The sequence below is a fragment of the Paenibacillus yanchengensis genome (assembly GCF_042684845.1).
In the GTDB taxonomy this organism is placed as follows: Bacteria; Bacillota; Bacilli; order Paenibacillales; family Paenibacillaceae; genus Pristimantibacillus; species Pristimantibacillus yanchengensis.
In genome coordinates this window covers 1-57,671 of the sequence record NZ_JBHUMH010000055.1, presented here as the reverse complement: position 1 = coordinate 57,671, position 57,671 = coordinate 1, and the positions used below count along the sequence as shown (strand labels likewise).

Sequence of the window (57,671 nt, the reverse complement as noted above, 5' to 3'; positions counted from 1 at the left end):
GGTTATCTCTATCTCTTATTATTCTACTAGGAGGATTATTTACTACAGGAAGCGGATTAGGTCCACTATATATTATGCAATGGTACCGTTGGCAACCAGGATCGAGCCCAGATCAATATTTGAAAGAATACATTGTTTTAATCATTTTATGTTCGTTGCTTACACTAGTTGTAATTAAAAACCGCAATAAATTTTTTTTGTTCAAGTAACAAATGTTTAGAGGAATAAAATTGTATAAATATATTGCTTTTGTTGATTTTCATAGACTTTTGCTTATTTGTTTCTTAATTTCCGTAATAGTATTTAGAGGGTTAGTTTAGCAACTGCCGTATATGATTTTGTTAGCGGATATTAATTATAAATAAATTGTAATTTCTTTAGAAAGGAAATCATGCGAAAAAAAATAATGTGGATCAGTTTTATAGTCATGACATTAATTAATATAGCATTGATTATTGGATTTTTTTATGAGTATTTTAATATGACGAAAGATGATGAACTTTCTAAAGGCTATATTATAATAATTCCTGGATCAATTCTTAACATAATGTATATTTTCAGATTGAAGGATCTTAACAAATCGTAATACACTAATCGGGTAGGAGGCTAAACATTACTTGTTTAGCCGACCTCCCACACCACCAAGCATACCGTTCGGTACTTGGCGGTTCCTAAGTTTACACGTTTACTGTTTTGAGATAATCCGAGAAAAATACGTATCCTGCCTGTTTAAGACGGGCATTCGTTACAGTTGTTGCAAGAATTGGGCTTTTGGCGGTTCGCCAGTAGCCTTTTCTTGTACATGCGAATTTGAGGGCGGTGTGATGGTCTAATCCAAGTTTGCCTAGCATGGTGTATCGCGTTCGTATTCGCTTCCATCGTTTCCAAATATACATCCGCAGTCTTCGCCTTAGCCATTCATCCGTTGTCTTTAGCAGCTTATTCATGTCCGCATGTTTGAAGTAATTTACCCACCCTGTTATGAACTGTTTTAGTTTTAACTTCAACTGTTCGTAGCCAAGTCCGTTGTTTCTTGCGGTAAGTTCTTTGACTTTTGCTTTCATCTTGTTGATGCTCTTGGCATGAACTCTTAGTTTTATCCCATCTTTCGATGGGTAGAATCCATAACCTAGAAATTTAATCCTGCCGATGTAAGCAACTGTCGTTTTCTCTCTGTTTACTCTGAGGCGGAGTTTATCTTCGATGTACGGTAAAATACGCTCTAACATTCTTTGCGCTGATCTTTTGGTCTTTGCAAAGAGGAGCATATCGTCCGCATATCTAACAAACGTAATGCCCCTTCGTTCCAGTTCATGGTCAAGTTCATTTAGCATGATGTTACTGCATAAAGGGCTGACATTCCCACCTTGTACAAGCCCAAGTTTCGTTTCTTCGAATTTTCCTCTGTTCATTACCCCTGCTCTAAGGTATTTATGGATAAGGGATATGACCCGACCATCCTTGATCGTTCTGGATAGGATCTCGATCATTTTCGACTGATTCACGGTGTCGAAAAATTTCTCTAAGTCCATGTCAACGACGTAGGTGTAGCCTTGATTCGCATATTCCTTACACTTTCTTAACGCATCATGGGCACTTCTTTTCGGTCTAAAGCCATAGCTGGATTCAACGAATTGAGGTTCGAAGATCGGAGACAGAACTTGCGTGATCGCTTGTTGTAACACTCTGTCTACTGCTGTTGGTATCCCCAACATTCGCATTTTTCCATTGTCCTTGGGTATTTCTACTCTGCGGACTGAATTCGGACGATATTTTCCGTCCAGCACAAGCTTTACGAGTTCATCCCCACTATCTCTAAGATATGGTAGAAGATGCTCCACTTCCATCCCGTCGACTCCGTGTGTGCCTTTGTTTCGCTTCACCTGCCTGTAGGCTTGGTTAAGATTATCTCGGCTTAGGATTCGCTCTAAAAGCCCGTCCCCTCGACTGTTTGTGTTGGTGTTGTTGTTTTCAGTTATCCGCTCGTCAGTAGGCGCTCCCGCATACCCTTCGTGTTCCGCACTATTTCTTTGCGGGTAGCCCTTGCCATAGCAAGGTATTCTGCTTTCTTTTTTCCCGACTTTGGTAACTTTCATTGACTAAACACCTCCTTAGGTTCAACCCTTCATAACGCCGCCTGGCTGCGTTACTACTATGGTATCTGCTGACTTCTCACGACAAATCTTGTTTCAACCGCATGTGGCACATGCGCTTCATGCGTCCGTGAGACCTCCCACGGTAAGACACGTCACTTTCATCCCATGTACCCGCCGCATTTACATCCTCGTGTCCGTGCAGTTTATTGGATTTTATCTTGTTTAGCAGAATCATCCCACTTTGGATGCCTGATGTGATTCGTGTTCCTCGGGTCGGGACTTTGCCGCCAGCTTCCTTCAGATTCCACCTCACGGTGGACACCCTTGCTCTTGGCTAATGGTTGGCAGCTGCCAGCCCCCATAGCGGACTTTCACCGCCTAGTTACGTGCCATGCGTGGCGCACTAACAAAGGCAGGTCGGAAAAGTGATATCTTTTCCAACCTGCCTTTTTGTACTGCTGCATGTGTATCATCTATGATAAATACTGCACCGTACCTTGTTCTATCGAACGATGAATCGCATCTACAATGCGGGTATTCAGTAGACCTTCTCTAGCGGATGCCTCTGGCATTCTATCTAATCGAAGATGATCTATGAAATCATGTAACATATAACTGGCGGCTCCCGTCAATTGTTTATTAATAGAAGTGCCCAGTGTATGCATATGTTTATAGCGATCAGTCACTTGACGAACCATTTGCTCCGCTAGATCAACATAAAACGCCCCTTTTTCTCCAATAATCTCGTACTTAAAATCATAGATCATCGGCATATGTTCTGGCAAAACCCAGCTAGATGTAAAAGTCGCATGCGTATTATCTTCAAATGACATAATCGCTTGAATAGAATCATAGGTGTCGATACCCATCCCAATAAGTTTCTTTTTCGTACCTACCGCAAACACTTGCGTCGGTTTAACCTGTTTGAGCCATAATGCCAAATCTATAGAGTGTGGAAATAAAAACCAACCTGGGGTGGAATTTTGTGACCACTTTATCATCGTAGTAGGAACTTCGATCGTATCGTTCAACCGAGAATTGATGTTAATTATTTTTCCAATCTCCCCATTATCTATCGCTTCCTTTACTGCTACGAAGGGGCTATTCCAACGATTTTCAAATGCAATCATACACTTTACTCCAGCTTGCTCAATCACTGCTACCATTTCTTCTGCTTCCTCCACACTCGTCGAAAATGGTTTCTCAATTAATAGATGAACTCCTCTTCTCGCTGCTGTCAGTACTGGATTGCGGTGTAAATAGTCAGGTGTTGCCACGATAAGTGCGTCTAGCTCTTCAGCATCTAACATTTCTTCTACTTGCGTATATCCCTGTACATTAAATTGCTTTGTACTTAGTTCTAACGTTTTTGATGACGAATCACTAATCGCTTGCAGCTTAGCATACGGACTTTGTGCTAGTGTTTGGGCATACAGTTTCCCTCGAATCCCCATTCCAACAATGCCGATACGTAATTGCTTCATCCGCTCACCTCATCTGCATATATTGCCATAGGAACAGGTGCTTTACGTTGAAGCGATTCATAAGCAGCCAGTGCTACCGCAGTCGCTTTATAACCATCCTCCCCCGTAATTGGAACAACTTTATTATGCAGTAAAGCATCAACAAAAGCAGTTACTAGCAGATAATCTAGATCATCTCCCCAAAAGATCCACTGTGCTTTATTCGCGCGGTCACTGTATATTTCGTTATTTTGTGCCATCGCATCTACTGATATTACACCTTTCGTACCCGTTATCTCCATCGTTACATCAAATATCATCGGAAAAGAATCTGTGAGCGACCAACTAGTATCGATAACAGCAATCACATCATTGGCAAACTTAATATGAACCAATCCACAGTCATCCACATCAATATTATAAAAAACGGTACTTGCTTCTGCATAAACTTCTTTGACTGGACAATCCAATAACCAATTCATCAGATCCATGATGTGAACGGTATGATCCATTATTGATCCGCCACCTGATCGAGATGAATCAATAAACCAATGACCTGGATTAACACCACGATTGGTACCTTTTATAGCAATGATGTCTCCTATTTCTCCTCGGGCAATGATCTCTTTCACTTCTATCATCGATGTTAAATAACGACAAGGAAAAGCGGTCATCAGTTGCACATTATATTGTTTACATATACGAACCATAGTCTCCATCTCATCGTTAGACAACCCGAGTGGCTTTTCACATAAAATATGTTTACCTGCCTTAGCAGCATCAATCGTAATTTGGGCATGATCCATATATTCTGAGCAAATAATAACGGCATCACAATCGGTTTGTAACAGATCGTGGTAGTTATCATAATACGTTAATCCCTTCTCTTCTATCCATTTACTTACTCGATCATATTGTTCATCAGCTATCCCGATTACTTCTACGCTTGCATGTTTAAGTAATCCTTTAAGATAATTTTCTGGATGACCCGCATGAGCAAAACTGATCATACCCACTTTAAGCTTCTTCATTCTCCCCTTCCTCCTTTACTTATTTCGTTATAAAAATCTGACATTACAATTGGTTTACCTAGTAATGCAGAGTGATTAGCTGCTAATGATAAACGTAACGCTTCTAACGCATCATCCACCGTAATAATTGGTTGTTTTTGTAGTTGGATGCACTCCATAAAGTGCTCTAATTGTTCTTGATACACATCTTTTAATAATGGGCTGAGTTCATACTTTTCGTATGGTATTGTCTGGTCCAGTGCCGTTTTATGCACTCGAACACTGGAACTAGTTTCGCTATTGTAACGAATAACGCCCTCTTTTCCTGCAACACGACAAGCTGCTGTTAATGGTCCCGGAAAACCCCACAACGCTTCCAAATTAGCCATCGTTCCATTGACAAATTTGTACGTCACTACTCCGTATTGTTGATCAACAGATACTTTACGCATAGCGTAAACGCTTTCCACTTCTCCTAATAGACTTCTTACAAAATCGGTATCATGGATCATCAGGTCAACAATAACTCCGCCACTTTTGGCATCATCGTTATACCAAGATTGTTCCTTTCCACCTGGGTGTTCCACCACCCGCCTTGTACTAACCATACCTAACTGCCCAACTTCTCCACCATTAATTTGATTCACTATATTTTGATAGCTAGGAAAAAACCGTAATACGTGCGCGATATAGAGTTGAACACCATATGTTGCACATGCTTCTATCATTTCCTCTGCATCAGAAAGAGAAGTAGCTATTGGTTTTTCGCATATGACATGTGCTCCTGCTTGAGCCGCTCTAATCGTATACTGCTTGTGCAAATAAGTGGGTAAACAAATACTAACGACTTGCGGGCGAGTAATGGTTAACATTTCATCGAACGACGTAAAATATGCTGTACCAAACGTTTCCTCTATAAATTCTCTATTATTTTCTTGCCATCCACATACCGCAACTAACTCTACTCCTGCCATCCGTTTATAGGCATTTGCATGTTTTTGCCCCATAAACCCACAGCCGACAACAGCTACTCTCATTTTGCTGCCTCCTCTTGATTGCATTAATAATGACATTCCTCTATGAACAAAACTGTTTATTTTACGCCACCAAATGTTAAACCTCTAATCATATATTTTTGTACAATCATCGCAAATACTAATACCGGTAAAATAGTAATCACACCTACAGCTGACATTTCTCCCCATACTACCCCTGTAATAGATAAAAATAACGTTACTGTCGTTGGCAAAGTATTCGCAGCTGAACTAGTTAAAAACAGTGCAAACGCAAATTCATTCCAAGAGTTAATAATACAAAAAATAGCAGTTGCGATTAAACCAGGTAAAGCTAGTGGCAACAATATTCGAATAAACACTTGCAATCTCGTACAGCCATCTACTAATGCAGCTTCTTCAATAGCCAGTGGTATTTCCTCAAAAAAACCTCGCATCATCCAAATCGTAAATGGAATATTAAATAACATATAACAAATAATCAAGACGAGATGTGTATCTAATATTTGCAGCATTTGTGCCATGACAAAGAACGGAATAACAGTAGCTATCGGCGGTAACATTCTAAGACTCAACACCCAAAAGGCCATGTTTTCCCGTTTCTTAAATTCGAATCTAGCAAAGCCATATGCCGCTAAACCACCAATTACAATCGAAATGATCGTCGTCGTGACCACTACAATAAAGCTGTTACTCAAATAGCTCGTTAGATTACGATACAAAAATGTTTCTCTATAATTTTCTAACGTCGGTTTAAAAATCCACAGACTCGGATCAAGCGTTTGTGTACCCGTTTTTAAACTAACTAACAACATCCAAAAGAGTGGAAATACGGATACGAGACAAACAATAACAATGACTAGTCTAATAGCAATTCCATTTACAGAGGACCATACTTTTGTTATATTCATTGCTTATCACTCGCTCCTTTCCGGAAAAACCGTAACAATATCGTACTAACGATAGTAATAAGGATCATCAATAATATAGCTGCTGCCGATGCTCGCCCCACCCAACCTGTCTGCGCAAATCCTAATCGATAAACATGTAAACTCATAAACTCCGTCGCACTACCTGGTCCACCTTGTGTAAGTGAAAACGGAATATCAAACAATCGTAAGGAATCAATGAGTCTAAAAATAACTGCCAACAAAATCATCGGCTTTAGAAGTGGCAACGTAATATGGCGAAACACTTGTAAAGTGCTAGCTCCATCTGTAAGTGCTGCTTCATATGGATCTACTGGTAATGATCTTAATCCTGCATACAATATAAGCGCTACGAACGGTGTGTTTTGCCAAATATCTACTAACATTGTTGACATTAAAGCATTTTCGGGCGAGAGCCACACTATTTTTTGCCCTATCGAACTATGCAACAAAAAGTTGAGTACACCATATTCTGAATTAAACATCAGTTTCCATATTTGTCCTGTAATACTTGGTGTCATCGCAATTGGCACAATGAGACAAGCGAAGACAACAGATTTGAGTCGCATTTCTCGATCAAGTAATTTAGCTAGAAAAAAACCTAGTACTAATTCAATAGCCGTCACTACAACACTAAAATAGACACTTAGAAAAAATGATTTTTGAAATTCCACACTTTTAAATAAACGAAAGTAATTTTCAAACCATACTATTTTAAATGAAGAAGCACCCAGTTCATAATTAGTAATGCTTAAAAAGTATAACAATACTGTCGGAACAATCGTGAGTACGCCTAGAATTACAATTGCCGGTAAAATATAAATTAAATGCGTTCGTTGGCTAAAAAATGTTCGCAATATGTTCCATCCCCTTTCCCTACAAAGAAGAATAGGCTTGCCTCCGCCATCCATATGTCTCAAGGAAGCCCATCTTCTAATCATCGTTGCTTATTATTGCTTTACAATCTCTTCTAGTTCTTGCTGCGCTTTTTCCACTGCTTCTGCTACTGACATTTCCTTACTTAATGCCATACTGCCATAATACCCAACCCGATCTAGCAGCTGCCCTAACTTCTCATGCGGTGGAACCCAAGAAATTCCTCTTTCCATCAAAGCATTTGCATCTTTAAGCGCTTCCAATATAACTGGATACATTGGATTATCTCCTATTACATCTGGATCTTCGAATTGTGATGTTCTAACTAATACTCCTCCGTGCTCAATATACTCCTTACTGTTTACTTTACTATTCATATAAATAATGAATGCCCAAGCTGCTTCTTTATTTTTGGAATGCTCTGAAATTCCCATCGTCCAACCAGCTAAAGCACTCGCTCTACCTGCTGGTCCTTCTGGAGTAGGGACAAAACCGACTTTATCATGTACTTGTGACTTATTCGGATCAATAATCCAAGGAGCAATGGCTGTTGCATCTAACCACATTGCCACTTTTCCAGACATAAACGCCGATACCGCTTCTTCATGTGTGTAGGATGCTACGTCAGGTGGAGCATTTTGGAGCAAATCAATATAATACTGTAAAGCTGCTACCATTTTAGGATCATTCATCGTAATTTCTCCCGTTTGTTGATCCAGTATTCCATCCGAAAAATTGTACATCGTACTCATTAAACCCGAAGCAAAATGAATACCACGTTGTGCTCGCATAGCAACCCCATACAAACCATCTTCTTTGCCGTTAAAGAATTGCGCTAACTGTAAAAATTCATCCATTGTTTTCGGTGGTTGTTTCTCATATTTATCAAACAAATCTTTGCGGTACGCTACAAATCTTGTCTCTCCCGCCGTTGGAATGCCATATACCGTCCCATCTTGTTTCGCAAACATATTCCGATAAGCAGGTACAATATCATCATACGCAAACCAACTAGGTGTCAACGACGAGTCATTCAAGTAATCATTTAAAGGTATAACTACTTTTTTCGATACATACTCATCATTCCAAAAATTATCAATCATCAGCACATCGTACGTCCCTGTTTTTGCAGTAGTATCCATCAACTGTTTATTTTTCAAATACGTTTGTTCCATCACTTCCCAGCGTACTTTAATACCCGTTAATTCCTCAAAACTTTTGGTCATTTTCTGAAATGCTTCCGTCGAAGGATGCGTAGCGAACGCCAACTTGATTTCTGTTCCTTTATACTGATCCGCTATCGCTTTTCCCCACGCTTCTATCGTTTGTTCTCCTTGTCCTGCTTCTGTATTCCCTTCTGTACTTCCAGGAGTGGAACTTCCATTTGGTGTTTCCTTCTCCTTACTCTCATTTACCGGTGTAGATTCCGGTTGTTTATTATCCTTGCCACTACACGCTACTAATGCCCCCATTAATAATAAAAGACTTAACATTAGAAACAGCACTCTTACGTTTTTTCTTCTCATGCTTCATCACCTCTAACTGATTTTGTAAAAGCTATACCGTGATTATAAAAAATGTAAGGGGATTCATCCATGTCGCCAAACACCTTTTATTGTCTTAAAAAAACTAAAACCGCATCATGCGGTTAAAATAACATTTTTTCTCTATATTCGACTGGTGAAACACCAAATGTTCGTTTAAACACTTTTGAAAAATACGGATAATCATTAAAACCACACTGTTCAGCAATAATACTTATCTTTTCGTTCGAGTCCCGCTCCAATCGTTGTCTTACTTGTTCTAATCTAAATTCACATATATATTGCGTAATTGGCTTATTCATCACTTCTCGAAACATTTTACTCAAATAAGCAGATGACACTCCACTACTCTCAGACAATTGTTGCAAATTCAATACAGGCTCACCAAATTTGTTACTTATTTCTTTCATGACATCATCCACCACACGTTTATTTCTTGGCGATCTGCGCTCCTTCATTTGCTCCATATGTTTGATTAAGTATTCATGCCAATTCAAAAATAATTGCTCACTGGAGGAAGCAACTTGATCTAGTTCTAATTGTTGTTCTGCGGTGATCGGTAAATGTACCATCAACTCCGCAGTAAATGTCAAATAAAAGTGTGACATGATCTGTTTTAGCTCTAGCAAAACGAACTGTTGTTCATCGCAAAACTGTTTCCACTGCTGCATAATCTTTTCGATACTCGCTTTATCTTCTGCCAGCACACTACGACAGAGCAGTTGTACTGTCTCCTTCATCTCTCTAACTATTTCCCAATTACCTAACCATTTTTTCGGTGTTTGTAACATAAAATTTCTAAGTACATCCTGTATTCTATCTTTTGTTATCGGTTTCAATAAGTAATCAAACACACCATATTTTAATGCTTGTTGCGCATAACCAAAGTCTGCATACCCTGTCAATATAATGACTGCTATATGCGGGTATTGCTCATAAATGTACCCAACCAATTGCAATCCATCCATCACTGGCATCCGAATATCCGTCATAACAACGTCTGGCTTATTGTTTGCTATTAGTTCTAAAGCTATTTTCCCATTTTTCGCTGTAATGACTTCTAAATTAGTAATACCTATCTCCTGTAGTAATGTAACAATTCCTTGTTGGATAATAGTTTCATCATCTACAACTAAAATTTTCATCTTTATTCCTCCTTGTTTTGCAAATTTGTAGGTTTTCTGGGTAATTGCAAACGCACAATTAAACCGCCCAATACAGAATGTAATAGTGTTAAACCATAAGGCACACCATAGTGTAGCCTAATTCTTGTATGCACATTTAACAGTCCAATACCATGTCTAGCACTCTTACTTTTTATAGATGGATCGATCATCATTGGAGATTCTACTTGTTCGAACATGAGCATCATTTGATCTAACGCTACTTCATCCATTCCTTCTCCGTTATCTTCTATTTCAACAACGTAAGAAAGCTCGTCCACCATGTACCCTGTAATTTGAAAAAAGTAATCTCGTTCTCCCACAAAAGCATGATGATAAATATTTTCTATTAATGGCTGCAACACTAACTTGATAATCGGATATTGCAAAGCTTCCGTAGCAACTGCGAGATGATACTCAATCTCGGGGTATCGTTCTTTTTGGATTAACAAATACGTTTCCACGTGCCGCAATTCGTCTTGTAAAGTAACTTCTATCTGTTGCTTTTCTATCGAGTAGCGAAAAAAATCAGCTAATGCTGTACTCACTTGCGTAATATTAGGTACACGATGTACAATCGCTAAACAGTTAACGGTTTCCAACGTATTATACAAAAAATGAGGATTAATTTGATTTTGCATCGCTATAATCGTTGCTTCCTTCTGCCTCAGTTCTGACTCCATCTTCTCTATTTCCACCACATACACCCGTTGAATTAACTCCGAAACTCTCAACACCATTTTGCTAAAACCTAAACCTAATACACCAATTTCATCTTTATATTTACTTGGAAATCGGACATTAAAGTCACCTTTTTCCACTACTTTCATTAAGTTCAATAATGTGCGAATTGGTTTGACTAACGTCATCGAGAGAATGACAGAAATAATTAATGTAATAATTAATACAATTACGATTACAAAGAAGCGAACCTTGCCAATCTTATTTACTTTTTCCATTAACATTTGCTTGTTAGCAAAGGCATGCACCGTATAACCGGAATATTCCATTAACGCCGCCATCTCCAACCAGTTCTCACTATCGTCGCTTGGTTTTGGTGGAAATGAAGAATAAACAAGATGTCCACTAGCATCTGATAATTCGATATAAAGATCATTACCAATCAGTAATCGGAAAGCATCTCTGAACATTTTGGCATTGATGCGAACAACAAATATCCCATCCCGATCCAAAACATCATATTTAGACATCGTCAAATATACCGTTTGTTGCGAAACATCTTGGAAAAAAAGATGATCCCTCGTAGGTTTAGTCCAAAGAAGATGTTGCTTCTGCTGAAAAATTTGATACCATTGATGAGCCTTATAATCAATCATCGGATTACGATTAAACCTTGGATCATGCAGAAAGTATTCTGAACCATTCGCATCTTTTCGATAAAAAAAGACAGACTCAACATCTCCAGAATAACGCATTTGAAACGCTTCCAAAATTTTATTTGCCTCTTCCCTATCGTTCGTCAACTTACTTTGTGATATGTCCGCTTTTAACAAGTCCAACCCCGAATCAGAATACTCAAAAAAGTAAAACATATCATTAACGATTTTACTTAGTTGACTATCTAAGTTTAAAGCTGATTGATTAATAGAACGTTGTACACGATCGATCTCAATATCAATTAAAATATCTTTAAAATATTTTTGATAAATAATTGCCGTTCCAAATATACCAATCATAGCTACGATGCAGATGGATATAAAAATTTTTGTAAATAATGAACGATTCATTAACATATTTATTATACGCTTTGTCAATGAAGGACCTCCCAACAGTTGTTCGAAAATGTGCCTTTAATTTGACACGAACGACTAAGTTTGTCAATGAATAATTGATCCCAATACATACTAGTCGTTAATTAAAAATAAAAAAACGAGCAATTATCAGACATAAAGTCTGATAACGCCCGCCATTTATAGTTATGTTCGCCAATTTTATTCCTCGTGACTAAATTGCCACTCTATATTATACTTATCCGTCAAAGAACCATAGCATTTGCTCCAAGGTGTTTCTTGAAGCTCCATCTTTACTTCGCCTTCCCGTTTCAACTTTTCAAATATTTCTTTGATCGCTTCTTCATCATTGCTTACATAAGCAAGAGTAAAGTTATTCCCTTGGCTATAAGGCATTCCCGGATAATTATCAGAAAACATTAACTTCGTTCCGGCAATCTCTAAAAACGTATGCATAATCAAATCTTCAGAGCCTGGCGCTAGCTGGTCGTTATGCACAGACCCGAATGTCATCATATTCGGCTCCTCAAGTCCAAATACTTGAGCATAATACAAAACGACTTCTCGAGTGTTACCATCAAAAATCAAATAAGGATTTAAAGCCACTACAATCACTCCTCCAATTGAAATACGTAATGGATAAATAATATCACATCTTTTTGTTCAAACAAAATTTTTTTAGTTAATATTATCAAACCATTGCATCCGTACTTTCAAAACACAATCAACTTAACTGTAGCACACGATGGACTATATCTTTAATTTCTGGAACTCTTGTTTTCTCAAACGATGGGTTAGCTGTAAACCACCTAATATTGGCGGGAGATGGATGAGGCAAAACTATTGCCGGTTTATTATTCAGCACTGTAGTTTTTTTCACAAGCTCACTAAATTTCTCATCAGGAAATAAAAACTTAGCCGCTTTTGCTCCAATAATAATATACAACTCGTTATGTACCATCTCTATCTCTGTACGCAACCATTTTCTTGCACAAGCCATTGGAGGCGGATTATCTCCTCCTTTACTGTTTTTTCCGGGAAAGCAATGCGCCATCGATGCCATATAAAAGTTATCCTCATTATAAAAAACATCATCTGTAATTTGATACCATTGATACTTCAACTTTTCTCCCGACAAATCATTAAAAGGTTTGTTGGTCCGATGCACTGTTCGCGAAGGCGCTTGCCCAATCTGCATTATAAGTGAATGCTCTTTCCCTTGAAAGATAGGAACGGGCGTAAATCCAAACTTACTCTCGCAATCTCTACATGCTAATATCCCGTTTTTCAATTCGGTAAAATCCACTTTCTTAACTCCAATCACCCCTTTGCAGCTCCTGTTTCATCCTACTATCGTATACTCTGCCCTTCCTTTTAAAGCCGTATCCCCATCACTCAGTAAACATTTCATGCCGATAATCGCGCTCTACTTCTTCCTGAATTTGCACCATAATATGTTGAACAGCACTCGTCAAAGCAAGTAGCGCTTCAGCAACTATCCCATTTTCAAATGTATCCAATGCCTCTGGCAACTCATCTTCATCTAGCACAAAATAATCGCCATTCGGAAGAACAACAACATCAATAATTAAATCTTCGAATGATACTGCTTCGTCACTAATTTCGGTGTTTCTTACAATATTAAAATAAGCCCCCAAATACTGTCCTTGACAATCTCGCCAAAAGTATACGTTATACGGACGATCTTCCCAATAGAAAGCAAGCGTATAAGTCCCTTCTGGAATTTCTAACTGATATTGATCTAATAACATTTGAAATGGGGTTTCAATCCGATGAAAAAGAACTGCCTGCTTCGCTTCTCGCGCTAACCACTGACACTGATATTCTACAATAGTTTTGTCATAACGAATCTTTCTCTCCACTACTTCTGCACCATACTGCCGATCCAGCGCCTTTATAAATGAATTAATATGTAATCTCCCCTTACTCTTGAAGTTTCCATTATCAACAATAATCACTATATTTAATTATATATTTTGTCACATCTGACTTTTTTCATTATCCCCACCAGCAAGACTCTGTACCATCGTACACCTTTTAAAGCGTATCCCCATCGCTCAGTGGGGCTTTTCTAGTTGTAAATAAAACCATAAGAACCTTATTAACCCATTTATAACATCACTGAGCGAAAGGGATACGCCACTAAAGAGATGTTTGCAGTAATATAACTATACCCTGATTATTTTTTCAAACGCTATCTTTTCGCAATTTCTTTTTATCCATTTTTCCTAGTGCTGTATATGGTAATTGTTCCATTATAACAATATCTCTTGGTAGCTGATAACGAGCGAGTTTCGACCGCAACCAGACTAGTAATTCCTTTTCTGTAACAGTGGATGATGGCGTTAACTCTACATAAGCTCGTAACCTTTGGCCAAATATTTCGTCATATACTCCAATAACAGCAACCCCTACAACGTCCGAATGAGCTAATAATTGCTGCTCCACATCAAAGGGATACACATTTTCTCCACCAGAAACTATTTGATCATCTATCCGTCCACATAAGAAATAATGTCCTGCTGTATCACGATAACCCAAATCACCTGTTGCTATCCAACGTTTTCTGTCACTATATTTCGACCATCTACTTTTTATAAAAAGTTGCCCAATTTGTTTATCGTCTACTTCTTCACCATGGTCATTTTGAATTTGAATGTGTGCGCCATACATTGGTTTACCAATTGTTGCTGGGGAATAATGCAAATCTTCTGGCGTAGCTATCATCACCGTACCAGATTCCGAAGTTCCATACAGATTATACAAAATGGCTCCAAACAGCTGCTGCACCTTTTCGACTAATGTAACAGGCAGTTCCGCCCCTCCAGACGCCATGCAACGAACGGTAAACAAACTCGCTTCACTCGTTTGCAACATTTTGGTTATCATCGTCGGTACAACGCTTATAAATTCTACTTCGTGGGCTTCAATAAGCTTACAGGCAATATCTGCTTGAAACTTTTTTTGTAAAACAATCTTTTTTCCCATAAATAAAAGTAACAATAACATCGCTAGCCCATACCCGTGGTATATCGGTGTTGCTATATAAGCATGCTTATATTTGGTTAGTTGTAGTCGTGTAATAAAAGCAAAGAACGGATAAATGTAATGCATAATCGAAGGCTGGTGTGCGACAGTTTTAGCTATGCCGGTTGTACCTCCTGTTAATACAATTAACTTGCTGCCAAAAGAACGCTTTAATGTAGCTGTTTTCAGATGACTTTCCTTTTTTAAAATGTTCATATCGTTCGTAGACAATATAAGGCGGGAATGGCTTTCACCTTGAGCGATTGCTTCCTGTACATATGACGCTGACATGATTATAGGACATTTTTCATCATCACAAATGATAAGATCAAACGAAAGCTGTTGCGATGTCTGTTCCCATTGTTCCGTACTCATTTCGGCATGGAGCAAATAAATATGTGCCCCTAGCTGAGCGCTTGCAAATATTGCTTTTACTAGATTGATTTGATTATTACAAATGATAGCTACTTTACTTCCTTGTTTCACTTGATAGTTTTGCTGCAAATAAACCGCTAGTTGCTCTGTATCTATTGTCAGTTGTCGATAACTTAATGTCTCTTGTTCATCAACAACAGCCGTTGCCGAACCATATACTTTATCCGCAAAGTGTAAAATAACCATTAGATTGATACCTGATTTATAAATAGCTCTAATCAAATAAAACCAGCCCATTGGTGAGAGCAATTTCAGTTTAAGCAACACCGATAGTATTTTTAATAGCGCCGTCACTTCACTCTCTCCCTCTTTTAACTATTCGCGATGTCACTCTCAGCCAAACGCCACTCAAACCAATCGATGCCCATTGCAACGGAACGCCCCACCAAGGCTTATATTGTCTCTTTTTTGTATACATCGTTTTACAAATGATGTTTGCCACATGAGCAGGGCTCATCGCAGGCATCTTAGTATAGGCAGTTGTTGGTACAATCATTGGTGTTTTTACAAGCGGTAAATAAATGGAAGTTGTTATAATTCCCCGTGCATGAAGTTCTGGTGCGACCGATTGTAGCCAAACATGAAAAGCTGCTTTAGAACTTTGATATGCTGCCCCATAGGTAAGTGGCTGTATTAACACATTAATAGTAGAAACATTTATAAGTTGTCCTTGGTTTTTTTCTAGAAGAGGGAGGAGAGATAACAACAAGCGAACAGGCGCAAAATAATTAATCGCCATTGTCCTCGTAAAATCATGATACCGATCCAAGGAATGAAAGATAGAACGCACAATAGAATGACCAGCATTACTAACAACAATATCTAGTCCATCCGGCAGTTCATGTATATACTGAAGCACAACGTCTTGCTCATCATCATTTCTAAGATCTGCTTTGATAACAGTTACCCGTGCTCTTTTCTGTTCAATTTTTTGTTTTATTGCAGCCAATTTTTCTTCTGATCGAGCGACCAATATCATATGAACGTTAACATCCGCCAGTAGATAAGCTACTTGCTCACCAATCCCTGAACTAGCGCCAGTAATAAGAATGGTCTTCCCTTCTAATGCACGTTGTAGTTTTACCCGTTCAAAACGAGTAGGTAAAAACAATATCTTTTCGAGCCAATTATACCGGTGCATAAAAGTTCCTCTCCATCTATGAGAACTTTGATCTTTCTGTTTCTTACTTTTAAATTAGTATACTGCATTGAATTATGTTTGCTTCGCTTATTGCGTAAATTTTTGTTTCTTTTTAATCAGGAAAGAATTAATCAATAGCAGTAATCCGATGATTGCCATTATCAACTCCACAATATAAAACGTTCCATCTTTAAAGTAACCTATCACAAATCTTCCACCTAAAATAATCAATAGTGATGTTCCAATAGATTGTAATGCTCGACGTAACATAAACAAATTCTCCCCCTATTCCATTAAACTTCTTTAATCTACTTTACCACAACATAACTGTGATATTATGATATTACAAACAAAAAATACAATTAAAGAAATATGTGTAAATATCAATTGAGAGGTGAACTTTATGCCTACTAGCGTTGTGTCTATTTACAGCATTTTATATCTATTAATTGTAACATCTGTAATCACATTATTAATAGTTTCCATTGTACGGACAGCCAATAACACTGCTAAATTAAATAGAACATTGGAGACAGAGTTACAATTGATAAGAAATGATATGGCTCGGCTAGTTAGATTGTTAGAGGAGAAAAAATAATGTCACCATATTAAAGGAGCGATGTATTATGGATACTAGATTAATTGAGAGCGTTGGACAAATAAGTATACCTGTACATGATTTATCAAGAGCGATTAATTTTTATAAGGAAACATTGGCTCTTTCACTACTATTTCAGACGGATCGAATGGCTTTCTTTACGTGTGATGGATTGCGGATCATGTTAAGTCTTCCCGAAAAAGAGCAATTTGCTCACGCTAGTTCCGTCATTTATTTTCAAGTTAGTCATATCCAAGATACATACGATCAGCTATTAAGTAAAGATGTTACTTTTATCGATGAGCCACATGTTGTAACTAAAATGGGTAGCAGCGAAACTTGGATGGTATTTTTTCATGATACGGAAGGCAATACGCATGCGCTGATGAGCGAGGTTGAAGTAGATTAAGTTATTACTATTACTATAACTTGATGATTCGTTCTAGTTTATTTGATAGTTAGGTAATTATCATTAGCCACTTATCAGGATTACTTGTTTATACAGTATATCTTATGTAATATGCAGCCACTATATAGGCTCAGAGATAAGAAAACTGCCTACCAACCTATCGTTGGTGGACAGTTTTCTTATTTTGCTGCATTACTTCTACCGAATATCTTGCGTTAACTCTCGTATTATACTATTCGGTTTTTAAATCATAGTAGTGAATAAACGCCACATTCATGGTAATATAAGGTGATAAAAATTGAAAAGAAAGTTGGTTTTTTATGAAATTTGTAAAATTTGCAATTGTGTTCTTCATCCTTATTATGGCCACTGTGTCAGTTAACGTACAGTACATAATTGCATCGGACAAGTCCTATTCCGATATTGATCAGTCGTATGCGAAAAAAGCTATTATTGAGTTAACGGAAAAGGGAATTATGAACGGTATAACATCGCAACATTTCCAACCAAAGTCAGTCATAACAAGAGGAGATTTCATTGTAACTTTAGTGAAAGCATTGCAGTTACCAGTTGATTTGTCACTGACATCTTCTGAAGCTTTCAATGATGTCGAGCTGACTATAGCACCATATGTAACTGCTGCCTATAAAGCAGGCATAACGAACGGATTTGAAGATGGTAAGTTCCGTCCAAGTGAATCATTAACTAGAGAACAAGCTGCTAAGTTTTTAAGTTATGGATGGAACATCATTAAGAAAGAAAACATAGATGACTCAGCAGATTCTATACGTTATTTTCAAGACGAAGACACGATTTCGGCTTGGGCCAGACCTTTTGTAAACCTAGTTGTGGGTGCAAAACTATTGCAAGGACATGCGAATGGTAAATTTGACCCGAAGGGCACGCTCACTAGAGAAATGACCGCTCAAATGGTGTTTAACTTCATACGTCTTACGGAAATTAGTCCGTTGGACAAACCACATGCACCAAGTGGTCTAACCGCATCTGAACGTGTTGGCTCCTCGATCACATTTTCGTGGGATGCACCTAGCGATGCAACTAATATTGTAGCTTACGATATATTTAATGGATGGGATGGTGGAAAAATAGGCTCTAGCACTACTACGCACTTTACTTATAATGATATGAATCCGGATATCAGTGCAGCAGTGTACTATGTGAAGTCACGTGACAAAGAGGGACGTTTATCTAATAAATCAAATGAGTATATTTTTCAAACTCCATTTAATAGTAACTTAAAAATACATCCGAGATTTAATACTTTTCAGTACAATAAAAATCAACAAGCCGAACTAAATGTGCTGGGAAATATATCGAAAGAGGATGCAAAACACACTACTAAAATATATGCAACAGTTCATAATCTCACGAGTCAAGATATTATATTTAGTGCAAACAATCCACTAGGACAACCAGAAATAATACAAGAAGGTAGCAGTACGAAGCCACTTATTGTAGCTTGGGGTGGCCCAAACGGTATTCGATTATCAGATTATGTTTTATTTGAAACATCGTTAAGTCTAGTTATTAAATTTGATGTTACTTTGCAAAAAAAAGGGCTTTATTTCGTAGATTTTGAGCTTCGGACATTAGAAGAAACACCTCAAATACTAACTAGTCAGCAAGCAATAATGACAGGTGAATTACAACCTATTATTGCTACAAAACCAGAATTCTATATAGAAACAAGGTTGGATGCACCCACATACGCTAAAGTTAATGAAAAAATTACTATTCCTGTAACTATTACAGGAAAAATAAGTCCGGAAACAATACTAAATAGGTTAGTATTTCAAGTTAGATTTATAGAACCACCCGTTAATTTGAGTCAAAATGATGTAAGCATCGAAAACATTCCTTATTTCGGAGAAACAAATGAATCCTCGTTCTCTGGTAACAACCTTATTTTTAAATTTGAACAGTCGCAATACGTAAGCGATCTACAAGCTGGTTTAGAAAAAGGAATAACTTTTGACTTAGTTATAACGATACAAAAACTGGGAACTTTCAATCTCGCGGCGAGTATATCTCCAAAAGAGTTCTATACACAGCTTCCCGCAGAAACCCTTACAGGAAATGTAAGTATACTCACAGTAGAGTAAATTAACATTGGCGTCTATATTTTATAGACGTCAGTTTCTTTTTTCATCATAACTCTCACCATGTCACTTCCAGCGAATACTAATCGTTAACTTATTATCATCATAGTTAGCGGTTATTTCCCCATTCATTTTTTCAATTAGTATTTGCGATATAGTTAGTCCTAAACCTGTAGCGTTTCTAGCTGCTTCGACGGTATAAAAGCGGTGAAATAATTTCGCCACTTCTATTTCGGTCAGCCCTGCCGCTGTATTTGTAAAGATGATTTCTCCCGATTCAGATAAGGAAATCGCCAAATCACCATCGCTGTATTTCAAAGCATTACTAAGTATATTGCTGAATACACGTGATAAGGCGGCATCATTAAGAGGTAACGTAATTGTTTGGTGAGGTATGTTAATCGTTGGTACAATCGATTGCTCAAGCAGGGTATCATAAGAAGCTGCGATACTTTCTTCTAATGCACGATTCAAATTTACCGGTTCGAGAAGCAGCTTTTCCGGTTCAGATGCAACAATAGCATAGTGAAATAATTCTTCCGTCAATTGCTGCAAAGCTGTCGTACGATTTTCTATAAAAGTAAGATATCTTGTCAATTCTTCCGCTGTAACCTCTCGATTAATTAAGTCTAAATATCCCATAATCGCTGTAAGCGGCGTACGCAAATCATGCGATATATTGGTAATGGCTTCTTTTAATTCTCTATCTCCTTGTTGATATCGTCTACGCTCATGCCGCAATAGTACCAATTGTTCATTCAAAGACTGCGCTAGTCTCCGCATCGTGCAATCATTGCTCGAGATGGTAAGCAACGTATTCGTATCCTGCTTTAATCGCTCCTGCAAGCCAAGTCGAATTTCATTGGCGGCATGGTGTAGTGCAACAATTTTACACCCCAACGCTACAGTAATAACTATCAGCACTACACAACTTATCGTAAGCCAAAATATCATGCCGCCATTCCTCTCTCCCTGTTCGTGTTATTTAATATCTTTTCTTCGAAATAAAAAAACACCGCATGCTGTCGTTGCAAAAACGATGACGAGCGAATATAACGGCAACAATGGCAAACGTACAGCCGACATATTGGACATCATTATCCCTTGACCAGTCGGAAGAAAAGTAACGATGAACTCATATATTTTTCGTTTATTCCCCTCTACATAGTCGGGATTTTGCTCTGGTTCGGACATTTCCATAGAAATTTCCCCGTCCACTTCCGAAACAGTTGGACCTCCGCCATACATTTCTGGCTCGTGTAATTTGTTATTAAAGTAACTTGCTACGAAAAACAAAACAAATAATAGAAGCAATGTCGTAACCGCTGCTCCTGCTTTATTTTGAGATAACATGCCAACAAGTGTGAAAATAGAAACAAAAGCTGCGATCATTACAACTGTAATACCGACATACGCCAATATGATCGACAAACTGCTAGCAAATAAACCCAACAAAGGAATGCCAATTGCGAGCATAACCGCAATCCAAACAGCAACCATGATCAGACCAGCAACCGTACAAACAATTAAATTAGCTACATAAATAGCTGGTCGAGTATGACCGACAATGATTTTGTTTCTTATCGTGCCATCATGATATTCCGTTCCAATAAACATACTAGTGAAAACAGCACAAAATAAACCGATCACTGGCGCATACTGAAAAAAGAAATCTTCCAACACTGGCACTTCAGCGTTCGTTCGATCCGTCGAAACCAGCATGATGACTGCCCAGCCAAACATAACGATTATACCAACATACCATAATTTATTTTTCCATAGTCTTGTAAAATTAGCTGCCAATAGTTTGTTCATCATAAAGCGCCTCCCACTAGATTAACATAGTAGCTCTCTAAGCTTTCACCATGCTCCTGCATCGAAATAACTTCACAATTTTCTTTGGCAAGCATCAATGTCAGCTGGGAAACGTTCACTTGCGCAAATACATTAGCTTCTGTTTCACTTAAAATTTTATACTCTACCTGTAAACTGTCTAAAATGCGGGCAAGTATTTTCGTACTCGTTACTTCCATCCGTATATACTTTTTGCATGCTGCTACTAATTGCTCCGCACTCATTTCTTTGATCATACGTCCCTGATCGATAAAACCATAATGCGTGGCGAGGTGCGTTAATTCCACCAAAATATGACTAGAAATCAAAATCGTTATTTGTTGCTCTCGATTCAATTTCAAAATAAGCTCTCGCATTTCAATAATCCCTTGTGGGTCTAATCCATTAATCGGTTCATCCAGTACGAGAAAATCCGGGTTACCGGCGAGTGCTACAGCAATCCCTAAGCGCTGCTTCATACCAAGTGAAAAGTTTTTGGCTTTCTTTTTGCCCGTTCTATCTAAGCCCACCAGTTGCAGCAACTCAGCTATTCCTTTATAGGAAGGTAAACCGAGTACTTGATATTGCACTTTTAAATTTTCCGCTGCTGTCATATCGGAGTAAATGGCTGGTGTTTCAATGACTGCTCCCATCCGTTGCTGTGCCTGCTTAATACGCTTGTTTCGATGACTAACTCCATATAACGTGTACCCGCCAGAAGTAGGTTGGTGCAGTCCACAAATTAAGCGCATTAACGTTGTTTTACCAGCGCCATTTTTCCCAATAAAACCATAAATCGCTCCTTTAGGAACATGCATAGCTAGTCCATCTAACGCCCGGAAGGATTGGTAGTCTTTCGTCAATTGATCAGTTGTAACAATATATTCTGTCATAAATAATGTCTCCTTTCATCTAATATGGCTATGCTATCAAACAAGGATAAAGAAAGGAGTAAAGATCATAGTAAAGAAATCGTAAAGATTTCTGTTGTTCATTTTTTAGACTATCCCGCGTTGTTTAGCTTAAACCCTATTCCCCACACTGCCTCAATATAATCTTTGCCACTGGCTTCACGCAGTTTTTTTCGCAAATTACTTATATGCATTTTTAATGAACTGTCTGTACAATCGGGAGTATCCTCGCTAATTCGCTCCAACAGTAGTGATTTAGTAATCACCTGCGTTGGATTTTGCAGCAGTAACTTAAGAATCGCATATTCTGTTCTTGTCAATTTGACCGAAATACCCATGACCGTAACATCATGCTCCACTGTATTCATTTGAATATCGTCAAAAACTAGCAACACTGTCTCTCCTAAACTGGTTGGTCTACGCAGCTGAACAGTAATTCGAGCAAGTAACTCTTTAACGTGAAAAGGCTTCGTCATATAATCAACTGCTCCATTTAATAATAACTCCACTTTATTCGCCACATCTACTTTTGCACTTACAACAATAACTGGTATACCCGTCAGCTTCGGAAGCACCTCTTCACCGGCAAGTCCAGGTAACATTAAGTCAAGTAGCACAAGATCAGGTGTACAGCCATTCAGTAGTAACATCGCTTCTGTCCCCGAATAAGCACGCCAAACGCGATAGCCTTCTTTCGTCAGTACCTCTTCCAGCATATTACCGATATAAACATCATCATCTATTATTAAAATTTGTTTCATTCGCCTTCGCTCCATCTTCTAACTATTACTCCAGCAGCAAAATAACTCCACAAACACGAGCATAACGGCACTTCAATTAACGGGAATTTTGCATACTAAAATATGCTTTAAGTCCCTCCACTATACCATCCACTACTTTGTTCTGATAAGCATCGGTAAACAACCGTTTTTCTTCCGCTTCATTCGTCAAAAATCCGGCTTCGACAATAATTGCTGGCATCTTCGTTTGATTAAGGACAATTAAATCTTCACGCTCTACAATTCCTCTGTCACTTGCGCCCGTTGCTTTTGTTATCGTCCTCATCATCGTTTGGGCAAGCTTATCATTGCTAACATTACCAATCGAACTTTTTCTGCTAGGAAAATACAGTACTTGCACGCCATTTGCAGTATCATTATTTTCGACCGCATTACCATGAATACTAACAAACACTCTAGCTTTTTTATCGTTTGCTAGTTTTGCCCGCAACATGTTATCTACATATTCATCATTATCTCTCGTTAAATAAACTTTATAACCTTCTTTTTTCAACTTTTTCATTAATTTTTTGGAAATTGCTAAATTCATCTCTTTTTCATACTGACCACTAAAACCAATCGTTCCTGGATCTTTACCCCCATGACCTGCATCGATGACGATCACTTTATCCGCAGACTGAAATCCATTACTTAAATTTGGCACTTCTTTGAATACTAGCCATGCTACTAAAACTAATATACCTACTAATAACACTCTATTAAATTTTTTTGACAATACAATCTCTCCCTATACTTATCCACATGCTAATAACTTATCTATCTATACTGCTCCTATCTATTACCTTTACCTCATACTATATTACTATATTCGCAAACCTGCTCCATTATCTAAGTGTACGGGCAGCTATGTAAACTAGCAAGAAGGCTTATCGACTAGACGTTTTAAATGGTTTAAATTGTCATCTGTTCGAGGGGAGAATTTCTTGTAGCTTAAGTTAAAGCAATATTGACTGTTGATTTGTCGCTCACCTTATACGAAAATAATAATGACAGCATAGAACTGTACAAGGAAATATACCAGCTTGCAAAGCTGAGCATCCAACATAACCTATACTTTAAACTTAACTTTTACTAACGTATCCCTTTGGCTCAGTAACAAATATTACATATTATTACATTTCACTGAGCGATGGGGATACACTATACAGCAATAGAAAATACTAATAATCAACTGTAGATATGTTAATATGAGCGTTATTCATCAACTGTTCACTTTATAATAACGTTAAGTTTTTCATTTCTATAGCGAGAAGGAGACAATAAAAAAGTAGATCGTTGGAGATTCCAGCAGTTATGCGAGCTTCTATATTTATTTGCTGTTAATGGAAGCAACGGAGCGAAACAAGCAATTTATACTCAATACGATACCATGTTATGCTCACTTCGTAAGCGAGGAAATCGAGCGACTAACAGAAAATTTGAGTCCCTTTGCGTATGGATCACCTCACTGGATGGCTTTTCTGCCTTTAAGAAATTAGTTAGCGATATTGGAGAATATTGTGTACATAAAAGAAACATCGTACCTGTGGATGTATCGGAAGATTTATTAGAGGAATGTTTATATGACAGTGATATGAATACTAGAAAATTTGCAAAGCGAAAACTCCAAACACTACGAAAAAACAACCGAAATTCATTTACTTTTGAGTAGAATATAATAATAAATCGGTTCCATATCAGTTTTATGCCTTACTGCACTTTACGTTGCATACTGCAATGTTAATTATTGTGCATGAACCAACACAAACTAATATGGAACTATTAACAGTAATTTTAAAATGAACGCTGCTCATAACGTTTCGTTGTAAATAACCATGATAATAAAAATAAGCAAATCGCTAGACCTGCGGACGAGCTGACTATCGTTACCATCGAAAGTGATGTGATAAAATCATAGATAGCTGTGAATTTGTTTGTAAATAACCATGCGAGTGGTCTAGAACCAATCAGAAAAAGCATTAGAACGATCATCATAATGGTTGGCAAATGTCTTCCATCGAATAAATATAAAAAAGGATACATTGTTGAAATAATGAGTAAAACTACCAGTACTGCTATAAAAATATGATCCCAAGAATAGGAAAGTGAAAATAAATACATGACCCCCATCGAAATGATGATCGATAACGCTGCGTATAGTAACGATCCTACATAGCGAGCAGCTATAATTTCAGACCGTTTATATGGTAAAGAATTTAACAGTACATGTGTAGATGCTGTTGCATCATAAATTAGCGCATTAAACGGAATATATACACTAGCCACTATAAAAGTAATGATCGGATGCATATCCATCCAAATAAAAAAGACGAGAAACGGTATAAATACATAGAGAAATGTTTTTTGAATAATTGCATCTCGTTTAATTAACTGCCACATGCTATTTTCCCCCTTTCATATAGTACATAATATCTTCTAAACTGGCTGGTTCAATGATGACGTCATGTTGAAATAAATGTTCTACCTCTACTCGCTCACTCGTCAACGCTTGGAAACCAGCATCCGTTTCCCTAATACCCGAGAAGAAACTACGTGTATCTCTATCCAGTAAAGCAGTATCTCCTTTTACAACAGCAAATTGCTCTTTAATATCCTCTATAGAAGAATAAAACTCTAACTTACCTTGTCTAATAAAGGCGATATAATCAGCAATCCGATCCAAATCAGTCGTAATATGACTTGAGAAAAAAATACTTTTCTCCTCGTCCATCATTAGTTGCTGTAACAGTTCTAATAATTCACGTCGAGCAATTGGGTCAAGCCCCGCTGTTGGTTCATCCATAATTAATAACTTAGGTTGATGAGCAAGTGCGAGAGCTAATGATGCTTTCATCTGCATTCCTTTTGAAAATAATTTAATTGGTCGATTAAGTGGTAATTCAAACATATCTCTATAACGCTCAAATAATGTATCATCCCAATCGTCATACGCATTAGCAATTATTTTACGAATAACCGATAGTTTTAAACCTTCATAATACACATTCGCATCATAAACAAAGCCGATTTGTTGCTTCATCCATTTTTCATGACTAGCATAATCTTTGCCAAACACCTTCACTTCGCCAGTATCTGGTCTAAGTAAATTCATAATGAGCTTAATCGTTGTAGATTTTCCCGCTCCATTTGCTCCGATAAACCCGGTAATATATCCTTGTTTTACTTTTAAATTAACATTTTCCAGTTTGAATCCTTTAAATTGTTTACTAACATTGTTCAACTCTATAATATGTTCCATTTGTTTATTCCTCACCTTCATATAGCATCGATAGCACTTGTTGTAAGTCTTTTAATGATAAACCTAATTCTTTTGCCGCTTCAATCGTTACCGTCAACTGTTCCTCTATCGCATGTAACTTTTTCTCTCGCATCAACTCTATATTTTGCTCAGCAACGAATGATCCTTTGCCTACAATCGAATAAATTAAACCAACCTTTTCTAACTCCTCATACGCCCGTTTTGTTGTAATGACACTTACTTGTAAATCTTTGGCGAGTGTACGCATCGACGGAATCGGCTCACCTTCTGTTAATTCTCCTGCTAATATCATTGCTCTTATTTGATTGGTTATTTGTTCATAAATCGGTTCCTTCGTCTGATTAGAAATGACGATCTGCATGCCTACTCCTCATTTCAAATTAAAATAATGTATATATACTTTATATACACTATACACATAAATTTATGTCTTTACAACTATTTATTTTATCCATAGCCCTTTTGTAACAATAAAAGGGCTACCCAATAAGTCCCTAACAAAAAAGTTGGGCGAAAAAACGTAATGTTTTTCCGCCCAACTTTTTTGTATATGCTTCTGTAGGAAAGTAGCGAGACGTATGCCTTCTTCCTTCATTAAGATGTAAAAATATTGGTGTGAAGCTGTTGATTAAATTGTGTACGATATTTCGTACAACGCTTGCGCTCCAATCGCCTATGATCTTTTATACTAAAAATCGTATAAAGCGTTACTTCCACGAGTCTGTTGACGACCATTTATAAGAAAAATCGTACAAAGCATTCGTTCCACGAGTCTGTTGGCGTCCATTTATAAGAAAAATCGTACAAAGAGTTCGCTTCACGGGTCTATCCAAACCTGTTTATACGATTTATCGTACAAACTTTCTCTCGTTGGGTCATGTCATCTGCACATACTCTTGGATGAAATGATTCAATAAATAAAACGACGTTTTTTTGATATGACTTGACAAATATTATGATGGTTTCTGGACACCCCTTATTCTGTCTATCACTTCCAAAAAACCGGATAACTCCTGTTACTACGTAAGTTGTTGATCAAAAGAGCCATACCGACAATCACTACTGAACCTAATAGCACAGGTGTAAATAAGTAGCTCCAACTATAAGCGCCCAAAATAACTATAATCGGATTCGCCCCCGCTGGCGGATGTGTTGTTTTTGTTACCATCATAGCTGCGATTGCAATCCCTACTGCTAATGCCAACGTCCATGGCTCATTTCCAAATAAGTAGTACACAACTAACCCCACCAACGCTGATATAAAATGCCCGCCGATAACATTTCTAGGCTGAGATAATGGGGCATTCCATGCCGCAAATACTAATACACAGCTAGCCCCAAATGGAGCCATTAACCACTCTGCCGCAGTAACTTTTGTTAAATATAGTAAGATGAAAATGGTAAGAAAACCGCCTGTTAAAGCTAATAACGCTTCTTTTACATTTACTTGTAACGGATTAGTACTTTGTCCTTTCATCTTCGCAAAATATCGTACGAGCAGAGATACCTTTCTTTTCGATTCGACTACTGCTGATTTTTCCAATATGATACACCTCCATCCTAAACATAGTTTAGGATGAATTAACTAACCTGTCAAATACAATTTTAGAGGTTAGTTAATTTGAATCAAAAAAAATCAACTCTTGTGTAAGTTGATTTCTACTGTTCATCCGATTGTCGTTGTTGATATGTAGCTACTTTATTCCGGTTACCGCATATTTTCATGGAGCACCATTTTCGACGTCCATGTTCATCCATAAACAATAATACACAATCTTCATTCGCACATCGTTTCAAATGACTTAGTTTGCCATTCGCCAATAAACTCAGAGCATCATACGCTATAAGCGATGCAATCATCTCTTCTACTTTTCCAAGTGGAATAGTCACTAACTGCTGATTAATGAATTTGAAGGTTAAAGGTGCTAGTTCTATATTTGCCTCCAAATAAGCCAAAAATGTACTATTGATCTCAAGACCATCAGCAGTATGTTCGAAATGTTTTCTTAAAATCTTTCTCATTAATATTAGCTTTTTCTTAATAAGAAACAAATGTTCTGCACATTCCTCTTTTTTTAATTCCCAAAAAGAAAGCTGCTGCTGTACCGTTTGTAGCCAATCCCATACCTCATCTTCTGTCGTCAACAAATCAATACGTTGTCCCCGTCTTACAACTTCTGTATTAACTAAATCTATAGAGAGATTACCCGATATTAGTGGAAATCTGGTTGTTTTCCGCATCATCTATCACCTACCACTCATTTACTTCACTATAACTATATTTTAACACCAACTTCCTATTTTCCAAACTATTATCTATTACAGATAACAATTAAATCTATCTATAACTTTTCTTCAAAAGTAAGATTTAAGTGTTCGTATCCATCAGCGCTGGTACATTGATTTCTTTCACATTGGCTGCTTTTGACAAGCTAACTACACATTTTACCAAAGACACCATATCTTGAAGCGGAATCCGCGTACCATCGTAAACAGAAAGAGCATGTTCAGCTCCTTCCTCATATGGAATTTCGGCTGCTAGTTCACCAGGATTTATACATGTTACAGCAATACCATCTTTTCTCGTATGCTCTCGCAGTGCTTCAGTAATGCCGCGAATGGCAAATTTCGAAGCCACAAAAGAAACTTGACTACTATTCGCATTATTTAAACCTGCTGTCGACCCGATCAGTATTATTTTCCCTGCATCAGACATCCGTAATTGTGGTAACAAAGCTTGAATACAAACTATAGCGGAAGTAATATTAACTTGAATAAGTTTACTGATGTCAGCAGGCTCATCGTTGTCGAAAGTATAGTGATCTTCAAAGCCCTCTTTTTCCCAAATACCAACATTATAAATTAGAACATCCACTGCTTCGTTCCGTAACTGCTCTTTAATAGTTGTAGCTGATTTAAGTTCTGACAAATCTGCCTGTAGCCATTCCCGCTGGATGCCATCCTCTAAAGATAAACTCTCTGGCTTACTACGAGCAACCAACCAAACTTTATCACCTGCCTGTGCCACTCCCCTTGCAAATGCATCTCCTAAACCTTTACTAGCACCAAAAACAATATATTTTTTCATTTATGTTCTCCTTCACAAACTCCAATTTACTCAAACGACTTCCATCTATTCGTCTACCTCAACCATTTCAAAACTGCTAGATTAGAAAAATCTATGGAATAGGATTTACCTGCGCTCTGCTCAATGTAATTAACTATATTCCGATATGTACACCCAATTAATTCCATTCAATAATAATCCTTCTTATCTTGTTGCTTGATCATTTCTCTACCACCTTTCAATTCACATTTATCGCCTAATATGGTAACTTAATTAGAAGGAGGCGATCTCATGTATAAGAAACAGACAATGTTAAAACTTTTATTTATAATAGCTATTATCGTTACTATAATGCTGTTTACTAACTTGAAAAATACAAATAATTATATCGAGCTTACCGAAGAGCAAATTGCAAGTGTAGTTGCGAATGAAAATATAACGATGCTACATGCAGAAACCTTATTCAAGGAAAATAAACCAGTAACTGTTATATCCTATACGAAGGATGATAAAACAGGTTTCATTACAGCCTATAACGACAATGGAACTATCCATCACAACAAAACGTTGAGCACGCACGTTAATATTAATAAGAAAGTAGAAGTTTTAGGAGTTGCCACTGGCTTGCCATTTATTACTTTAACATTTTATGATACGACTCTTTTGCAAAATACAAAGAAAATTTCAATTTACTATGACGATATAAAAAAGGACATAAAAACAGATGAACAACTACGAAGTTTAATCATTCCACTACATGGTAAATCAGAAGCTGTCCAGACTAACCCAATTATCATTGAATTTTATGATGATAACGATTCGATTATTTTTACGTATCCTGCTGATTCTATATTGGAAGAATACGCTGTGTGATAACTGTATTATCCGCTTTAGCCTTACACTTAAGAGAATTACTATGCACTTGTTCACTATCAAGACCAGCAGGAAGTTTTCTAATTTAAGAAGTTAGTGAATCCAGTTTACGCTTGTGAAGTACGAACAAGAATAACACAGCGAGAATGGTACCGTATAATAGTGAAGCTGCTATCGCCACTACTTTGGTGAACAGTATTGCTGAGTCAAAACTCATGAGTACTTTGATCGTATTGTTAAGAGGTGGTAGCAGTACAACTACATTTTTCATAGATTCAGACAATCTGTTTTCGATTCCCTGTACAGAAATAGTGATGATAATAACTACACTTAACGTCAAAAAAGACATAACGCGTGAGCGAATAAATTTAGAACTAAACCAACAAGCCAATGTAACTCCCAGCCAAGATGAAGCAGCATGAGCAAGAAAGGCGAAGCCTAATTCTTCAACGCTGGGATTTCTATCAAATTTATGAAATAACAACGGAAACAGGACAGCATACAATGCCAATGGAATTGTAAACAACCAAATATACAATAACTTTGCAAAATAGAGCTTAAGCAAACTACGACTATGTAGCATAGTCACAGATTCTTGGCTTGATGTTTCCATATCCATGAACGTATAGCAAAGAACAGCAGAAATTATAAATAAAAACATGGTAGTAAACGCATAGCTATCCATCACCGGATTGGGAACTACACTATAAAATAAAATAATACCAATGATAAAGACAAAAGTAGAAGGTCCATAGCGATAAGAACGCATGAAACATGTATGTAAATACGATAGCAAGGAAGTCATACACTCCGTTCCTTTCTCTGCAAGCTAATGATTTCGCCGCCTTTATGTATAAATTCAACTAAAAAAGCACTATAGTCCTTCTGCGTAAAGCTAAATCGAACGAAGCCGTTATCAACTGTTTTCCAAGCGATGTCCGGGAATAAGCTTGTGAGAGAATCAATAATTTCTTGACGTATAACACATTCTAGTTCAAAGATAACGGATAGCTCACTCGGAATACTCTCTACTCTTTCCAGCTTCAATTTCCCCTCACGGATCCAATACGTGTGACTTACCAATTGGCTCGCTAACAAAGGGTCATGTACAGCAGCCAATATCGCTGTTCCCTCTGCTTTTATTTTCTTTAAGGAAGTAAGCAAATGTGCGATTGATTCCTTATCCAGCCCGGAGAACGGCTCATCTAAAACAAGTAAATCCGGTGTTTGGATCGTTGCTTGCATCAAGTTGACTTTTTGCAACATTCCTTTTGAATAATTGATCATTTTCAAGCTGTAATTTTGTTCAAGATTAAAAAATGCATGCAACTCCTTAATTCGGTCTTGCAAATCTTTTTTTGGTATATTACATATTCTTCCCATGTGAGTTAGGTACTCGGTTGATGTCATCCTTAATTTTGCTAACCGATCAGGAGTATACCCGATCACTAACTTTGAATGCTTCAGTAACCGTTGTCCTGAAGTTAATGGAATTAAGCCACTCACAATGCGAAGCAGCGTGCTTTTCCCGGATCCATTACTTCCTCTTAATGCGATACAGTCTCCCTGTTTGATCGTAAGCGAAATATCTGTTAAAACGTCACGACTAGCATACTTCTTCGACACCTCTTCTAAAGTTACCAATACATCGGATTTCATTACGATCTTTATATCACTCCTTCTTTTTTCATGCTAAAGACCACACCTGCTGTTCCATTCGCGTCATCAATGACAACTACCTTCCACTGTAAATCGAATTCCAAAATTATACAAGTATAAAATGAGTCTAACTACTTTTCTACTTTAATTGCGTATCCCTTTGGCTCAGTAGCACTATATTTATTGGATACTGAGCCAAAGGGATACGCGTATAAATAAATAAATGATTCTCAAATCCGCTTTTTCCAGGATAGTGGGATAAATTTCAATATAAAATAGGCTGTACAGATTACTCGCTAACCTGTTACAGCCCAAATTCTACTCGCTATATTACTCCAAATCAATTCCACTATAAAAGCGTCTCTGCTCCGTCTATATAAATTTCTGTTCCAGAAATATGGCTCGATTGCGGTGAAGCGAGGAACATGACTAGATCAGCGACTTGCTCTGGTTGACCTGGACCGTGCTCAAGTGGTTGACTGCCTTCTGGATATAATACGGGAATACTGATTTTATCTACCTGCTGCGTGCGGTCTGTATTTTCGCCAATGTTAGTTGCAATAGCCCCCGGACATATGACGTTCACGCGAATTTTGTAACGTGCCAGCTCTAAAGCAGCCATTTTGGCAAAGGCAACCTGCCCTGCTTTGGATGCACTGTATGCTGACATGCCGAAGCTAGAAAACTTCCGACTTCCGTTAATAGAGCTCGTAATAATAATACTGCCCCCGGCTTTTTTCATATGTGGAATAGCATATTTAACTGTCAAAAAAGTCCCCTTTAAATTAGTAGACAATGTCTCGTCCCATGACTCTGGCGTTAAATCCTCTATTGGAGCAACTGTCCCATTTATGCCAGCATTAGCAAAAACGATATCAATCTTCCCGAATTGTTCGATTACAGTTTGAACCGCTTGTTCTACTCGCTGCGGATCGGAAACATCAACATCAACAAATAACGACTTCCTACCTAAGTCATGAATAGCCTTCTCTACTTCTTTCGTTCGTTTATCTTTCAAATCAAATAAGCAAATATTACACCCATTTCGAGCTAACTGTAACGCACTAGCGCGACCAATTCCTGATCCTGCCCCTGTAATGACTGCTACTTTGTCTTTTAATATTTCATTCATTCTTAACTACCTCCTCTATTACATGATTATAAATTGTTATACCCTACTTTCTTTAAATATAATCACTGATTCCCATTCACTTGTTTATAAAAGACCTATTTCCCAAATCTTGATCTGCATCAAGGAATCGTTTCCTATTCTGACCTACAATGAAGTCAATAAATAACATCCAAACCTATAAACCGGAGGCGATTAGAATGAAAAAAGTTGTATTTCAATTAGAAACGTTAACTTGTCCATCATGCATTAATAAAATTGAAAGTGTTCTAAGTAAAGTTCATGGAGTTACGACTGTTAAAGTACTGTTTCATTCGAGCAAAGTTAGAATTCAATTCGAAGAGCAGATTGTAACTGCCGATCATCTGCAAGCAACAGTGATGAAATTAGGATACCCTATACTTTCATCGAAAGTTTCGTAGCGCGTTATTTGTTGAAGGGGGAATTAAGATGACTGCAAAGCAAACAAGCCGAATTACATTCCTTGCTGGGAGCTTCCTTATTATTGCTTTAGCACTTCACTTCTTTGAACTTCTGCATCTACGGAATGGAATATTAATTACTTCCACCGTAATCGCAGCGGTTCCGATCGCTTTAAAAGCGATACAAGCACTTAGAATGAGAGCGTTCAGTATTCAATTGCTCGTTACAATTGCTGTCATTGGCGCATTAATTATTGGAGAATTTGTAGAATCAGCAGCCGTCACCTTTTTATTTTTATTTGGAGGATATTTAGAAGCAAGGACTTTGGAAAAAACACGTACTTCGCTTAAAAAACTGATGAATTTGGCACCGCAGACTGCAACGGTTGCTAGAGATGGTGAGTGGACTACGATTCCGTCCGAAGTAGTGTCGATTGGAGATAGAATCCGTATTCGTTCTGGAGAAAAAGTTCCCGTCGACGGTGTCATTATCACAGGTCAAGCCTCCTTGAATGAAGCTGCCATTACAGGAGAAGCCAAACCTACCTATAAAACGATTGACGATACAGTCATAGGCGGTACAATATTGGAGAATGGATTTATTGAAATGATGGCAGAACGTGTTGGGGATGACACAACTTTCGCCAAAATGATTGAACTGATAGAAGAAGCTCAAGAAGCAAAAGCGAAGACAGAAAAATTTTTGGATCGCTTCTCCAATATATACACGCCGTCGATTATCGTTTTGTCCGTACTCGTCTATATCATTATGCGAGATATTCATTTAACTTTGACGTTCCTCGTCGTTGCCTGTCCTGGCGCTCTCGTCATCTCCGCGCCGGTCTCTATCGTGGCAGGAATTGGCAATGGCGCAAAAAACGGCGTCCTTATCAAGGGCGGAGAAATGATGGAACAACTCGCAAATATAGATGTCGTTGTTTTTGACAAAACAGGTACGCTAACGGAAGGTAAACCTACGGTGGCAGACATATACACATTCACGATGGATCAAGAGGATTTACTATTGTTAGCAGCAGAAGCAGAAATGGTTTCGGAACATCACTTAGGAAAGACAATCGTAAATGAAGCACAGCGCCGCGGTCTGCCATTAATAAATCAGCCTGAAGATGTAGAAATCTTGGATGGTAAAGGCATTCGCGTCCAAATCCTTGAAAATAAACTCGTCATTGGTAATCGAAACCTCCTCAACATCGAGGGAATTCCAATCTCACAGCATGCCGCCGCTTATGCGATGGAACGAGAAAAATTGGGAAACACCGCTGTTTTTGTAGCGATAGATGGTCAATTGCAAGGAATTATTTCTATCGCTGATCGCATACGAGTAGATGCGGCTGAAACGATACAATCATTACGTGCTAGAGGTATCAAAAAAGTAATCATGCTCACAGGCGATAATCGCCATACCGCCCAACTTGTCGGCACGCAGCTTGCACTTGATGAAGTCCATGCTGAGCTACTTCCAAAAGATAAAGTAGCGATCATTGAACAATTGAAAAAAGCAGGGTATAGGGTGGCTATGGCTGGTGATGGAATCAATGATGCTCCCGCGATAGCAGCTGCGAACATCGGTCTTGCCATGGGAAAAGGCGGAACAGATGTCGCTATGGAAACAGCTGATATTGTACTGATGGCTGACCAACTTCCGCAATTTGCGCACGCCTATTCATTAGCTAAAGCAACGATCCGTAATTTAAAACAAAACACCTTCTTTGCGGTGGGAACGGTTCTCTTGCTTTTGATCGGTGTCCTAAACGGAAAAATTTTACTTGCATCAGGTATGTTAATACACGAATTAAGTGTACTTCTTGTCATCTTGAACGCCATCCGATTAACTCGGTATACTAGTATTATCAAATCATAAGCACAGAATGGAGACGGACATCTTGCACATGCAAAAACAATGTATAGCTATTGTACCTCTCTTTAACCATTTAAGTCCGGCTGAAATGACCGAAATTTTAGCGGCTACCAGCTCCATTACCTTTCGCAAAGGTGAAACGATATATAGAGCAGGTGAACTATCAGACGGATTATACATTATTCATAAAGGTAAAATCAAAATATACCGCCTTTCCAATATGGGAAAAGAGCAGCTCGTAAGAATGGTTGGTCCAGGCAACTTTACTGGTGAGCTATCATTATTTAGAGAAATGACGCACGACGCTTACGCTGAAGCAATGGAAGACGTAGAAATATGTAGAATGGATAGGCATAAATTTCAGCAGTTTTTAATTGCTTATCCTGCAATTTCCTTGAAAATGCTTAGTGAATTTTCACTTAGATTATCTCAAGTAGAAAATCAAGCGACACATATCGCACTCGAAACTGCAGAAACTCGCATCGCCATGTTTCTTGCAAATGAAGTAGAAAATCAGAAGTCTATACAAATATCTCTAGGAATGAGTCGCAAAGATCTCGCCTCTTTTCTCGGAACAACACCAGAAACAGTGAGCCGCAAACTAACGGAATTTGAAGCGGCAGGATGGATTCGGCAACATAAAGGACAAACAATCGAGATTATTGACCTTGATGCACTACTTCTTCTATAGAAGATATTCGAGTGAAATATTCATATTTCGAAACTTTTAAAAGATTAAATTATATAACACATCAGTCCTTTTTCTCGACAAAATGTCGACCGACAGAGTAATGTTTATCCCTATTCACAGCATCATCTAGCCACTTCATCAACTTTACCCCGTCCTGCTCGGCTTTGTAGAAATGATTGGATGGGGAAAGTGTATGTGGTGTCCTGCCCGTCTTCTCGTTATGAGCGTAATCGGTGATGTAGTAATAGTAGCCTGGCACTGTTTCAGTAAGCTGCCCAGCAGAATCTAGCATCTGGTTCGACCAGTGCTGAACATATTCATCATCGTCTGATAGATCCCCATTCAGATCCTTTTCAAAGTCAAACAACAACTCATCATAAAGCGTATTAGACTGCAAAAGTACCACATTGTTGGGGAGCCGCTTGCGGTTCGCCGTAATTACGGACGAAATCAAATCACCGCTTACTTCATAACCAAAGGTCGCTGCAAAATTGGTCTGCCACTCGTTATCGATAATATCCGGCCAGCGATCAGTATTTAAATAAGACCCATCCGAATATTGATAAATCCTGGCATCCGGATATTGTTTTGCAATCTCAGGTGTCCAAAAAGCAGCCCCAAATCCACCCGCACTTTCTCCTGCAATAAGAATCTTTTCTGGTGCTGCGAATTGAGCTGCAATCCACTCTAACGCCGCCCGCGTATTCGCTTGACCGTTGTAACGCATTGTAAACGGCTTGCCTTTTGCGTCCGTATATTCCTTGAAAGCATTCCCAATATGCAAATCGCCGGTAGAATAAGGAATGTATACGATGTTCCAATCCTTGAATGGATTGTCGGGATGATTATTTTTCAATATGCCACCAAGCGTACTTACTTTAAATACTGGAATGTTCGGAAAGTAATATTTGATCTCACCGTTTTTCATTACATTACTCAAATTGATCGGCTGCGCAGCAGTCACCTCATCCCAAGCTACACCGCCCCCAGAAAAATAAATGATCAATTTATCTACAGCCGCAGCCCCCTTATTAGCAAGCAAATAATACTCGGAGCCATCAGCAGAAATTACTTGTTTATCCTGGTCAACATTGATTTTATTCCATACATAACGCTCGGCAGCAGCCCATCCATCCGGCTCAGCAGGCTTTTCAAGTATAAAGAAATAAACGTAACCCGCCAAAATCCCCAGAATAAGCACAGTTCCACTTATAGCCGCTATGAGAAGCTTATTTTTTCTTTTCACTGTTGTCTTTTTCACCACGCAAAGAACGTCCTTTCAATCACTTTTTTCCTATCATACCATACGCAAGAAACTCTCTAGCATAATTTTTGAGCTCCGGAACATTGTGTATGAGAAAATTCCAACTTTTCATATTGGTACTATATTGCAACATATTTTTAATCCTTTTCGTATATGAAGTTGTAACATACTAACAGAGAGAAAAGGAGATTGAGGGACAATGAAAAAAAGAGTAGTTACTTTCTTATTAGTTATTTCAATGGGGATTGCACTGGCAGCTTGTGGTGGTGGCAATGATAACAAAAACAAAACAGAGCCAACACCGCCAACTGAACAAGGGGAAACGAACAAGCCGAATGATGAAGCAAATAGTACAGGTAGTGAAGTTGAAGAGAATACGGACACTGGTTCAGGCAATGATGAAAATACAGAAGAAACAAAACCAGCCGAATAGACTATAGCTCCATAATGGTACAATCGAATGCACAGAATGAGAACTTACTTTCATATTCTGTGCATTTTTAATCATCCTACTTAGACATAGCTTCTTTTACGAGTTTATAAACCGTAGCACTAACTTGCGAAATTCTTCATGATTGTTATAAATATTTTGAAAATCAGGATAGTTCTCTAAACTAGATTCAAACAGGCGGTATTGTGGAAATCTCTCAAAAAAGTCTTGGCTTAGCACTGCAATTTGTTCAGCGCTAATATTATCCTTATTCCCTATCATAACAAAGCTTATCGTTCCAGCAACTACAGAGCAGTAGTCATTAAAATCATCGTGTAAATTTTCATTTTCTAGCTCTACAAAATCAAGCTTTATTTTATGTAAACTTGCAAGTGGAGATGGGCTTGCTACTATAAGTTTTAACTGATCCGATATGTTTTCTAAAATTTCTGCTATATCCAATTTCAAAGACCTCCATTGCTATATATAGTGCACCTATCTTGCTTCGACAAATGACTATTTTGTTCCTCTAATAACTGAAAACTTTCTTACTTGAATATTATTGTCGTCTATATTATAGTCAATTTAAATTTTACACGGGAATATTTATTGTTATACACTTAGAGAAAAGGAGAAATGCATCATGGGAGTTTCTATTTATTACACTTGTAAGAGAAACTTTAGCCTTACCAACAGTGAGGAACAAGAGATAACGGCAATCATTGATAAATACAATACGGATTTTGAATTGAAAGATATTGGAGAAACTTTTTATGTTTATGACTATGATCAGGATGAACCAACAGAGATATTTACAGGCTCAACAAAGCTACCCCTTTCAGATAATTATGAAGATACAGTGCATGCGCTGTATTATTGGTTGACCTGTTTAACGGATATTAGAAGAAGTATTTCTAATGGAGATTGGCATGTGCATTTAGAGGATACGGATGCCATTTGGGATGAGGAAGCGGGTTGGCAAATGCCAAAAAATTAATACACTTATGTAACAAAGTAATAATAATATTTCCTCTTGCAATATCTACTCTTAATTTGCCGTTATCATATATTTTTACCAAATGAAGAAACTAACAAGTACTTTCTAACAAATGAGACGAAAAGTTGTTAGAAAGTATTCTTTAAAAAATTCCACAATAAAAAACATTGATAACGTCCTAACAACAAAAAGGAAGCAACCACTTGTGCCCATGTAAAGTGATTACCTCCGTTCATAACAATCGAATATTTTCAAAATGGTGTTATTTTCTTTTTCTTATCATATCCAGTGGTTTTACAGGCTTACTTACTTTTGTTTTCACTGTCATTAGGGCATGAGGAGCAGTATCTATTTCCGTATCATGCTCATCCCACAGTTTATCAATCATTTGCGAATGATGCGTGAATCCTGCCCCGTAAAACTCAACTTCATCACCAGTACCAAAATTATTCCGTTGTTCAATCGTTGCAATCCCTGTTTCCTCATCATAATCTAATACTTGTCCAATGAATGTATAACTTGGAATTTTGCGCCGTTGTCCAAAAAGTTGCTGTTCTTCGGTTGGCACACCGTAATAAAATCCAGTCGCCAGTTCTCGCTGAGCCACTTTCCATAATTCATCTTCCCAAGCTTGATCAAATACAAAATTCTCTGGATCTTCACAAAACGCCTGCACAGCTTTACTGTACACATTTGAAACCGTTGAAACGTAGTGAATAGATTTCATACGACCTTCAATTTTCAAACTATCCACACCATTACGAACTAAGACGGGAATATGCCGAATCATCGACATATCGACAGCACTCATGGAAAATGCTTCTTCTTCGGGTTCACCTTTCAAAAGGGAAGTTCTTTCACCTATTTCAGGCATTTCAAACAAATCGTATTTCCAGCGACATGACTGTGAGCAGCCGCCCCTGTTTGCATCACGAGCTGACATATGATTAGATAAAGTACAACGACCTGAATAAGAAATACACATTGCACCATGAATAAATGCTTCGATTTCCACATCGGTGTTTTGGCGCATATGTTTTATTTCGGCCATACTTACTTCGCGCGCTAAAACAACTCGTTCCAATCCTTCGGCTTGCCAAAAGTTCAACGTTTCATAATTAGTTGCTGAAGCTTGTGTCGACAAATGAATAGGCAGACCTGGTGCATCCATAAAACACAATTCCATTAAAGCCGGGTCAGAAACGATCACAGCATCTATACCAATATCTCTAATTGTCCGAAAAAATTGTCCCGCTCCATCAGCATCTGCTTCGTGGGTTACCATGTTAGCTGCGACATAAACTTTCGCCTGATGTTGTTTAGCAAAATTTACTCCTTCCTGCATTTCATCATAGGTAAAGTTTCCAGCTCTACTTCTCAGTCCATAAGCATTTCCACCAATATAAACAGCATCTGCACCATAATGAATCGCCGTTTTCAACTTTTCTAATGTTCCAGCAGGCGCTAGTACTTCAGGTTTCTTAAATTTTATTTTTGTTGTCATCGCACTCTCTCCTATTGCACTTCACTTGGATTCATTAAGAAAAATCCTTCGTTAACCGTTCGCTCAACTGGATGCAGTTGTAACACTTGTTCATTTAATCGACTCGCCAGCTCCCCTGTCCATTGTCCAGCGATAATTGCTTGTTTTGCTTCAACAAATAGCTTTGCAATTCGAACAAATGCATCCCCTTTTGTAAAAATTCCATCTAATTTCCACTGCACTAACCCCGCCATCGCTAATTCGTAGAGATGCTCCATTAAATTAATGTCATCTGTAGCAAAAATATGTGTTCCATGCGCATCTTCGTATATAGAATAATGCGTTTCTAGTTTTTTCGGCTCAGACAAAAATAACCCTCGCTCTTTTGCATCGTTTTCGTTATGTTGCGTAAAGTGAAAGTAGTTTTTCAATAATGGACGCTTGGAATGATGAATACATGTTGCTCCATAGACAAGCACTTCCATTGGAATATCCACTTGTTTAGCTATTTGTTCTAACTCTATAAAAGTTAATTCCCTTGCTAATACTGCACCAATTGCGCCACGTTCTTTCCAGAAATTCACCTGTCTAGCACTCGTCACTAAAGTTTGAGCATCGTAAACATACGATAGGTCAATGGCTTCTTTTTTCAATACATGAATCACACCTGGATCGCCAACTGTTATCGAATCAACATTAATTTCACGCAAAAAATGTAGATACGGTGTGATTTTTTCAATTTGTTCATTATGCATAAGCGCATTAACAGCGATGCAAACTTTTTTACCCTTTGCATGAGCTACCTCGGTTATTTCCTTCATTTCTTCTTTTGTAAAAGAAGTGGGTAAACGTATGCCAAACTCATCATTTCCGATATATAATGTATCGATTTCTACATCCAATAATGCGTTTGCTTGCTCCAAGGATTCTGCTGTCGCTATAATTTCAATCATCGCATTCCATTCCTTTCTATTTTATTAGCGTAGCACAAAATTGAAAAAAGAAATGAGGAGACTTTTTGACAAAACAAGTAGCGTTTTAATTGGCTTGCGAAAAAAGACTTTTAAAAAATGGAGTAACAAATAAACGGAATTAGCCGAGAACTTAGGAAGTTTATAATTTCCTAATCCATGAACAGTTAACTAAGTTTATACAACATTGAACAAGATTTAATTGTCAATGCTTTAGTTAAACCTTATACTTTCTGTAATGCAGTAATTTATCATATGGGGGCAAGCTAATGAAACAGTGGTCAAGAGAAATTGAGATCAACACGCCGATAGAACATGTATGGTCGTATTTGAATGGTTCGCTAGAACAGATGCAGAAAATTATGCCGGAAGTCGCGGAGAATACACCAATTAAGATTACTGAGGAAGTTGTCGGCAGTATATACCGTCAGAAGTATAAAGAAGGCAATCGTATTCAAGAATATGATGTCCACACTTTAGATTATGAGGATACTCAGAACTATAAAAAATTAAAGATTGGCTTTACATTAGCTAATATGTTTGAGATCACAAGTTTGTATGAATTCTATCGAGTGGACGATCACACATCCAAATTAAAATATACCGTAACAAATAATCCCTTGAAGTGGTTTGTAAAGCTGTTCCTCCTATTTGCAAACGACAAAGTTGTTGTTAATTTTTTAGAAAAAGTAAAAGCGGTCGCTGAATCAGAGGCTTGATTGGAAAGTGTGGTGTAAGAATTTTAAAATCGGCATTCTTGTTTATCCCTTCTCGTACAAATCCAAATAATAAGTTAAACTTTCTTCAAACCTCGGTAATTCCTACCTTCACTATTAATTTACGAACTCTACTAGAGCTAATATTCATTTCAATCGCAATATCACCGACCGTAATACATTTTTGCAAGTATACAATATCTAAGTAGAAACTCTTGTTATGTTGTAATACCATTCTATTATGAGAAAATTCCAATTTTACATATTGGTACTATATTGCAACTTTTTTTAAATTATTCTCGTATATAAAGTTGTAACATATTAACAGAGAGAAAAGGAGATTGAGGATCAATGAAAAAAAGAGTAGTTACTTTCTTATTAGTTATTTCAATGGGGATTGCACTTGCCGCTTGTGGTGGAGGGGGTAATGATAACAAAAACAAAACAGAACCAACACCGCCAACTGAACAAGGGGAAACGAACAAGACGAATGAAGGGGAAAATAGTACAGGTAGTGAAGTTGAAGAGAATACGGACACTGATTCAGCAAACGAGGAAAATACAGAAGAAACAAAACCAGCCGAGTAAACTTCAGCTACATCATTGTATTATTTAATTTCAGATTATTTTTGAATCGTACAAATAACTAACGTGTATCGCTGGTTTTTCATACTTAAAACTGCAACATTACAGCAGGACTACCATCTGCATAGTCAGTAAAACCGAGTGCACAGAATGAGAAATTACTTTCACATTCTGTGCATTTCAAATTTTTTTCAATTAACAGCACATTTATTCATACATAGTTGTAGGGCTCGCTTCCTTTATAATATATTTGTTGTTATTTCATCAAATGCTTTCACAGATAGACAAGGTTTTCTGTCAAATGTGGTGGTATACGATTCACCCATTCTCTTCCTAGATGAATGCCTGAGAAAAAGAGCGAGAAAAAAGCCAAGCGAGATTCAAGAGAAAATCCCGAAACTCAATTGGCTCAACGGCAAACTTGAAGTGATGAATGGCAGACTCAAATAGTTGTCTACAACTTGTTCAGTGACATTATAGTTTGTGCCTCAGAAATCCTGTTTTATCAAGGATTTTCTTGATTTAAGCATGATTTTGAAATTACATTATAGTTGGTGTCCATGAAAAGTAAGCCTTAACCTTCATTACATTATAGTTAGTGCCCCATATTTACATTAATGTGTGGAATTTTATCAAAAACTTTGAATCACATTTAGGATGCTACACAGTAAATGCGAAATGGTATCGTGGATTGTTCCGATAGTTAAATTGATACAAGGATACCTCAGGCCACATATTCTGATTGATGCTACGGCCAAGTTCTATGGCTAGACCGGCAGGACCGCTGTAAAATAAATGAATGTGCTGATATCGCTTTAATCTGATAAGTTCCTCAGACTTGTCTTTAAACAACTGTTGAATTTCTTGAACTTGTTCTCTATATAAGAGTCGTTTTACATGCGGGTTTTCGACTCGGATATCCAACCTGTCATGCGGGAAATTTCGCGCTCCTTGCACATCTTCTTCGCTCACCGTATCACTTACAGATATAGTGACAACCAATTGCATCGCTCCCACATCCTTAAATATTGCTGAGGGATTTAGCCCTATCAGTGACTTATCTTCCGGCAGGCTGTTCACCCATAACCCTGTTTCTCTTTCATATTGATATACAGTAAGGGGTATAGTATCTGATAACATTTTACCTAGATGAATTAACAAGGGGATGGGAGATAAAGAATAAACTTCTGCAACATCAAACTTCCCAATTCGAATACGATCCACAAACTGTTTATATAATTTCTCATTCTGCAGTTTGCCTTTTTCCCAACCTGCCTCAGTGAAGTCGACAAACTCCGTCTGATCCTCTATTGCTTCTAACATAATATTGGATGTGAATTCTGTCATTGGCAGTGTAGCCATCGGCGGACCTAGCCGTTTGTGCACTATAGCAAGGCTTTTCTTCTTGTCCTCTGTCCAGCCTCTCACCCATGCTTCATGCCTTTGCTTCATTGAAAATAGAAGATCCGGGGGGAAATCATCTCTGGTATGTTGATCATCAATCAATTTAGAATGCTTATAACACATCAGCATTAGGTTACGTACGTCTTCAAGTTTATCTTCCGTATAGCCATATTGTTCGGCAAACTCATGCCTTGCACTCGTTTTACTATGACCAATAATATGAGCTGCAACCCCAACGTTCGTTAACTTACCTTTAGAGTTTGCAACTAATCGCTCAGAGCACCCATCAAACGAGCATATCCCACCGGAAACCATCCACAAATGGTATACTTCACCTCTCTCAAGAGACCGGCGATCGTGACTCTTATCTTTAGAATCTTTTTTAGCCATCCTTTATCCTCCATTCTTATATTTCAATAGTCCAAATGGATACATCTTGACTTTCCGTAGCAAACAAATTAATTCCCAAATTGACACGCTTCGGTTACCTATGATGATAAAGTATAACAAACTTAATTCCTGCGTGTCAGCTCTAATGATTCTTTTCCAATTTGATATATAAATTCAAGAAAAAGCAGGAAAGTACTCTGGGAGAGTGTGCTATTTCCCCAGATAAAAGCATCTTCCCCCACTCTGTTCCCAACGTTCATTGAAAATCTGTTGATGAGTGTTGGAGTTTCTCCTTAAAGACCCTCTTTTGCTTTAATGTTATTCGTTCGCAAGGATCAGACTCGGGTGTGACTGAAAGCTTTTACTTCGTGAAAAAGCGACCTTAATTAGATTATTTAACTCAACTTTCTCACAATATCTCTTTGTAAGTTTAATAGATTATTTCGTTTCTCCGAATATGTCCTAATCTGGTAATTCTAATTCTACAGTTCACTATACAGCCATGCCATACAATTAATTGTTGGGTGCCTACAATAATAAAAAACAAGGTCATTTGATCTTGAATTTCAGCGTTTAATAATTCTTTCCATCCACGAACATCAATTTGGGATGGTCTGGGTACTTTTTCCGGGTGTGTGTGCCATTCACCTAAATAGAAGCATCTTCCTTCTTGTAGTACCCAGTGTTTATCAAAAAACTCTTGATGGTCCTCCGCATCCCTTTTAAAACTTGAACGTGCTTGAATATCTTTTAGCATAGGTGTTGATGCAACATCGATGACATAGTCTGATGTAGATTCCAATATTCGACCTATCAATATCCCACCAGACTCCAGCGCAGCGAATGAATCTTGAGCATAGGAGAACATTAACTCAATAACTTCGAAACTTATTTTTAGCTTTTTATCATTAGGGAGATAAAAAATAGTTTTGGACATTAGTTTTCAATCTCCCTAATTGAACAAACCGGACAATTTACATCAAAATACAACATACCATTCATACTCAATTGTTCTTCCGACATGTAATATCTCTCACTCAATTTGTAACCTTCGCTTAGAAATAACGTAGGATCGCCTTTCCAAGACAGGATTTGGTTATCCTGGATTTGATTTCGCGAAAGACGATAGAGCGACCGCAAAACCAAACTGGCTGTTTCCTCGCTATCTAAAAAGCTATAAGGGGTAAAATAACTCCCACATCCCCCAAGTGATTGAGTGAAAGATTGGCCCGATTTTGAAAATGCGGATAAGTTTGTAATAGAGTCTTCATCACTCAGTGGTCTAAATAGACACTGGTAGCATCCTTGTTTTTCCTGATTCTTTGTCACCAGGACATGCCCTCCAATACCTAATGGTTCTACCCAGGCATGAATAACCGGAGGAGAGTTTTTTTTCTGATGAAAGTAACGATTTATTGCCATCTCTATATTGGGTGATCCGATACACACGACGACAATATCTACCTTCGTCCAATCCACCTGCTCATGCTCAAAAACTTCACTAATCTTCTTACTAATCGCAATAACTTCTGTTAGTGGGTATTTGCGTTGAATTTCCAGCTTTAATGCATCGACTTTCTTGAATGGGGTACAATCGTTGTTTTCACAATTGTATAGGGAGTCTGTGCCTAGTACATGACGGTACACGTTCTCTATACTGATCCAATCATGGTCTATAACTGTTATCGACTTATATCCAGCCTTAGCCATTCCTAGGGTTACGACACTTCCAATAGCTCCTACTCCGATAACAACTGCATTATTATTTGCAAACGAAGTGTTACCGCCTGTGCGAGAAAGTAGAAAACTTTTATTATGACGAGTAATGAAGAACGGTAAAATATCTATCTTCTTCGGAGTTTGAATCAAGGGATGCAGTCTGATTTTTGATCTTTTGCTTTTCACCATTCCATCCTCGTATTGAATAACAACCCCAAATAAAGCCCTTTTTTCACCCTCAATGGGCAGGCTGAAAATAATGTATTCATATCGATTATTACACCCAGGTGTTTTTCGCAAGAGAATTTCAAGCTTTCTCTTTTGCTCCTTCGATATATTGTTATTTAGAGCGTCCTTCACTATTTGGAATGTCCATGCTTGTTTACTGGTTGGGGGTTTTATAAAGGTTCCATCGCATAAAGGGACATACAAACACCTTCGTTTAATTGCACTTTTACTGTCTTCTTTAAGAACAGTCTGAATATATAAGTACGGATCAAACTTCCTTTCGCAGACAAAATAAGTTAAACCATTTACAGACATTATTAATATATCCAGCTCTCTTAGCGTTTTATCGCTCTCGTCAATAACTGTATGAGCTTGCAAGTAGCTTGTCATTGAATTAGCCCAATACACTTCAAACTCTTTAAGAAAATCATAGTTGTTAGATTGGGATTGCCCTGCTGCAAGAATGTCAGTAACTTTTTTCAAGCATTCAAGCACCACTTCACCAGGATAACGTTCATCTATAACCAAGTTCTCGTTGCGGGTAAAACAGATGTGACCATCATGCTCAAGATGTGGAATACCTTCAAATTGACGCTGCGCGTCAAAAAAAAGTGGTAACTCTGTAGGGAATTCAAAAGGTAGACCGACCACAAGTGTGGCCGGCCCTTCTAGAATTTCTGTTTGAATGCGGAATGCATGTTTGACATTGCGATATCGAGGCAACTCACTTTCAGGAATAGCTGTAAGCTGATGCGCAAGTGTACCACCGTATCGCTGAACATATTGCATCGTCTGATTTAAGATATCAACATTCCGTGGCTTCATGCAGATTCATTAGATGGTATTACTGCTCGCGTAGATGCCTTTTGACCATCGTCCTTTGGTGGAATTGGAAAATCAGAACCAAATTGTTTTTGAAGAATCGTAGCTGCGTCTGACTTATCAACTTCATCTCTGGCCTTAATTAGACAGACTTGTAGTGTTTCAAGTTTCTCTTTAAAGCTTTTGATTTGTTTGAGCGACATTCTTTCAAGAAGGTTAGGATATGGAGATATAGGTAATGTTACCTCCACATATGGGTACGATACGAGTTGATTATCTTCCCATTCGTATTTTGATGTGAAGGATAATAGAAAGGAATTAAGAAGGTTAACAAGTGCATCAAGGTCCCGGTATTCTTTTTTCCCTGAGAACAAATCAACAATTTCGGATTTGACCTGCATATGGTGATACGCAATTGCAGTCAATGCAATTCCTGTTGGTCTGCCATTTCCGTTTACTGCAAACTGTTCGTCTTTCCATCTTTTTAAGTATCGAATTATACGCCTGAATTGTCTTCTATCTTCTTGTTCCGTGTATCGATTCCGAATAGCTTGTATTAAGTCTTTTGGGTTTGATTCATCCCAAGTTTGATTTTCTTTAGAACTGGTTAGTTTACCTTTAGCCAGATATACTTTATTGTCCGGATTTTGTGCCGCATAAATGGTTACGTCAACGTGATACCCTGCTTGATAATTCACCGTTACACAAGGACTTTTCATATTAACATCATTGGTATGGTCAATCAGAGCATCATATACCCATTTTTTCGCTTCAACCGGAGTGTCTACATCGCTCGTTGACATCTCAAACAAAAGTCCCAGATCAATATCGTAATGGCCGTCTAATGGTTTAATCCCCGTTTTCATCGCGTAGCTACCTTGGTTAAACGTCGAGTATGACTTGGCCTCTTTGGGCATCTTTTCTTTCAAACGATCGATAATGATATCCCGCTTTTCACGTAAAATATCATCCTCATCACTAAGTTTAATATTGTTATGGAACTCTTCAAACTGTTTCTGGCAATGCGGCATACTTGATCCCTCTCTCAATATGGTTTGTTTTTTGTGAGCATGCAGGATTTCACAAACAGAGAGAGAAATACTTATTGTCGATAAGATTTTCTCAATTGCTGTTCTTCACTGCCTGTTCAGCTGTTGTTGCATGGGTACTGGTCTAGTACTGTTCGGTTCTTGACCTATCAAAGAACAGGATTTACAGTACAATGCCTATTTCATATACGCATAGTACAGCACCAGTTGGTTTATTAACATTCATTTGGCGATGGGTTAATAAACTTGGTGTATATCCTGCGGATCCTTTAACTCTAGTTAAGGGATCCTTCTTTTTTGAAAATAATAAATTTGTTCATTCTTCACCTCCTTCATGGAATATACGAGAATGCACCTCAAACTTTTTACTTATTGGATCAAAGTGAGCCAGTTGAACATAATGAAGTTCATACCGCCTTAGCAACGAAAGTGCCTTGTCTTTTTCAATCGTCAAGAATGAGATTAATCGACAGACAATAACCCAATATACAGTTATGCCCTCACTCCCCTTCTTATTGAGAGCAGATATTTGGTCGATAGCGTGTCTTGTTCTATAACTATCATTTGTTTCTATCTCAATAAGATAACTTTCTACTACTCGATTGCTATTACTATATTGCCTTAAAGCGATAATATCAGGTCGATAGTTTTCTACATTAAAAGGAATGCCTACCCATTCAGGATGATCTGCTAATACACGAAATCCTCGCAATTCGAATTGTTTTGCCAATTCGTAAACTGTATCCTCATGTAGTGCTTGTGCTCTTGTAGGTCGCTTGTACATGTTAGTCATCTTAAGGCCTCAATTCACTCTATGTAATAATTGGCAACTGAAATTAATCTCAGTATATATCTCAATTTAAAATTTCGCAAGCAAATTCGACTTAGTTATCAACAATTAAACCATAAAAAAACTTAATTCGACAAGATAACAACAGAATACTATTAAAAAAACAAAGTTATCCACAATTAGAACGAGAACAAAAGTTCTGTTTACTAGTTTCAGAATTCGCTTTCCTATTAGAATATGTGTGGATGTAAACCCATACATATTAAGACTTCGCATACTCTACAGCATCGATCTGCAACAACCTCCACAAAATGAGCATTTACACCGTTATTAGAGGAAGATGTTTTACGCCTATAAAAGGATTGATCGCGAGGTGAAAGTTTAAGTTTGATTCAGAACGCGACATTTATAGCAGACGCAAGTGGATAATAATTGTTGACTCACAGAAACACTAAGAACTACTACTCTTTGTAATTTCCCATCTGAAGTTGTATCTCCCCCCCAATGAGTCTTCTATACTTCTCTTCAAACTTTTGTTTAATCCCAGCAGCTTTATTTACTTCCCATACTTGGACATTAACTTTTTGCTTACTTAAATGTTGCACTGCCCTTTTTATTCTTCTAATTTGATATTGTTCTAAAGATTCTACTACCTCATTTATAGCCTCCTATGTCTTTGGTAATTTAGAACACGCTCTAACTAGAAGTGATTGAATCCTTAACGTTCTTCCTATTTCTGTTTTTGTAATACGCACTAACTTTGTCTCGTTTTTAACAATGTCTATAGCAACCTTACGCACTTCTTCAGCTGTCTCCAGATCCTGAAGAAGCCAATTTATCCGATGACTCAAAATCCTTTTCTTTGAGACCAACTTCTCATCAGATCGATCCTTTTTCAATATTTGTAGTTGTTCAGATTTATAATTTTTAGTTGAACACAAAGAACTCACCGACTCGTTTACAAAGCAAAAAAAAAGTATATGCCTTAAAGGATGGCATGTAACTCTTGGTGAGCGTAGCAGCTTGTTAAGCCAGGTGTCCTCATCTCCAGATTGAACATGGATCGGCTATACTAAGTTAGACAGAAAAATTAAGGGGTAGTAGAATAAAAGAAATAGATGAAGGAGCGGAACTACTACCATGTCTAAACAAAGAAGAACATTCACAGCAGCATTTAAGAAACAAATGGTTGAACTCTATGAAAATGGTAAACCTAGAGCGTCAATTGTGAGGGAATATGATCTTACGTCATTAGCATTAGATAGATGGATTAAACAAGCGCAAACGACAGGTTCTTTTAAAGAAAAGGATAATCGATCTGTGGAAGAAAACGAACTTATCGCACTACGAAAAGAAATTCAGCAACTTAAGATGGAGAATGACATTTTAAAGCAAGCAGCGCTGATCATGGATTGATCGTAGCTATCATCCAGAATAATCGTGATAAGTACTCGGTATCAGCAATGTGTAACGTCCTACAAATCACAAGAAGTACGTTTTATTATGAAGCAAAGAAAAGACCATCCGAAGATGACATTATTCAAGCCATCATTACTATTTTCGTGAAAATAGAAGCGTCTATGGCACGAGAAAGATATAAGTAAAGTTAAAGGAACTCGGTTTAATCGTATCTAGACGACGAATTAGTCGTATCATGAAAGAACAAGGACTGGTATCTACGTATACGATAGCTCAGTTTAAGCCAAGCATGGCGGCGAGTAGCGTTGATGACACGACGAATAGCTTGAACAGAGCGTTTCAACAAACAGAAGTAAAACGCGTGGTAGTCAGCGATCTCACTTATGTTAGAGTTGGTAGTCGTTGGAACTATGTTTGTACCTTGATCGATTTGTTTAATCGAGAAATTATAGGTCATAGTGCGGGTATTCACAAAGATGCAGCGCTTGTTTCTCGTGCATTTGCAGCCGTAGAAGGTGATTTACGAGACTTTGTATGGTTTCATACTGACCGTGGAAGTGAATTCAAAAATAATGACATAGATGAGATTTTAGAGACGTTTCACATTGAACGATCTCTAAGTGCCAAAGGTTGTCCTTATGATAATGCCGTTGCAGAAGCGACATTTAAGTGTATGAAAACAGAATTTATTTATCAAATTACTTTTCATACCCTTAAGCAGCTACAAATAGAATTATTAGGGCTATGTCCATTGGTTTAATAACCATCGTATTCATGGAACATTAGGCTATGTAACACCTGTGCAGTATCGATTACAAGCCCCTAAAAAAGTTGTTTGAATTAGTGTTGCCATACCAACATGGCTAGATAAATTTGAAAGGAATTCTTGGCCATAATATTGATTAAAAAGCGGAAGAAATTCTAACTATCTAATTCACCCCGATTCAGTTGCTAGACCTTTTTCCTGGAGTTTGAATACATAATATTCTCTAATCTGATCAATTCCCATTAACGGAAATTCACAATTCAGTAGTAGGTATGACTGCTGAACAATAAACAATTCTCTCTTTGCATCAGATGCATCAAATACAGTTTCAAATATATAACTTCTCCTTTTAAGATAATTATTCAACGTAAACATTTCGTGCTTATGCCTCTGATCAACCTCAATATCTGAATCCACTAATCGACACATATGTTTATAGCAGACGCTAACCCCAAATGCTTGATGGGATCTATGCCAATATGCTTCACCGTATCCCTCTTCATCTTCAACAATACATTTAGGACAGAATTTTAATAATAGGGCTCTTCTAATTTCACTAGCAGTTAAACCCAACATCATATATAGAAGTTCCATTCACTTTTTTCATTAAATCTATCAGTTTCAATGTTCTTTCTTTAGTAATAAAGGGAAAAAATAAGGAAGAAATGAATGATTCTCAGTTCTGGATCAAGAGTTCGAACAAGTGGAAGCCAAACACTTCGTCGTCAGTGATCTGACATATGTGAAAGTCCAGAATCGCTGGCATTATATTTGTGTACTAGTAGATTTATTCAACCGAGAGATCATCGGGCATAGTGCGGATCAAAATAAAGAAGCTGCTCTGATTTCCCGTGCTTTTGCGACGGTACAAGGCGATTTGCGTCAGATTCAATGGTTTCATACTGATCGTGGTAGCCAGTTTAAGAATCAAAAAATGGATAAGCTTTTGGGGACAATTCAAATCAGCCGATCGCTAAGCATGAAGGGCTGTCCGTACGACAACGCTGTGGCTAAAGCCACCTATAAGATCATGAAAACAGAGTTTGTGCACCAGATGAACTTCCAGAGTCTTCATCATCTGGAGTTGGAATTAGACGATTATGTCAACTGGTTTAACAAGCATCGTATTCATGGAACCTTAGGATATATGACGCCTATTCAGTATCACCTAGAAGCCCTTAAAAAAGTTGTCTGATTTACTGTTGACAATCCACTATTGACTAAGGATTTCATTTTAAAATATAAGTCATTTTTTGAAATACAAAAAATTAATTATCAATTAAAGTGTTTTTCAAAATGCACTTTAGCAACGTTATCCCCTATCTTGATATTTTTTCACCAGACATTGATTATATATCCTATTTTAAACATAAAAAATAACGGGGGAATTGAATGTAAGAAATAGATGAGAGCAGAACTACTAGCCTGTCCAACAAAATGAGAACATTCATAGTTTTCTTAGAAAAAAGGTGAATCTCTATGAATATGGTAAACCTAAAACGACTATCGTAGGGGTATATAATTTTACACCATCGACACTAGATAGATGGACCAAACAAGCACAGTCAACAGGTTCTTTTAAAGAAAAAGATAACAGACAACAACAAAAAAATCTAATGATGAATTCATACGTGCAATTGTTACTATCTTTTATGAAAGTAGAAAAATGTGTGGTACTCGAAAAATAAAAGCAAAGTTACAAGCACTTTTGTAACGAAGATAGTATTTGTTCATCAAATCTCTTTTCATAGTCTTAAACAACTGCAAGGGGAATTATACGACTATGTACATTGGTTTAAGGAAATTCGTATTCATGGAAAATTAGGATATATAAAGCCTGTGTAATATCAATTGAAACCCCCTAAAAAATTGTTAGATTAGCGTTGTCATGTCACTCAGCTTTAGTTCAAGGCTATCAACACAGGACAAGGTTCAACTGCGACCACGAGGTGATTAGCAAGAATATACATCGCCAAATACAAATAATGAGGTCGGAAATGTCAATCCCAAGCCCAACCTCAGCAAACTGGTTTATGCATCTACACCCTCGGTTACTTGCTTCTTGTCTTGATCATTCCAATGTCTATAGTGCGTCGATATTACATATCTGAGATGGGAAAGGGATTCATTTATCTGTTCCTCATCATCAATTGGTATAGCCTGTAAGATGATCAATGGTAAGGCTCATCCCGTGGAATTATATGCCCCTAATGACAATTAAATCGCAATTATTAAAGGCGCTTCATATTTCTTTCACTCTTTACCACGACTGAGACTGTTCTTTATACTCCACTTTCGCATATAGTTGATTAAAGTATTCAGTTACTTCAGTTATTATTTCAACTCTATACTTTCTATTTGATATTAACGCTAAATGTCCTTCTTTAATGTGCGTGTCGTATAGAGACGAAGCATGTATAACCTTGTGTTTACTCCATGTTTTTCGCTTTATCTCATGCAACCATTTGGGGCTTTGAAACAAAATTATTTGTTCCTCTATATCAGGAGCATTTAAAGATAGTAACCGATCCATTTCCTGATAAGAAGGATTTTTGTAATCCAGAATAACTAGCTTTTGATTTGATTCCATATCTAATTGACCCATTTGTGACAATATGGATCTTAATTGTTTTGTTTCTTTGAATTTGACTAAAGTGAATACTAGCACCACAAAAATGAATACTATTCCATTTAGGAAGAACAGGACTTTAAGTATCATTTAACCTCCTATCTAGACTGTGAGTTGAAATAAGTTCTATAAGTAATGTCACCCATATGACGAAAAGTAATATGTGATAAGATATCTCAACTGATGGTTCACTCTTTGGAAGTAATAATGAAATAATGGAAAAGCTTATTAGAGTTAGGTTTCGAATGAAAGGAAATTTATTTAGAAAAGACACACTACCGAAACATGAACATGTATTTTGGCCTGTTCTTTTATTTTTCATCCATGTTAAAGCACTAAAAATAACTAGCAGCAAAGTACATGCGACTTGCTTCCAATAACCGAATTGTTCAAATATAAAAGAGATAATTATATTTAACTCTACTATAATGACTAAAATACTGCTTAACGGAACTAAATTCATCGGAACGATTTTATATGAAGAAATCTCCAACTTAAAATTATGTAAACTTCTAATTTTCATCGATAACGATAACGTAAAAAAAAGTGCAATAATTACATTCAATATATAACTCATATTTAGCATTATAATCCCCTTTTTTTATTTCGATTAGAAAAAGGTTTAATCTAATTGAACAAGGATTTTTTATTTTGAATATCAATAAACATAGTCATTCTTCAATATTATTATCAATAGAAACTTCCTTAATTTAAGATCTCATTTCATGAGCTTCTCAGCTATGCTATTCCTCATGGCTTAAAGCTCGTTTTCAATATCAATTTGAATAGGATACCAATTCATTTTCTCATCGTCAATATAGCACTCAATTGTTATTGTTCCCAGTTCTTCTACTAAAAGTGCAACTTCAAAATAATGATCCACTCCAGGAACTTCGCCTTCTTTCCTATAGTTCCGATGAACATAACTAATTGTGCTCAATATTTCGCCTAAAGAATTTGTTATTTTAATTTCTGTAAAAACTTCTTCATTTTTAGGCATATCAATAATTTTCAAAAGAAATGGCAAATCAACAACAGCAGGAAGTACTTTCACTTTGATATGATTAATTATGGTACCCAAAGTATATTGAACGTCAGGTGTAATTTGATTACAAACTAAAAGTTGTGTATGCATTCATATAATCTCCCATTAATAGAAATTAGGTATGTTGGTAGAAATAGGGAGGGATTTTTTTCCTCTCCTCTATTTCCATAAAAACCAATCAACTACACTAAGTAGGCAGAATAAATAAGGGATAGAACTTAAACTATGAAATTAAAGGAGCGTGCTACCATGACACGTCAACTTCAAACTTTCACACCCGAATGTAAACTGCAATGTAGTGAAGCCTTATAAAATACTTAGGATAACGCCGAAGCTGAAGCTACCTTCATAATGTATTAAACATAGATTTTGTGTCATACAGCTTGTTTTAGAACTTTGGGATTACTTATACCGATTCAGCAACATAGTAATTCATAGTACACTAGAATAAGTAATACCTAAGGATTCAAGTTATTACGACTATAACGCTTGTTTAGTATTGAGTTCATATACTAAATTAATTAATAACAACAACTTAGTTTTACATCACAGCCATAAGACGTTGCAAAATTATCACCGGGTTTTTGACAAGCAATACTTCTTTGAGCCCACCACGTTTTCGAGTAGGTTATATTACCTGAAACACACCCCTCAATCTTACAAGACCGGCTAACTTCAGTCTGGCTTTTTTCATCGGTACCGCTTGGACATTTACATGCCATATCTATCACCTCCTTTCAGGTATCATGTTTCCATAAGTACATATGAATACTGTTACTATACTGAAATAATGTTACTTGACTCTCTGAGAAGAGCTATTTAAAAATAACAAACTATCTGTTTTATTGTATATGGTTCCATGTGATAATACATTTTTATTACCATCTAATACAAGCATAAAAGGTAACTTAATATCAGGAATGTAGTTATTCAAATTATATTCGTCGTAACTAACAACCGGGATCGTCCAATTAAAGAATTCAACCATTTCTCTAATTTCTTGAATTTTGCCGTCAGTAAACAATACCATAGAGGAATTCTCCAACAAACTATTTATTTCATTAAGCTCAGGAAGTAAATCTATACAGTGAGTACAGTACAATGAAGTAAATAATAATATTACTTCCCCATTGATTTTGTTAATTTCCAAACTTCCGCCATGAGAAGAAGTAAAATCTGTTTTTAATAATTCATTTATTTTGTTTTGAGATATTTCGAGTTTTTCTTTCATTCCAATCCCTCCAAAAACTAAACATTAATTAATTTAATACTGACTGTTTTACGTCAGCTGTTACTTTATCTTCTTCTTGATACCATTCTTTTTGAGTCATCCACATGTTGTAGTAGGTTCCCTTAATCTCAATCAACTCTGTATGAGTACCCTGTTCTAAGATCCGACCATTTTCCATAACAACAATTTTATCTGCCCTTTTGGCTATACCCACACGGTGCGAGACTATAATCGTAGTAATGTCTTCACATTGAGTGAGAATATCATTAAAATGTCTTACCTCTGTCATAGGATCCAAAGCAGCAGTAGCCTCATCAAAGATAGCGATTTCCGGATTTTTTTTAAAGTAAAATCTCGATAAAGCCAACCTCTGCCATTGCCCTCCTGAAAGATTTATAGATTCTTCATCAATATATCCTACTTTTGTTTCAAGATTGTTATTATTCAGTTTAATATCCACATGTCGCAACACTTTATACATATGATTACTATCTTTATAATTCTCAATATCACCAATTCCAACATTATCTTTGATCGTAGTATGATATTGTATATAGTCTTGGAATACAACACTAACCTTTTTATAAATACTATTTTTATTAAATTGATTTATTGGAATCCCATCAATTAACACACTATCACTACGAACTTGATATAAACCTAATAAAACTTTAATCAATGTAGATTTACCTGATCCATTCTCACCTAAAATTACAACGGTGTCTCCTTTATTGATAAGTAAATCAATTCCGTCTAATGCTTCAGTTTTTGAGTTTGGATAAGTGAATCTTAAGTTGGATATTTTAATCTGATTCTGCAACTTAAATTTTTCCGTTCCTTCAACTTTCGTTTCTATATACTTTTCGCTGTAATAGGCTGTTCCGTGAACTGTCTCATAATGAGTGTAATTTTCTAACATTTGAGCTAATTGATTTATTAAATGATAAATATTAGAAGTTGTTACATTTACAGCCATAGTGATTAAGACATAATTACCTATTGTAAAATTATTTTCCTTAACTAAATTTGCAAAAATAATAATAATGAGAGCATTAAATACTATTGACATTGACTCCTGTACTCTATTGAATTTACTGTTTATTTTTTGCATATGGATCTCTGTCTTGTCATATTCTACTTTTTCTAATTTCCATTTTTGTTTTAAAAAATCGAAAGCTCTATAAATCATCAATTCTTTTTGGTTCTTAATACCAATCATCAGTTCATACAAGTATCCATGTTTAATTGATTTTCGTTGCTGTTCTTTAGTTAATCTGATTTTTTCTTTTATGGGCTTAAAATCGATAAGCCCCTTAAAGATAGCAAAAACAATTGCAAAGATACAAAATATTATATCTACATTAAACAAAAACTGAAGTCCAATGAATAAAGTAATAATCTTAAAACATAGTTGAGTAAATTGCATGTATAATTCATAAGTTTTCCCTTTAATAAGTCGGAGATATGAAAAATCTGCATTAAATTTTGAGTAAAGTCCATATAATTGTGTAAAATGCATCTGGAAGAAAATAAGAAGAGCCATGATGAATTATTTCCTTTAGAATGAAGTTGTCGAGACGACATTCAATGGAGGGATTCATCATGACTCAATAT

General features: G+C 37.1%; 59 protein-coding genes and 1 pseudogene (1 of these 60 running past the window's edge). 15 read left to right on the top strand and 45 right to left on the bottom strand.

Going from position 1 to position 57,671, the window contains the following annotated elements:
* A protein-coding gene (locus ACFSTH_RS14670) for a hypothetical protein (RefSeq protein ID WP_377769182.1) crosses the window boundary here: on the top strand, positions 1-209 show its end. The gene continues 415 nt to the left of window position 1, outside the view; only the last 209 of its 624 coding nucleotides appear in the window; its start codon lies beyond the left edge, outside the window; the stop codon is at positions 207-209.
* A gap of 468 nt (positions 210-677) precedes the next feature.
* Here the strand turns inward: ACFSTH_RS14670 and ltrA are convergent, their stop codons facing one another.
* The 15 genes from ltrA to ACFSTH_RS14595 form a co-directional block, all read right to left on the bottom strand.
* A complete protein-coding gene (ltrA, locus tag ACFSTH_RS14665; RefSeq protein WP_377769183.1) occupies positions 678-2,096 on the bottom strand; it encodes a group II intron reverse transcriptase/maturase in 1,419 nt (472 codons plus the stop codon).
* A gap of 473 nt (positions 2,097-2,569) precedes the next feature.
* Entirely contained in the window at positions 2,570-3,580 is a 1,011-nt protein-coding gene (locus ACFSTH_RS14660) for a Gfo/Idh/MocA family protein (RefSeq protein WP_377769184.1), read from the bottom strand.
* A complete protein-coding gene (locus ACFSTH_RS14655) occupies positions 3,577-4,590 on the bottom strand; it encodes a Gfo/Idh/MocA family protein (RefSeq protein WP_377769185.1) in 1,014 nt (337 codons plus the stop codon). Before ACFSTH_RS14655 ends, ACFSTH_RS14660 begins: the two co-directional genes overlap by 4 nt.
* Positions 4,587-5,606 carry a Gfo/Idh/MocA family protein gene (locus ACFSTH_RS14650; RefSeq protein WP_377769186.1) on the bottom strand — a complete coding sequence of 340 codons (1,020 nt, stop codon included), beginning with the start codon at positions 5,604-5,606 and terminating at the stop codon, positions 4,587-4,589. Before ACFSTH_RS14650 ends, ACFSTH_RS14655 begins: the two co-directional genes overlap by 4 nt.
* 56 nt (positions 5,607-5,662) lie before the next feature.
* Positions 5,663-6,493, bottom strand: coding sequence for a carbohydrate ABC transporter permease (locus ACFSTH_RS14645; RefSeq protein WP_377769187.1), 831 nt, complete (start codon positions 6,491-6,493; stop codon positions 5,663-5,665).
* Entirely contained in the window at positions 6,490-7,368 is an 879-nt protein-coding gene (locus tag ACFSTH_RS14640) for a carbohydrate ABC transporter permease (protein ID WP_377769188.1), read from the bottom strand. The genes ACFSTH_RS14645 and ACFSTH_RS14640 overlap by 4 nt, the downstream gene beginning before the upstream one ends.
* A 93-nt stretch (positions 7,369-7,461) precedes the next feature.
* Complete coding sequence (locus ACFSTH_RS14635; RefSeq protein WP_377769189.1) at positions 7,462-8,913, bottom strand: ABC transporter substrate-binding protein; 1,452 nt, start codon at positions 8,911-8,913, stop codon at positions 7,462-7,464.
* 122 nt (positions 8,914-9,035) lie between these two features.
* On the bottom strand, positions 9,036-10,076 hold the full coding sequence (locus ACFSTH_RS14630) for a response regulator (RefSeq protein ID WP_377769190.1): 1,041 nt from the start codon (positions 10,074-10,076) through the stop codon (positions 9,036-9,038).
* Between the two features lie 2 nt (positions 10,077-10,078).
* Entirely contained in the window at positions 10,079-11,869 is a 1,791-nt protein-coding gene (locus tag ACFSTH_RS14625) for a cache domain-containing sensor histidine kinase (RefSeq protein ID WP_377769191.1), read from the bottom strand.
* 177 nt (positions 11,870-12,046) lie between these two features.
* Positions 12,047-12,451: a VOC family protein gene (locus ACFSTH_RS14620; RefSeq protein WP_377769192.1), complete on the bottom strand. Its 405-nt coding sequence runs from the start codon at positions 12,449-12,451 to the stop codon at positions 12,047-12,049.
* A gap of 118 nt (positions 12,452-12,569) precedes the next feature.
* The gene (locus ACFSTH_RS14615; protein WP_377769193.1) at positions 12,570-13,169 is read right to left on the bottom strand and encodes a uracil-DNA glycosylase family protein; all 600 of its coding nucleotides are present in this window, start codon (positions 13,167-13,169) and stop codon (positions 12,570-12,572) included.
* A 67-nt stretch (positions 13,170-13,236) separates the two neighbouring features.
* Positions 13,237-13,755: a DUF402 domain-containing protein gene (locus ACFSTH_RS14610; RefSeq protein WP_377769238.1), complete on the bottom strand. Its 519-nt coding sequence runs from the start codon at positions 13,753-13,755 to the stop codon at positions 13,237-13,239.
* A gap of 298 nt (positions 13,756-14,053) precedes the next feature.
* Positions 14,054-15,622: a class I adenylate-forming enzyme family protein gene (locus ACFSTH_RS14605; protein WP_377769194.1), complete on the bottom strand. Its 1,569-nt coding sequence runs from the start codon at positions 15,620-15,622 to the stop codon at positions 14,054-14,056.
* A gap of 1 nt (position 15,623) precedes the next feature.
* A complete protein-coding gene (locus tag ACFSTH_RS14600; protein WP_377769195.1) occupies positions 15,624-16,469 on the bottom strand; it encodes an SDR family NAD(P)-dependent oxidoreductase in 846 nt (281 codons plus the stop codon).
* 87 nt (positions 16,470-16,556) lie between these two features.
* Positions 16,557-16,739: a hypothetical protein gene (locus tag ACFSTH_RS14595; RefSeq protein WP_377769196.1), complete on the bottom strand. Its 183-nt coding sequence runs from the start codon at positions 16,737-16,739 to the stop codon at positions 16,557-16,559.
* Positions 16,740-16,872: 133 nt separating this feature from the next.
* On the opposite strand from ACFSTH_RS14595, the gene ACFSTH_RS14590 reads away from it, so the two are divergent.
* The 3 genes from ACFSTH_RS14590 to ACFSTH_RS14580 all read left to right on the top strand — a co-directional run bounded on the left by ACFSTH_RS14590 (position 16,873) and on the right by ACFSTH_RS14580 (position 19,599).
* Positions 16,873-17,067 (top strand): hypothetical protein, encoded by a 195-nt coding sequence (locus ACFSTH_RS14590; protein WP_377769197.1) that lies wholly within the window; start codon positions 16,873-16,875, stop codon positions 17,065-17,067.
* A gap of 28 nt (positions 17,068-17,095) precedes the next feature.
* Complete coding sequence (locus ACFSTH_RS14585; RefSeq protein WP_377769198.1) at positions 17,096-17,476, top strand: VOC family protein; 381 nt, start codon at positions 17,096-17,098, stop codon at positions 17,474-17,476.
* Positions 17,477-17,796: 320 nt separating this feature from the next.
* Positions 17,797-19,599 (top strand): S-layer homology domain-containing protein, encoded by a 1,803-nt coding sequence (locus ACFSTH_RS14580; protein ID WP_377769199.1) that lies wholly within the window; start codon positions 17,797-17,799, stop codon positions 19,597-19,599.
* A gap of 63 nt (positions 19,600-19,662) precedes the next feature.
* On the opposite strand, the gene ACFSTH_RS14575 is transcribed toward ACFSTH_RS14580, so the two are convergent.
* The 11 genes from ACFSTH_RS14575 to ACFSTH_RS14525 all read right to left on the bottom strand — a co-directional run bounded on the left by ACFSTH_RS14575 (position 19,663) and on the right by ACFSTH_RS14525 (position 29,487).
* Positions 19,663-20,550, bottom strand: a complete 888-nt coding sequence (locus ACFSTH_RS14575) for a sensor histidine kinase (RefSeq protein WP_377769200.1) — start codon at positions 20,548-20,550, stop codon at positions 19,663-19,665.
* A gap of 27 nt (positions 20,551-20,577) precedes the next feature.
* Positions 20,578-21,414: an ABC transporter permease subunit gene (locus ACFSTH_RS14570; RefSeq protein WP_377769201.1), complete on the bottom strand. Its 837-nt coding sequence runs from the start codon at positions 21,412-21,414 to the stop codon at positions 20,578-20,580.
* Positions 21,411-22,322 (bottom strand): ATP-binding cassette domain-containing protein, encoded by a 912-nt coding sequence (locus ACFSTH_RS14565; protein ID WP_377769202.1) that lies wholly within the window; start codon positions 22,320-22,322, stop codon positions 21,411-21,413. The genes ACFSTH_RS14570 and ACFSTH_RS14565 overlap by 4 nt, the downstream gene beginning before the upstream one ends.
* 110 nt (positions 22,323-22,432) lie before the next feature.
* Positions 22,433-23,101, bottom strand: a complete 669-nt coding sequence (locus tag ACFSTH_RS14560) for a response regulator transcription factor (RefSeq protein ID WP_377769203.1) — start codon at positions 23,099-23,101, stop codon at positions 22,433-22,435.
* 76 nt (positions 23,102-23,177) lie between these two features.
* Positions 23,178-23,855, bottom strand: coding sequence for an N-acetylmuramoyl-L-alanine amidase family protein (locus tag ACFSTH_RS14555; protein ID WP_377769204.1), 678 nt, complete (start codon positions 23,853-23,855; stop codon positions 23,178-23,180).
* A 1,058-nt stretch (positions 23,856-24,913) separates the two neighbouring features.
* Entirely contained in the window at positions 24,914-25,519 is a 606-nt protein-coding gene (locus ACFSTH_RS14550) for an ABC-2 transporter permease (RefSeq protein WP_377769205.1), read from the bottom strand.
* Position 25,520: 1 nt separating this feature from the next.
* On the bottom strand, positions 25,521-26,378 hold the full coding sequence (locus ACFSTH_RS14545; protein WP_377769206.1) for an ABC transporter ATP-binding protein: 858 nt from the start codon (positions 26,376-26,378) through the stop codon (positions 25,521-25,523).
* Between the two features lie 4 nt (positions 26,379-26,382).
* Positions 26,383-26,760 carry a GntR family transcriptional regulator gene (locus ACFSTH_RS14540; protein ID WP_377769207.1) on the bottom strand — a complete coding sequence of 126 codons (378 nt, stop codon included), beginning with the start codon at positions 26,758-26,760 and terminating at the stop codon, positions 26,383-26,385.
* A gap of 627 nt (positions 26,761-27,387) precedes the next feature.
* Positions 27,388-27,942 (bottom strand): HPP family protein, encoded by a 555-nt coding sequence (locus tag ACFSTH_RS14535; protein ID WP_377769208.1) that lies wholly within the window; start codon positions 27,940-27,942, stop codon positions 27,388-27,390.
* Positions 27,943-28,058: 116 nt separating this feature from the next.
* A complete protein-coding gene (locus ACFSTH_RS14530; RefSeq protein ID WP_377769239.1) occupies positions 28,059-28,640 on the bottom strand; it encodes a CGNR zinc finger domain-containing protein in 582 nt (193 codons plus the stop codon).
* A gap of 127 nt (positions 28,641-28,767) precedes the next feature.
* Entirely contained in the window at positions 28,768-29,487 is a 720-nt protein-coding gene (locus tag ACFSTH_RS14525) for an SDR family NAD(P)-dependent oxidoreductase (protein ID WP_377769209.1), read from the bottom strand.
* Positions 29,488-29,757: 270 nt separating this feature from the next.
* On the opposite strand from ACFSTH_RS14525, the gene ACFSTH_RS14520 reads away from it, so the two are divergent.
* Positions 29,758-30,339: a hypothetical protein gene (locus ACFSTH_RS14520; protein ID WP_377769210.1), complete on the top strand. Its 582-nt coding sequence runs from the start codon at positions 29,758-29,760 to the stop codon at positions 30,337-30,339.
* A gap of 85 nt (positions 30,340-30,424) precedes the next feature.
* On the opposite strand, the gene ACFSTH_RS14515 is transcribed toward ACFSTH_RS14520, so the two are convergent.
* From ACFSTH_RS14515 to ACFSTH_RS14505, 3 genes are all read right to left on the bottom strand, one after another.
* Complete coding sequence (locus ACFSTH_RS14515) at positions 30,425-31,144, bottom strand: hypothetical protein (RefSeq protein ID WP_377769211.1); 720 nt, start codon at positions 31,142-31,144, stop codon at positions 30,425-30,427.
* Positions 31,141-31,998 carry an ATP-binding cassette domain-containing protein gene (locus ACFSTH_RS14510; RefSeq protein WP_377769212.1) on the bottom strand — a complete coding sequence of 286 codons (858 nt, stop codon included), beginning with the start codon at positions 31,996-31,998 and terminating at the stop codon, positions 31,141-31,143. Before ACFSTH_RS14510 ends, ACFSTH_RS14515 begins: the two co-directional genes overlap by 4 nt.
* Before the next feature lie 349 nt (positions 31,999-32,347).
* Positions 32,348-33,130 (bottom strand): SDR family oxidoreductase, encoded by a 783-nt coding sequence (locus ACFSTH_RS14505; RefSeq protein WP_377769213.1) that lies wholly within the window; start codon positions 33,128-33,130, stop codon positions 32,348-32,350.
* A 197-nt stretch (positions 33,131-33,327) separates the two neighbouring features.
* Between ACFSTH_RS14505 and ACFSTH_RS14500 the strand changes: the two genes are divergently transcribed.
* From ACFSTH_RS14500 to ACFSTH_RS14490, 3 genes are read left to right on the top strand one after another with little or no spacing between them, the layout of a single operon-like run.
* Entirely contained in the window at positions 33,328-33,549 is a 222-nt protein-coding gene (locus ACFSTH_RS14500; protein WP_377769214.1) for a heavy-metal-associated domain-containing protein, read from the top strand.
* Positions 33,550-33,577: 28 nt separating this feature from the next.
* Positions 33,578-35,431: a heavy metal translocating P-type ATPase gene (locus tag ACFSTH_RS14495; protein ID WP_377769215.1), complete on the top strand. Its 1,854-nt coding sequence runs from the start codon at positions 33,578-33,580 to the stop codon at positions 35,429-35,431.
* 28 nt (positions 35,432-35,459) lie between these two features.
* Complete coding sequence (locus tag ACFSTH_RS14490) at positions 35,460-36,119, top strand: Crp/Fnr family transcriptional regulator (RefSeq protein WP_377769240.1); 660 nt, start codon at positions 35,460-35,462, stop codon at positions 36,117-36,119.
* Positions 36,120-36,180: 61 nt separating this feature from the next.
* On the opposite strand, the gene ACFSTH_RS14485 is transcribed toward ACFSTH_RS14490, so the two are convergent.
* Positions 36,181-37,302, bottom strand: a complete 1,122-nt coding sequence (locus tag ACFSTH_RS14485; RefSeq protein ID WP_377769216.1) for a pectin acetylesterase-family hydrolase — start codon at positions 37,300-37,302, stop codon at positions 36,181-36,183.
* A 280-nt stretch (positions 37,303-37,582) separates the two neighbouring features.
* On the opposite strand from ACFSTH_RS14485, the gene ACFSTH_RS14480 reads away from it, so the two are divergent.
* Positions 37,583-37,816, top strand: a complete 234-nt coding sequence (locus tag ACFSTH_RS14480; protein WP_377769217.1) for a hypothetical protein — start codon at positions 37,583-37,585, stop codon at positions 37,814-37,816.
* A 96-nt stretch (positions 37,817-37,912) separates the two neighbouring features.
* On the opposite strand, the gene ACFSTH_RS14475 is transcribed toward ACFSTH_RS14480, so the two are convergent.
* The gene (locus ACFSTH_RS14475) at positions 37,913-38,275 is read right to left on the bottom strand and encodes a YxiJ family protein (protein WP_377769218.1); all 363 of its coding nucleotides are present in this window, start codon (positions 38,273-38,275) and stop codon (positions 37,913-37,915) included.
* 181 nt (positions 38,276-38,456) lie between these two features.
* Between ACFSTH_RS14475 and ACFSTH_RS14470 the strand changes: the two genes are divergently transcribed.
* Positions 38,457-38,810 carry a hypothetical protein gene (locus ACFSTH_RS14470; RefSeq protein ID WP_377769219.1) on the top strand — a complete coding sequence of 118 codons (354 nt, stop codon included), beginning with the start codon at positions 38,457-38,459 and terminating at the stop codon, positions 38,808-38,810.
* 262 nt (positions 38,811-39,072) lie between these two features.
* Here the strand turns inward: ACFSTH_RS14470 and ACFSTH_RS14465 are convergent, their stop codons facing one another.
* Both ACFSTH_RS14465 and ACFSTH_RS14460 read right to left on the bottom strand, forming a co-directional pair.
* Positions 39,073-40,314, bottom strand: coding sequence for a peptidase U32 family protein (locus ACFSTH_RS14465; RefSeq protein WP_377769220.1), 1,242 nt, complete (start codon positions 40,312-40,314; stop codon positions 39,073-39,075).
* Positions 40,315-40,325: 11 nt separating this feature from the next.
* Positions 40,326-41,246, bottom strand: a complete 921-nt coding sequence (locus tag ACFSTH_RS14460; protein ID WP_377769221.1) for a peptidase U32 family protein — start codon at positions 41,244-41,246, stop codon at positions 40,326-40,328.
* A 287-nt stretch (positions 41,247-41,533) separates the two neighbouring features.
* Here ACFSTH_RS14460 and ACFSTH_RS14455 point away from each other — a divergent pair, with 287 nt between their 5' ends.
* Positions 41,534-41,983, top strand: a complete 450-nt coding sequence (locus tag ACFSTH_RS14455; protein ID WP_377769222.1) for an SRPBCC family protein — start codon at positions 41,534-41,536, stop codon at positions 41,981-41,983.
* 348 nt (positions 41,984-42,331) lie between these two features.
* On the top strand, positions 42,332-42,568 hold the full coding sequence (locus ACFSTH_RS14450; RefSeq protein WP_377769223.1) for a hypothetical protein: 237 nt from the start codon (positions 42,332-42,334) through the stop codon (positions 42,566-42,568).
* 657 nt (positions 42,569-43,225) lie between these two features.
* Here the strand turns inward: ACFSTH_RS14450 and ACFSTH_RS14445 are convergent.
* From ACFSTH_RS14445 to ACFSTH_RS14420, 6 genes are all read right to left on the bottom strand, one after another.
* Positions 43,226-44,359, bottom strand: a complete 1,134-nt coding sequence (locus ACFSTH_RS14445; RefSeq protein WP_377769224.1) for an SAVED domain-containing protein — start codon at positions 44,357-44,359, stop codon at positions 43,226-43,228.
* A 430-nt stretch (positions 44,360-44,789) separates the two neighbouring features.
* Positions 44,790-45,296, bottom strand: coding sequence for a Mov34/MPN/PAD-1 family protein (locus ACFSTH_RS14440; RefSeq protein ID WP_377769225.1), 507 nt, complete (start codon positions 45,294-45,296; stop codon positions 44,790-44,792).
* Positions 45,296-47,131 carry a ThiF family adenylyltransferase gene (locus ACFSTH_RS14435; RefSeq protein ID WP_377769226.1) on the bottom strand — a complete coding sequence of 612 codons (1,836 nt, stop codon included), beginning with the start codon at positions 47,129-47,131 and terminating at the stop codon, positions 45,296-45,298. Before ACFSTH_RS14435 ends, ACFSTH_RS14440 begins: the two co-directional genes overlap by 1 nt.
* Entirely contained in the window at positions 47,128-48,159 is a 1,032-nt protein-coding gene (locus tag ACFSTH_RS14430; protein ID WP_377769227.1) for a nucleotidyltransferase domain-containing protein, read from the bottom strand. Before ACFSTH_RS14430 ends, ACFSTH_RS14435 begins: the two co-directional genes overlap by 4 nt.
* A gap of 334 nt (positions 48,160-48,493) precedes the next feature.
* Complete coding sequence (locus ACFSTH_RS14425) at positions 48,494-48,970, bottom strand: hypothetical protein (RefSeq protein WP_377769228.1); 477 nt, start codon at positions 48,968-48,970, stop codon at positions 48,494-48,496.
* Positions 48,971-49,635: 665 nt separating this feature from the next.
* Entirely contained in the window at positions 49,636-49,917 is a 282-nt protein-coding gene (locus ACFSTH_RS14420; RefSeq protein WP_377769229.1) for a TnsD family Tn7-like transposition protein, read from the bottom strand.
* 190 nt (positions 49,918-50,107) lie between these two features.
* On the opposite strand from ACFSTH_RS14420, the pseudogene ACFSTH_RS14415 reads away from it, so the two are divergent.
* A pseudogene (locus tag ACFSTH_RS14415) lies at positions 50,108-51,225 on the top strand (IS3 family transposase).
* Positions 51,226-51,320: 95 nt separating this feature from the next.
* Here the strand turns inward: ACFSTH_RS14415 and ACFSTH_RS14410 are convergent.
* On the bottom strand, positions 51,321-51,731 hold the full coding sequence (locus tag ACFSTH_RS14410; protein ID WP_377769230.1) for a TniQ family protein: 411 nt from the start codon (positions 51,729-51,731) through the stop codon (positions 51,321-51,323).
* 103 nt (positions 51,732-51,834) lie between these two features.
* Here ACFSTH_RS14410 and ACFSTH_RS14405 point away from each other — a divergent pair, with 103 nt between their 5' ends.
* Both ACFSTH_RS14405 and ACFSTH_RS14400 read left to right on the top strand, forming a co-directional pair.
* Positions 51,835-52,347, top strand: a complete 513-nt coding sequence (locus ACFSTH_RS14405) for an IS3 family transposase (RefSeq protein WP_377769241.1) — start codon at positions 51,835-51,837, stop codon at positions 52,345-52,347.
* A gap of 473 nt (positions 52,348-52,820) precedes the next feature.
* On the top strand, positions 52,821-52,997 hold the full coding sequence (locus tag ACFSTH_RS14400) for an IS3 family transposase (RefSeq protein ID WP_377769231.1): 177 nt from the start codon (positions 52,821-52,823) through the stop codon (positions 52,995-52,997).
* Positions 52,998-53,412: 415 nt separating this feature from the next.
* On the opposite strand, the gene ACFSTH_RS14395 is transcribed toward ACFSTH_RS14400, so the two are convergent.
* The 5 genes from ACFSTH_RS14395 to ACFSTH_RS14375 all read right to left on the bottom strand — a co-directional run bounded on the left by ACFSTH_RS14395 (position 53,413) and on the right by ACFSTH_RS14375 (position 57,600).
* On the bottom strand, positions 53,413-53,871 hold the full coding sequence (locus tag ACFSTH_RS14395) for a hypothetical protein (RefSeq protein ID WP_377769232.1): 459 nt from the start codon (positions 53,869-53,871) through the stop codon (positions 53,413-53,415).
* Complete coding sequence (locus tag ACFSTH_RS14390) at positions 53,861-54,358, bottom strand: MauE/DoxX family redox-associated membrane protein (protein WP_377793732.1); 498 nt, start codon at positions 54,356-54,358, stop codon at positions 53,861-53,863. Before ACFSTH_RS14390 ends, ACFSTH_RS14395 begins: the two co-directional genes overlap by 11 nt.
* A 180-nt stretch (positions 54,359-54,538) precedes the next feature.
* Positions 54,539-54,916, bottom strand: a complete 378-nt coding sequence (locus ACFSTH_RS14385) for a hypothetical protein (protein ID WP_377769234.1) — start codon at positions 54,914-54,916, stop codon at positions 54,539-54,541.
* Between the two features lie 703 nt (positions 54,917-55,619).
* Positions 55,620-56,057: a TlpA family protein disulfide reductase gene (locus ACFSTH_RS14380; protein ID WP_377769235.1), complete on the bottom strand. Its 438-nt coding sequence runs from the start codon at positions 56,055-56,057 to the stop codon at positions 55,620-55,622.
* A gap of 28 nt (positions 56,058-56,085) precedes the next feature.
* Positions 56,086-57,600 carry an ATP-binding cassette domain-containing protein gene (locus tag ACFSTH_RS14375; RefSeq protein ID WP_377793728.1) on the bottom strand — a complete coding sequence of 505 codons (1,515 nt, stop codon included), beginning with the start codon at positions 57,598-57,600 and terminating at the stop codon, positions 56,086-56,088.
* Between the last annotated feature and the right edge of the window lie 71 nt (positions 57,601-57,671).

What these genes read in the sequence shown, in the direction of transcription:
- ACFSTH_RS14385 (WP_377769234.1), bottom strand. Translation starts at nt 54,916, where the DNA reads ATGCATACACAACTTTTAGTTTGTAATCAAATTACACCTGACGTTCAA.
- ACFSTH_RS14440 (WP_377769225.1), bottom strand. Translation starts at nt 45,296, where the DNA reads ATGTCCAAAACTATTTTTTATCTCCCTAATGATAAAAAGCTAAAAATA.
- ACFSTH_RS14435 (WP_377769226.1), bottom strand. Translation starts at nt 47,131, where the DNA reads ATGAAGCCACGGAATGTTGATATCTTAAATCAGACGATGCAATATGTT.
- ACFSTH_RS14450 (WP_377769223.1), top strand. Translation starts at nt 42,332, where the DNA reads ATGAAAAAAAGAGTAGTTACTTTCTTATTAGTTATTTCAATGGGGATT.
- ACFSTH_RS14510 (WP_377769212.1), bottom strand. Translation starts at nt 31,998, where the DNA reads ATGAAATCCGATGTATTGGTAACTTTAGAAGAGGTGTCGAAGAAGTAT.
- ACFSTH_RS14390 (WP_377793732.1), bottom strand. Translation starts at nt 54,358, where the DNA reads ATGAGTTATATATTGAATGTAATTATTGCACTTTTTTTTACGTTATCG.
- ACFSTH_RS14635 (WP_377769189.1), bottom strand. Translation starts at nt 8,913, where the DNA reads ATGAGAAGAAAAAACGTAAGAGTGCTGTTTCTAATGTTAAGTCTTTTA.
- ACFSTH_RS14540 (WP_377769207.1), bottom strand. Translation starts at nt 26,760, where the DNA reads ATGCAGATCGTCATTTCTAATCAGACGAAGGAACCGATTTATGAACAA.
- ACFSTH_RS14515 (WP_377769211.1), bottom strand. Translation starts at nt 31,144, where the DNA reads ATGACTTCCTTGCTATCGTATTTACATACATGTTTCATGCGTTCTTAT.
- ACFSTH_RS14630 (WP_377769190.1), bottom strand. Translation starts at nt 10,076, where the DNA reads ATGAAAATTTTAGTTGTAGATGATGAAACTATTATCCAACAAGGAATT.
- ACFSTH_RS14520 (WP_377769210.1), top strand. Translation starts at nt 29,758, where the DNA reads ATGTATAAGAAACAGACAATGTTAAAACTTTTATTTATAATAGCTATT.
- ACFSTH_RS14575 (WP_377769200.1), bottom strand. Translation starts at nt 20,550, where the DNA reads ATGATATTTTGGCTTACGATAAGTTGTGTAGTGCTGATAGTTATTACT.
- ACFSTH_RS14590 (WP_377769197.1), top strand. Translation starts at nt 16,873, where the DNA reads ATGCCTACTAGCGTTGTGTCTATTTACAGCATTTTATATCTATTAATT.
- ACFSTH_RS14570 (WP_377769201.1), bottom strand. Translation starts at nt 21,414, where the DNA reads ATGATGAACAAACTATTGGCAGCTAATTTTACAAGACTATGGAAAAAT.
- ACFSTH_RS14600 (WP_377769195.1), bottom strand. Translation starts at nt 16,469, where the DNA reads ATGCACCGGTATAATTGGCTCGAAAAGATATTGTTTTTACCTACTCGT.
- ACFSTH_RS14445 (WP_377769224.1), bottom strand. Translation starts at nt 44,359, where the DNA reads ATGGCTAAAAAAGATTCTAAAGATAAGAGTCACGATCGCCGGTCTCTT.
- ACFSTH_RS14585 (WP_377769198.1), top strand. Translation starts at nt 17,096, where the DNA reads ATGGATACTAGATTAATTGAGAGCGTTGGACAAATAAGTATACCTGTA.
- ACFSTH_RS14380 (WP_377769235.1), bottom strand. Translation starts at nt 56,057, where the DNA reads ATGAAAGAAAAACTCGAAATATCTCAAAACAAAATAAATGAATTATTA.
- ACFSTH_RS14595 (WP_377769196.1), bottom strand. Translation starts at nt 16,739, where the DNA reads ATGTTACGTCGAGCATTACAATCTATTGGAACATCACTATTGATTATT.
- ACFSTH_RS14375 (WP_377793728.1), bottom strand. Translation starts at nt 57,600, where the DNA reads ATGGCTCTTCTTATTTTCTTCCAGATGCATTTTACACAATTATATGGA.
- ACFSTH_RS14655 (WP_377769185.1), bottom strand. Translation starts at nt 4,590, where the DNA reads ATGAAGAAGCTTAAAGTGGGTATGATCAGTTTTGCTCATGCGGGTCAT.
- ACFSTH_RS14430 (WP_377769227.1), bottom strand. Translation starts at nt 48,159, where the DNA reads ATGCCGCATTGCCAGAAACAGTTTGAAGAGTTCCATAACAATATTAAA.
- ACFSTH_RS14460 (WP_377769221.1), bottom strand. Translation starts at nt 41,246, where the DNA reads ATGATTGAAATTATAGCGACAGCAGAATCCTTGGAGCAAGCAAACGCA.
- ACFSTH_RS14490 (WP_377769240.1), top strand. Translation starts at nt 35,460, where the DNA reads ATGCAAAAACAATGTATAGCTATTGTACCTCTCTTTAACCATTTAAGT.
- ACFSTH_RS14565 (WP_377769202.1), bottom strand. Translation starts at nt 22,322, where the DNA reads ATGACAGAATATATTGTTACAACTGATCAATTGACGAAAGACTACCAA.
- ACFSTH_RS14500 (WP_377769214.1), top strand. Translation starts at nt 33,328, where the DNA reads ATGAAAAAAGTTGTATTTCAATTAGAAACGTTAACTTGTCCATCATGC.
- ACFSTH_RS14470 (WP_377769219.1), top strand. Translation starts at nt 38,457, where the DNA reads ATGGGAGTTTCTATTTATTACACTTGTAAGAGAAACTTTAGCCTTACC.
- ACFSTH_RS14495 (WP_377769215.1), top strand. Translation starts at nt 33,578, where the DNA reads ATGACTGCAAAGCAAACAAGCCGAATTACATTCCTTGCTGGGAGCTTC.
- ACFSTH_RS14505 (WP_377769213.1), bottom strand. Translation starts at nt 33,130, where the DNA reads ATGAATGAAATATTAAAAGACAAAGTAGCAGTCATTACAGGGGCAGGA.
- ACFSTH_RS14530 (WP_377769239.1), bottom strand. Translation starts at nt 28,640, where the DNA reads ATGCGGAAAACAACCAGATTTCCACTAATATCGGGTAATCTCTCTATA.
- ltrA (WP_377769183.1), bottom strand. Translation starts at nt 2,096, where the DNA reads ATGAAAGTTACCAAAGTCGGGAAAAAAGAAAGCAGAATACCTTGCTAT.
- ACFSTH_RS14645 (WP_377769187.1), bottom strand. Translation starts at nt 6,493, where the DNA reads ATGAATATAACAAAAGTATGGTCCTCTGTAAATGGAATTGCTATTAGA.
- ACFSTH_RS14545 (WP_377769206.1), bottom strand. Translation starts at nt 26,378, where the DNA reads ATGGAACATATTATAGAGTTGAACAATGTTAGTAAACAATTTAAAGGA.
- ACFSTH_RS14425 (WP_377769228.1), bottom strand. Translation starts at nt 48,970, where the DNA reads ATGACTAACATGTACAAGCGACCTACAAGAGCACAAGCACTACATGAG.
- ACFSTH_RS14560 (WP_377769203.1), bottom strand. Translation starts at nt 23,101, where the DNA reads ATGAAACAAATTTTAATAATAGATGATGATGTTTATATCGGTAATATG.
- ACFSTH_RS14525 (WP_377769209.1), bottom strand. Translation starts at nt 29,487, where the DNA reads ATGAAAAAATATATTGTTTTTGGTGCTAGTAAAGGTTTAGGAGATGCA.
- ACFSTH_RS14660 (WP_377769184.1), bottom strand. Translation starts at nt 3,580, where the DNA reads ATGAAGCAATTACGTATCGGCATTGTTGGAATGGGGATTCGAGGGAAA.
- ACFSTH_RS14480 (WP_377769217.1), top strand. Translation starts at nt 37,583, where the DNA reads ATGAAAAAAAGAGTAGTTACTTTCTTATTAGTTATTTCAATGGGGATT.
- ACFSTH_RS14410 (WP_377769230.1), bottom strand. Translation starts at nt 51,731, where the DNA reads ATGATGTTGGGTTTAACTGCTAGTGAAATTAGAAGAGCCCTATTATTA.
- ACFSTH_RS14395 (WP_377769232.1), bottom strand. Translation starts at nt 53,871, where the DNA reads ATGATACTTAAAGTCCTGTTCTTCCTAAATGGAATAGTATTCATTTTT.
- ACFSTH_RS14465 (WP_377769220.1), bottom strand. Translation starts at nt 40,314, where the DNA reads ATGACAACAAAAATAAAATTTAAGAAACCTGAAGTACTAGCGCCTGCT.
- ACFSTH_RS14580 (WP_377769199.1), top strand. Translation starts at nt 17,797, where the DNA reads ATGAAATTTGTAAAATTTGCAATTGTGTTCTTCATCCTTATTATGGCC.
- ACFSTH_RS14455 (WP_377769222.1), top strand. Translation starts at nt 41,534, where the DNA reads ATGAAACAGTGGTCAAGAGAAATTGAGATCAACACGCCGATAGAACAT.
- ACFSTH_RS14650 (WP_377769186.1), bottom strand. Translation starts at nt 5,606, where the DNA reads ATGAGAGTAGCTGTTGTCGGCTGTGGGTTTATGGGGCAAAAACATGCA.
- ACFSTH_RS14550 (WP_377769205.1), bottom strand. Translation starts at nt 25,519, where the DNA reads ATGTGGCAGTTAATTAAACGAGATGCAATTATTCAAAAAACATTTCTC.